The organism is Jeotgalibaca sp. A127 (genome assembly GCF_052266745.1).
In the GTDB taxonomy this organism is placed as follows: domain Bacteria; phylum Bacillota; class Bacilli; order Lactobacillales; family Aerococcaceae; genus Jeotgalibaca.
The window spans coordinates 288,357-345,234 of the sequence record NZ_JBQPRC010000002.1; the positions used below are offsets into that span (position 1 = coordinate 288,357).

The following is a 56,878-nucleotide window of genomic DNA, read 5'->3' on the forward strand; positions in this document are numbered from 1 at the left end:
TGTTCGCAACGAAAAATCCGGCATCAAAGTTCTTGCTAAAGGTGCGGTAGAGAAGAAATTGACTGTTAAAGCTCATAAATTCTCCGAAGCAGCGAAAGAAGCTATTGAAGCTGCAGGTGGAACTGTTGAGGTGATCTAATGTTTAAACTTCTGAAAGAAGCATTTCAGACAAAAGACATTAGAAGCCGAATTTTCTTCACTTTGGCAATGTTGATTGTATTCCGTATCGGAACACACATCACCGTTCCAGGTGTTGACGCGGCAGCCATTCAAAATCTAGCATCAACCGGATTGTTCAGCTTGCTGAACACATTCGGTGGTGGAGCGCTGAGTCAGTATTCGATTTTCGCTTTGGGTGTCTCGCCATATATTACTGCTTCTATCGTAGTTCAACTATTGCAAATGGACATTATTCCGAAATTCACGGAATGGTCCAAGCAAGGGGAAGTCGGTAGAAGAAAGTTGAATCAAGTAACTAAATACTTGGCTGTATTTCTTGCATTCGTGCAATCAATTGGTATTTCGATCGGTTTCAATCAATTGTCCAATTTGGGCTTGATCAGAGACCCGGGAATCACAACTTATCTCATTATCGCTTTGATAATGACTGCTGGTTCAATGTTTGTCATCTTCATTGGTGACTCCATTACGCAGCACGGGATTGGAAATGGGACTTCTCTTATTATCTTTTCCGGTATTGTTGCTCGTATTCCTGCTGATTTGGTGACATTCTACCAAGATCGATTTGCTGATGCAGGAGATAAGCTAACCTCAAACATTATCTTCGCAGTAGCGTTGCTAATCGCAATGGTATTGCTGGTAATTTTTGTTGTGTTTATTCAACAAGCGGAACGCAGAATTCCGATCCAATATTCAAAAAGAGCTACTGGTTCCAATCAAGCGGCGCATTTACCATTAAAGATTAACTCTGCTGGAGTTATTCCGGTAATATTCGCCAGCTCCTTCATGATGACGCCGCAGACAATCCTTGGATTTTTTGCAGCGAACCATAGTGAAGCGACTTGGTATAACGTGTTAAATACATTATTTAACTTCCGTGAGCCAATCGGTGCTGTAATCTATACAATCTTGATTGTAACCTTTACGTATTTCTATGCTTTGATTCAGATTAATCCTGAAAAAATGGCAGAAAATTTACAAAAATCTGGAGCTTACATCCCAAGTGTAAGACCCGGAAAAGGTACAGAAGATTACATTACGGGTATGCTGATGCGTTTAAGTACAGTTGGTGCTTTGTTCCTCGGCTTGATTGCCCTGTTGCCTATCATTGCTTCGGCATTATGGAATCTCCCAGACTCACTAGCTCTAGGGGGAACAAGCCTTCTCATCGTTGTTGGTACCGCATTGGATACTGCTAAACAAGTTGAAGGTCGAATGGTGAAACGCAATTATCAAGGATTTATTCAAAAGTAAGCTGTATGTGGGGTTTTTCCCCACAAGCATCTTGCGCTTGCATAAGGAGACGAGGACATGAAGAAGAACCTAATTATTACTGGACTTCCCGGTGCTGGGAAAGGAACACAAGCAGAGCGTATTATTGAGAAATATGGGGTTCCCCACATTTCGACTGGTGATATGTTCCGTTCAGCAATCAAAAATGAAACGCAATTAGGACTTGAAGCTAAATCCTTTATGGATAAAGGCGAGTTAGTTCCTGATGAAGTGACAAACGGGATTGTTAAAGAACGTTTGCAAGAAGAAGATACAAAAAATGGCTTTTTACTTGATGGATTTCCAAGAACAATGGACCAAGCTGATGCTTTGGATCAAATTATGACTGACTTAGGTCGTGAGATCGACGCGGTCATTAACATTGATGTGAATCCCGAAGTACTAATGTCTCGTTTGACAGGTCGTATTATTTGCCGTAATTGTGGCGCTACTTATCACAAAGTAAATCATCCACCAAAAGTGGAAGGTGTTTGCGATAAATGCGGCAGTACAGATTTGTACCAAAGAGAAGATGACAAACCTGAAACAGTGGAAAATCGTATTCGCATCAACCAAGAACAATCTGCACCAATATTAGCGTATTACTCTAATAAAGGATTGCTTCACACTGTAGATGGTGAAATTGGAATTGAGAACGTGTTTTCTGAAGTCCAAAACATCATCGATTGATCTGAAAAAAGTACTTGTTTTATATAAGTATTTTCTTTGCAAAAGCTTGTCGTTATGGTATAATGTAGCAGTTAGTGTAAAATAAATGCAAAGACAAGTCATACTCAATCAGGTCAGCAGAATGTGAGGAGGTATATAGATGGCGAAAGATGATGTCATTGAAATTGAAGGAATAGTCGCTGAAACTTTGCCAAACGCAATGTTTAAGGTAGAACTTGAAAACGGCCATATTGTGCTCGCGCATGTATCAGGCAAAATCCGGATGAACTACATCCGCATTCTACCAGGTGATAAAGTAACGGTTGAATTATCACCGTACGATTTAACACGCGGCCGTATCACATATCGTTTCAAATAATGCCACTCCATCATTTAAAAGGAGGAATTTTAGAATGAAAGTTAGAGCATCAGTAAAGCCTATTTGCGAGAAATGTAAAGTCATTCGCAGAAACGGCCGTGTTATGGTGATTTGCGAAAATCCTAAACACAAACAACGCCAAGGATAATAACAAGGAGGTGCCAATTTATGGCTCGTATCGCTGGGGTAGATATTCCGCGTGATAAACGCATCGTTATCTCATTAACTTATATTTTCGGAATCGGTAGTACAACTGCTAAGCAAGTACTTGCATCTGCAGAAGTTTCTGAAGAAACACGTGTACGCGATTTAACAAACGATGAATTAGATCGTATCCGTGCAGAAGTTGACAAATTAAAAATCGAAGGTGACCTACGTCGTGAAGTGAATTTGAACATCAAACGTTTGATGGAAATCGGTTCATACAGAGGAATTCGTCACCGTCGTGGATTGCCTGTTCGTGGTCAAAATACTAAGAACAACGCTCGCACTCGTAAGGGACGCGCAAAAGCAATCGCTGGTAAGAAAAAATAATAATTAAGTGAAGGAGGTTAAAACTTCATGGCTAAAAAAGTATCACGTAAACGTCGTGTGAAAAAGAATATTGAATCCGGAGTAGCACATATCCGTTCTACATTTAATAATACAATTGTTATGATTACTGATGTTCATGGAAATGCTATCTCATGGTCTTCTGCTGGTGCATTAGGTTTTAGAGGTTCTCGTAAATCAACACCTTTTGCTGCTCAAATGGCTGCAGAAGCTGCTGCTAAAGTTTCTATGGAACACGGAATGAAATCTGTTGAAGTTTCAGTTAAAGGTCCTGGTTCAGGACGTGAAGCTGCAATCCGTTCTCTACAAGCAGCTGGTTTGGAAGTTAGCGCAATTCGTGACGTTACTCCTATTCCTCACAATGGATGCCGTCCACCAAAACGTCGTCGGGTATAATTTTTATATCTTGATGTTGTTGTAACGCAATGGCCTCACTAGGATGAACGAACCGTTTTGAAAGGGGTAAATTGACATATGATCGAAATTGAAAAACCAAGAATTGAAACGATTGAGATCAGCGAGGATGCTACATTCGGCAAATTCGTTGTGGAACCACTTGAACGGGGATATGGGACAACGCTTGGTAACTCATTACGTCGTATTCTATTGTCTTCACTTCCAGGTACAGCTGTAACTACACTTCAAATCGATGGTGTACTACACGAATTTTCAGCAATTGAAGGTGTTTTAGAAGACGTTACTCAAATCGTCCTAAACATTAAACAATTGGCTTTGAAATTCTTCTCCGAAGAAGATAAAACAATCGAAATCGATGTGAAAGGTCCTGCAGTCGTAACTGCTGCAGACATCAATCATGATAGTGATGTAGAAGTTTTAAACCCTGATTTATATATTTGTACAGTAGCTGAAGGTGCACATTTCCACGTGCGCATGGACGCAAAGAACGGCCGCGGTTACGTTCGCTCTGAACACAACAAAACGGAAAATATGCCAATTGGTGTTATTCCAGTCGATTCGATTTTCACTCCTGTTAACAAAGTTAACTACCAAGTTGAAAATACACGTATCGGTCAAAAAAATATATATGACAAATTAACATTGGATGTTTGGACAGATGGTTCTGTCAGTCCGGAAGAAGCAGTCAGCTTGGCAGCTAAAATCCTTACTGAACATTTGAACATTTTCGTTAACCTGACTGACGAAGCTCGCAAGGCTGAAGTTATGGTTGAAAAAGAGGAAACTCAAAAAGAGAAAATGCTTGAAATGACAATCGAAGAACTTGATCTTTCTGTTCGTTCATACAACTGTTTGAAACGCGCAGGAATCAACACAATCCAAGAACTGACTGAAAAGTCAGAAGCAGAAATGATAAAAGTACGTAATCTGGGACGTAAATCTCTAGAGGAAGTTAAAAACAAACTTTCTGACCTAGAGCTATCCTTACGTCAAGATGACTAGTACTGCAACAAAGGAGGATTACCAGAAATGGCTTATCGTAAATTAGGACGTTCAAGTTCACAAAGAAAAGCTATGCTCCGCGATTTGACTACTGACCTAATCATTAACGAACGTATCGTGACAACTGAAGCTCGCGCTAAAGAAATCCGTAAAACGACTGAGAAAATGATTACACTAGGAAAACGTGGCGACTTAGCAGCACGCCGTTTGGCAGCAGAATATGTTCGTAACGAAGTAGCAGATGTACGTGAAGATGGCGAAGCAATCGTTGTTGAAACTGCATTGCAAAAACTTTTCAGTGGCTTGGCTGAGCGTTATGCTGAACGTCAAGGTGGATACACTCGTATTCTTAAAACAGAACCACGCCGCGGTGACGCAGCTCCAATGGTTATCATTGAATTAGTTTAATTAACAACCATTTTCAGATGAAAAGAGCGCTATGATGGTTGTTTCTCCCGCAAGGTAGAGAAACTAGTCTAGCTCGTGGACCCTTACGGAAATTTCCGATTTCCGTAAGCGGCTCACCATTTGTTTATGCGAAGAGATGAACACTGAAGTTCAGCTCTATTTTTTTTTCTAAGCACCAAATACCGTTCAAATAGGTTTCATTTAAGAGGCGTAGGCCTCTTTTTTTTGTGTTTAATTAGGGTTCTTGGTTATCTGGTGTTGGTGAAGGAAATGCCTTTCGGCTAGCGTGTTTGCTTGTGTACTGCCGTGGGACCGCCCTGAGCCTGTAGTCTCCGGGCTTGCATCCTTGACCCGGCCACAAGAACCCCACCGTCCTGCGGGATTTCCGAGAAGAATACCTACCAATACCATAAATAATAGAACCTTAATGAGAGACAGGGTGATTACTCAGACGCATTTTCCGGTCTGAGTAATCACTTTTTCCATCAAAGTGATTACTCAGCGAATAATATCGACTTGAGTAATCGTTTTTCAACCTAATGTGATTACTCAAGAAGGAAATTCAATCTGAGTAATCACTTGCGTAATATTTTTCTACAATGAGAAGGCGAAATTGTCCCATCGCACCACTTCGAAAGAGTGAAACCTGATAATACCTGATCGGGAAACAACAGTTTAAACTCATCGATTGCCGACTTAATTGCTGTGCGGTTCCTCCCCTTATAATTGCATGATTGACAATGATAGATGCGTTGCGAAAATCGAACCGCTAGTTCCCCACACTGCTCACACCGCAAACCCTTCCTCAGCGCTTCGAAACTATACTCTGGAATCATTTTTGTAAACGGTGGGGGATCCATCGTCCTTTTAGGTAATACTTGTGCCAAATTAGCTAACTGCTCTGAAATGGGATATTGATAGCTATTCAACTTCGCCAAATGATCAGCGATCTGGGTAGGTAACACCACATTCCGATTATCTGGTGCTTGCAATAACGTAAAATTCTTTCCGATGTGAAGGACGACTGCTTCAACCGTTATATGGGAATAGCCCATTTCACGCAACAAAATTTTGAAGTTGTTTTTTGTCCGTGCTGATTGGATCAACGGATTGGACCTTTCCATATTGCCTTGTCGATAAACTTCTTCACCATAAGTCCACACACCCGAATAATTCTTAACTTCATAAACGATAATCGAATTTCCAATTAACAGCAAAAAGTCAATCTGTATCGCGCCTGAGAATTTTGGTTCAAAATACAAATCATGTAATAGTAAATGTGGAGACTTCAATGACTCCATCAATACCCCAAACTCACATTCACCTTCGTAACCATTCCGCATATTCTGCAAATATATAACACATTCTTTATCAAGCACCATCCGATCAGCCAAAGCTTCCATCATTCTCAACGTTATAGGTTTCATTTGGAAACCTCCTCTCACATATATATACGCAAAAAATCCTTAAAAGCTTTAAATATGTTAAAATTATTTTTAAGGAGTGATTGTATGACACAAATCTTGGGACATCATCACATTTCGATGCGAACCAAATCAGGAGACGATAATACGCGTTTTTACCGGGATATCCTTGGTTTAAAACGCGTCAAAGTCAGCGTAAACCAAAACGATCCCTATCAATACCACCTGTTTTACGGTGATAATACCGGAAGTCCAGGTTTCGACCTGACCTTTTTTGAAAACCAGCGTCTAGGGAATACCAAACGAGGAACGAATGCCATTACGACTGTGGGTCTATTACTTGAAAATGAAGACAGCTTCCCATATTGGCAAAAACGACTAACCGATTACAAAATTAAATACGAGGTTGGTATGTACGCTAATTATTCTGCTATCCTTTTTCAGGACAACGACACGGTCCAATTGGCACTTATTGCCAGCAACGGGACACATGCACCATTTTTCGAACCATGGCCAGATTCACCGATTCCATTGGATCAACAAATCAAAGGGATGGGGCCTGTTGAATTTGTCGTCCGTGATTTAGCTGAATCCAAAAAAACACTCGTAGACCTTTTCAACTATCATGAAGTTTACAACAACGGCAAAGAAGCCCTCTACCAAGCCGTAGAAGGCGACCAAACGGGTGAAATTCTCGTTACGGAAAAAGAAGGGCCAAAAGAACGTCCCGGGCGTGGCAGCACCCACCACCTTGCCATTCGCGTAGCGGACCATGAAGCTTTAAATGAGTGGCATGAAAAAATAACCCAACACGGCTACGAAGTCGTCGCACGACACGATCGCTATTACTTCGAAAGTTTATATTTCCGGGACCATAACGACATCATGTTCGAATTGGCAACTGATGGTCCGGGCTTTACCGTCGACCAAAAACCGGAGGAATTAGGTACAATCCTCGATTTACCGCCGTTTCTTGAACCACAACGCGATGAAATAATGGGGAAATTAAACCCACTTAAAGGCATAAAAGAAGACTAGGATTAATCTCCTAGTCTTTTTGTCATCACGAAATCGGTTTGTTCGTCATCACCCATGAAAAATGAATGCGCACCGGTCTGTTCGAATCCCAATGATTTATAAAAAGCCAATGCCTTATCATTATGTTCCCAAACACCTAACCAAATTGCTTGTTTATTCAACTCACGTGCTGTTTCAATAGCGAAATCAATCAACTGTTTTCCTAAACCACGGCGCTTGAATGCTGTCCGCACATAAATGCGTTCAACTTCAAGAGACTCAGCTCCCATTTCCTCAGTCTGGGCTAAACCTGTATTCAACTTCAAGTATCCAGCCAGATTTCCATCCATATAAATAAAATAGAAAAAAGAGTTTGGATTTTTTAATTCCGTCAACAACTGTTCCTTGTTGTACGCGCGATCTAAATAGGTTTTTAAATCTTCTGGGGTATTGTCCGCCGCAAACGTATCAGAAAACGTCTCGATGCTAATTTCTCGGAGTGCTTCTAAATCCTTTAATTCACATTTATGCATTATCATTTTTTATCCCATCCATCCATTTAAATAATTCCACCAATTCACCGTCCCAAAAATCCCAATTGTGAGTGCCGGGTCGTTCCTTGTATACTAAATCAAAAGGCTCCAGCAACTTTTTAAACAATCGGTTATTTTCTATCAAAAAATCTTCGGTCCCACATGATTGGTAAAAAGACGGCAAAACGTCCTCAGGTGAGAGCTTCTCAATTAAAGCAACTAAGTCATCATCGGAGCCCCGTAAAGCCTCCAAGGACCCAAAAGAGAGCGTGAAGGTTTGATTGCGGTTGGTGTCGGCTTCCCATAGTGAAACAATATCCACTGCACCTGAAAAAGAGGCCGCACCGCGGAAACGTTCCGGATGACGTAGACCTAATTTAAACGCCCCATAGCCACCCATCGACAAGCCCGCCACAAAATTTTCTTCCCGTTTATCTGACAAACGAAACATGTGATGTAACTTCTGGGGAAATTCCTCACTGATAAATGTCCAGTAATTTCCGCCAGACACCATATCAGTATAAAAACTCAAATGTACTTGTGGCATGAATACCGCCAGATTACGCTCCCCTAAATATCGTGTCAATCCTGTGTTATAAAGCCAAGCATGTTGATCATCAGAATGACCATGTAACAGATAAAGAACCTCATAAGGTCCCTTGATTCCTTCCGGTAAAACGGCTGTGTATCCAACCTTCATCCCCAGAGCATCCGACCACATCGTTCCATTCACGACGCCCATTCTCATTCCTCCATTTCCTAAAAAAGTGTCAAGACACCTAATGCAATTTCACTCTATTTCAAGTATACTAGATAAGTGACAAAATCATTGTCAACCATGCACTTTTATATATTAAAATATTTGATTATCATATAATAAGCTTAAGTGAAGTTCGAAGGAAGTAGGGTTATTTATGGAAGAAATGGTTCAATTAAAAAACATCTCATTTACATATTCTGAAGATGACATCCGCCCAGCCCTTAATGACGTTTCGCTTTCAATCAACAAAGGAGAATGGATTGCCGTTATTGGCCCAAATGGTTCAGGGAAATCCACACTTGCTAAAACCATCAATGGTTTGATTGAAGCAGATGCAGGGGAAGTTATCATCGGTGGCACAAAATTAACTGAAGAAACAGTATGGGATGTCCGTCGCAAAGTCGGTATGGTTTTCCAAAATCCGGACAACCAGTTTGTTGGTTCAACCGTTCAGGACGACGTGGCATTTGGTTTGGAAAACATTGGTGTTCCGCGTGAGGAAATGCATGAACGTGTGGCTAGTGCCGTCAAAGCCGTTAACATGCACGATTTCATGGATAAGGAACCCGCACGTCTATCGGGTGGTCAAAAACAACGGGTTGCGATTGCCGGGATCATTGCCTTGGCTCCAGGTATCATTATTTTGGATGAAGCGACAACGATGCTGGATCCGAAAGGCCGGAAAGAAGTAATCGAAACAATCCGCCAATTGAAAAAAGAACGCGATTTAACTGTTATTTCCATCACGCATGACATTGACGAGGCGGCACAAGCAAACCGCATTTTCGTAATGCAGGCCGGGGAACTGAAACGCATCGGAACACCCGAAGAAATTTTCTCCGTCGGTGCAGAAATCATCGATATGGGCTTGGATATCCCGTTCCCTGAAAAATTGAAGTTCCAGTTATCTCGTCAAGGACTGGAAGTTCCAGCCGAATACTTAACCGAAGAAAGGATGGTGGAATGGCTATGGACATTATTCTCAAAGATGTAGGGTATTCATACGGAGCCGGCACACCATTCGAAAGCCGGGCCCTCTATGATGTCAACCTGGCTATTCCGGAAGGCAGCTACACGGCTCTAATCGGCCATACCGGCAGCGGTAAATCAACCGTTACCCAACACTTGAATGCCTTGTTGAAACCGACCACGGGGACCGTAACCATCGGCGACCGTGTCATTGACAACAAAACCAACAATAAAAATCTTAAATTCATCCGTAAAAAAGTGGGGATTGTTTTCCAATTTCCGGAATCACAGTTGTTTGAAGAAACAATTGCTAAAGACATCGCTTTTGGACCGATGAACTTCGGTGTTTCAGAAGAAGAAGCGCTCGCTTTGGCCAAAGAAACATTACCGCTAGTCGGCCTGGATGAAACATTCATGGACCGCTCACCGTTCGATTTATCCGGAGGGCAGATGCGCCGGGTTGCGATTGCGGGTGTATTGGCAATGAAACCCGAAGTCTTGATTCTAGATGAACCGACAGCCGGACTTGATCCAGCAGGACGTCGCGAAATCATGACCATGTTTAATAACTTACACGAACAACAGGGGATTTCCATCGTTTTGGTTACGCACCAAATGGATGATGTGGCAACTTATGCAGACCACGTCATCATTATGGAAAAAGGAACGGTTGTGAAAATGGGATCACCGGCAGAAATTTTCCTTGATGCAGAATGGCTACAAGAAAAACAACTGGGTCTACCAGCATCTCTGCAATTTCTACAGGAATTTTCACAAAAAACAGGCATCGACTTTGGTGACGAGCGTCCGCTTGGAACCTCACGTTTAGCTGCTGCAATCATTCAAAAGCTGAAAGAAGGTGGCTTGGATGCTTGAGAAATTACTGTTCGGTCGTTACATTCAAGGTGATTCCTTCATCCATAAAATGGATCCGCGTGCTAAATTGATTGGTGCCTTTTACTTTATCGTCATTATCTTTTTGGCAAATAACTGGTGGACCTATTTGGCAATGACACTCTTTACCATCTTGTGTGTTTACTTGTCCGATATTCCATTGAAAGTATTTATTAACGGGGTTAAACCACTGATTTGGTTGATTTCATTCACTGTGATTTTACAAATTTTATTTACAACAGGTGGGGAAACCTACTTCAGTTTTGGGATCATTCGTGTGACCTCATTTGGATTAATCAATGGGGCCTTTATCTTCATGCGTTTTGTCTTGATCATTTTTATGTCGACGTTATTGACGTTGACGACGATGCCTTTATCTTTGACGGATGCCATTGAGTCCTTGTTGGGACCTTTGAAACGCTTCAAAGTACCCGTCCATGAATTGGCTTTGATGCTATCCATTGCTTTACGTTTTGTACCAACGTTGATGGATGAAGCTTCCAAAATCATGAATGCACAACGTGCGCGTGGGGTCGACTTTGGTGAGGGAAATATCGTTCAGCAAATGAAGGCTGTCACACCGATTCTGGTCCCGTTGTTTGTAAGTTCCTTTAACCGTGCCGATGAACTGGCAAATGCCATGGAAGCACGTGGGTATCAAGGGGGCGAGGGGCGGACGAAGTATCGGGAATTGAACTGGCAAGCACGCGATACCATCGCGATGGTTACATTTCTGGCTTTAACGCTGCTTTTGATTTTCCTAAGAAATTAATAATTTGAAAGGTAGGTGGATAATGCTTACACAACGCTATAAATGCATTGTCCAGTATGACGGGACGAATTACGTCGGCTACCAAGTGCAAACAAACGGCAACAGCATTCAAACGGAACTTGAAAAAGCCTTGAAAAAGATGATGAAAGGCCAGACCATCAAAATCGATGCGTCTGGCCGAACTGATTCCGGCGTCCATGCTTTGGGCCAGGTGATTCACTTCAACTTGCCGATTCAGATTAAGCCCGAATCATTGCGATTGGCCCTGAACAGTATGTTACCGGCTGATATTTCCATCAAACAGGTAGAGAAAGTTTCTGATGATTTCCACGCCCGCTATTCGGCGGTGGGGAAGAAATATGTGTACCGGGTGGATTTGAACCGCTTTGCGGATCCCTTTAAACGGTTCTACACGTTGCATCATCCTTACCGAATGAACTTGGTTGCTCTGAAAGAGTCCTTAGATAAGTTAATCGGGGAACACGATTTTACCAGTTTTTGTTCCACCAAAACGGATAAAGAAAACTTAGTGCGGACCGTGTATGTCGCGAAATATGAGATAGACGAAGCAGCGAATGAGCTCGTGTTTACCTTTATCGGAAACGGTTTTTTATACAACCAGATTCGTATTTTCGTCGGGACCTGTTTACAGATTGCGGATGGTTTGAAAAAGCCGGAAGAAATCGATCGCCTGCTTGAAGTAAAGGATCGTAACGAAGCTGGTCCGACCGCATCAGGTAAAGGTTTGTACTTAGTAGATGTCTATTACGACAACACATTCAAAGAAAAATTTGACCGCTTATAAAAAGCGGTTATTTTTTTCAAAAAAATTTGACAAACGCTCGGGGGTGTTGTATTATATAAGACGGTATTGTTTGCCCCACAAGAGCCCCGGAAACTCAGATGGATCAAACATTCAGATAAGAATATGGAGGAAAAGAACGTGCGTACAACATACATGGCTAAAACCAACGAAATCGAACGCAAATGGTACGTTATCGATGCAACAGATGTTCCTATGGGACGTATTTCATCAATCGCTGCATCAATCTTGCGTGGAAAAAACAAACCAACTTACACACCACATGTGGATACTGGTGACTTCGTTATTATTATTAATGCAGACAAAGTTAAATTGACAGGTAAAAAAGCATCAGACAAAATCTATTCTCGCCACTCAGGCTATATCGGTGGTCTAAAACAGGTTACTGCTGGAGAATTGCGTGCTAAGAACTCTCGTCGTCTAATGGAATACTCAATCAAAGGTATGCTTCCAAAAGGTGCACTAGGTTCTGACCAATTCAGAAAACTACATGTTTACGGTGAAGCAACTCACCCACATGCAGCTCAAAAACCAGAAGTTTTAGATATCACTAACCTAATTTAAGGAGGGAATAACATTGGCACAAGCACAATATATCGGCACTGGTCGCCGTAAAAACTCAACTGCTCGCGTACGTTTAGTACCCGGAACAGGTAAAATTGTCTTCAACAAGAAAGACATGGAAGATTACATTCCATTCCCTTACTTGTACGAAGTAATCAAACAACCATTGAACATTACAGACACTCTAGGAAGCTATGACATCTACGTTAACGTTAACGGCGGTGGCTTCACTGGACAAGCTGGAGCAGCTCGTCACGGAATTTCTCGCGCTCTACTTTCAGTAGACCCAGATTTCCGCGCACCTCTAAAAGCTGCTGGACTTCTTACTCGTGACCCTCGTATGGTTGAACGTAAGAAACCAGGTTTGAAGAAAGCGCGTAAAGCAGCTCAATTCTCAAAACGTTAATATATTACATATCAATGTTTCAGGACACTTCTCACTTATATGGGAAGTGTCTTTTTTTGAAAGAAGAAAGAAGGTAAGAAGATGAATGCAAAAGAAAAAATGATGGAAATCATCAAAAACAAACAATCAGGCGGAAAATCCGACCAAAAAACAGTCGCAAAAAACGACGGTAAGTTTATGCGTCCAAGACCGGTATTGCATAAGTAGCAGATAGTAAAGACATTTTCCGAGTTGGAGATGTCTTTTTTTATTTGCGGAGGTGGTATACTAAAAGCGATAAAACCGTTACTTCCCTTATGAGAGGAGTCCTGGTGATGGAAAATAAAACTCATGGAAGAGTTGACACTGTCTCAAAAGTTATCGCTGCCGCACCGCATATTCTCTATGAAGCCTACATGAATCCAAATGCACTGGTACAGTGGTTACCACCTGAAGGGATGACGGGCGAAATATGCCGTTTTGAGCCACATGTCGGGGGGAGGTATGAACTTACCCTCACTTACAACGAAAAAGACACCAACGCTGGAAAAACGACCGCTGACACTGATACAATTTGTGGGACATTCTTGGAGTTGATTCCAAATCAGAAAATCGCAGAGGCGGGCATTTTTGATTCCGAGGATGCTTCTTTTGCCGGAGAAATGATCATGATTTGGTATTTCGAAGAAGTATTGGAAGGAACAAAAGTGTCGATTATTGCGGAAAACGTACCCGAAGGAATCCGTAAGAGCGATCATATTGATGGATTAAGCTCCACCTTAGAAAATCTTGCGAGTTTTGTAGAGACGAGATAGGGAAATGAAAAAAGAGACGAAATCCACCTACTTTAGGTGTTTATCGTCTCTTTATTTAGGTCAATTTTAGTTATAAAGCTTAAATTGGTGCAATGAAGAATCGGACTTTGCGTTTTTGAAAATATCCTTAATGACTAAAAATCCAAGTGCAGCTCCGAGTGTATTCACCACTATATCGGCTACATCCGCGCCTCGCCAACCACCCAAGAAGTAGTTTGTCAGAAACTGTAGAAATTCAATCGCAAAACTGAGAATAAAACCTAATCTAACGGTTTTTAGTAGTGATGCGTTCTCGTTCATCAAGTAATAGTAAACTGCCAGAGGTGCGAGCATCAGCAAATTAGGTAGGGCGGATAAATCAAGAACAGGATCAAAATTAATTCGACTTTGCCAAGATGTTTGGTTCGCATATATCCCAGTTTGAATCTGGAAAGGGAAGAATGTTAGGTATATGACTGCAAAACCATAAAAAATACAAGAAACAACTGTTATTTTCTGTAAGGCAGAAAGGTTGTCACTCGCTTTATATTTCATGACATAAAATACTGTCAGTAAAAAAAGAGGAATCAAAATAAGTCCGGATAGGGTAGTTTGCATGTAATAGACCTTCTTTCGTATAATGTATCGAAATTTTACCGTTGTTGGTCAAAATTTGAATCGGCCCTGGGATGTATTTGCACCGAAGCTAACGAAATCTATAATGTTACTCAATTTTATCTATTCAGCAAATTAATCAACGAAAAAACGTTTACAGTCAAAAAGTATGCAAACAACACACGGGTAGTCATGGTTATGGAAGCGGTTAAAATATATAATTGAGATAGTATGGTGAGATTCACGCAGCAACTGGAAAGAGGACATAAATTTAAACGGTTTTTTTTTCGATATCATGTATAGAGGTGGATACAGTGAATAAAAAAAATAATAGTAAAAAACACTGGCTCGTGGTGGCGATATTGTGTGGTTTAATCGCCAGTTTTAGTATTCCCATAAACTTGGGTGGGGTATTTTTATCCCCCGTGGCAATCGATCTTGGGTTTCAACGCGGTGATTTCTCGCTGCATACAACGCTCACGTTATTTATTTCCGCTATTGTCGCTTTATATGTTCCGAGGTTAATGGAAAAGTATCATTTTAAGTATCTCTTGTTAGCTGCAGCGCTTTTGACCAGTGTTCCGAATATCATGATGGGGTTTTCCCATCACTTATGGCAGTTTAATTTATGGGGCAGTATCAGAGGCGTTGGGGCCGGGCTTATTTCGATGGTTCCCATTGCCATTGTCATCAATCATTGGTTTCACAAGCATCATGGGTTGGTGACGAGTATCATAGTAAGTTTTACTGGCTTATCAGGCGCCTTGCTCACGCCTATTTTTGCTGGTTTGATTGGACAAGTGGGTTGGCGATATAGTTATTTTATATCTGGTGCTTTAATTATTTTACTATTACTTCCTGGAATCATTATACCGTTTGCTGTAGAGCCACAGTCTGAAGGGTTATTGCCGTTCGGTGCCGGAGAAGTGATCCAAACGAACAAGTTTAAGGAAAAAGTTCAGGTATCGGAAAAAAACTTTAATAAGCACCTGCTCTTGTCGATTATGGTAGTAGCAGTCGCCCATACTTCGGTTGGCGGGATTGTCCAGCATTTCCCGAGCTTCTCGGAAGCAAATGGGTATAGTGCCGGGATAGGGGCAATGATGTTGTCGGGGACGATGATAGGCAGCATCCTTTTCAAAATGATGATTGGGGCCATAAGTGACCGGTTAAACGCAACAGTGGCTAATCTCGTCATGCTTGTAATCAATTCCTTTGCGGTGGGGATCGTATTGACCACCCCAAGTCCTTCGTTTTTGATACTGGGCGCATTTTTATATGGTTCTGCTTTTGCGATTCCTGCTGTAGGGATAACACTTTTGGCAAAGGAGCAGTTGGGAAATCATTATTTTAATAAATTCTTCCCGTTAATTTCTTTTGGCGTTTCGACCAGTGGCGCAGCATCGATATCTTTAATAGGATATTTATTTGATTTTGCGGGGTCCTATTCACCTGCGTTACTATTGACCCTGGTGGTAAACGTATTTAATATCTCTTTATTAACCCTGATGACCCGAAAAGCTAAAAAAGAAATATCGGAAGCTATCTAAAATATTTTCTTCAGTTCCCCTCCGTGCAACACCAAGCTGAAAATAACGGATTATTATGGTATCGTTTTCATTAAGGGGAGAGGTGTAGGGATGTTACAGAATAATATGATTTCCAAGCTTGAAAATGATGAAAAATTACTTGGTACTTTTGTGGAAACGAATGACACCTTGATTATTGAGGCACTGAGCGTGGCGGGTTTTGATTATTTTATTGTCGATTTGGAGCATAGTACGACTCCCATAAGTTCGTTGAAAGAACTGGTTCAAACGGCCGATTATCGTAATATCACACCGCTTTTAAGGATATCGGATATCTCACGGGAAAATATCTTGCGTGCCCTTGATATCGGAATTCAGGGTTTGGTGATTCCGAATGTGCGGTCAGTGGAAGAAGTGAGGCGGATTGTAAATTGGGGCAAGTATCCGCCGCTGGGACAGCGGGGGTTTTTCACATCACGCTTGACGGATTTTGGGTTTGATGAAAGAGTGAAAGACATTGAGACCTTATTTGCGGACATGAACGAAAATACGTTGATTATCCCGCAGTGTGAAACGGTGGAGTCGCTTGAAAACATCGAGGAAATTGTGGCAATGGAGGGCGTAGCCGGCATATTCCTGGGGCCTTATGATCTATCGATTGCAATGGGAATTCCGACCCAATTTAATCATCCGAAATTTGTGGAGGCGGTCGAACGCATCCGAAAAGCGGTAAACGACAATGGTAAGTTTATCATCACCTTCAGTATGGATGTGGAAGATACGAAGCAGTACTATCAAAAAGGCTTCCATGCGGTTACTTTTGGCATGGACACGAACCTGATGATAAATGCAGGCAGAAAGCTGATTGAAGAAGTTAAATAAGACGATGCGGGCAATCCGCATCGTCTTTATTTTTGCCCATAAAGGGTAAAGTAGATTTCTGAAAAACAAATTTTACTTGAGACTTATCGGGAAAACAATCAAGTAGAACAGCCAAATCATCATTTTACTTGAGACTTATCGTTTTTTTGCATGCAATTTTCGGTGCATTTCCTTAATCTTTTCTACCAACTCCGGAACGGGGCCATCCACTACTGCATCGCGGATAATTTCCTGAACGGATAGGTTGTAGACAGGTGAGGGTGGCAGGCCCAGCTCCTTATGCCATTGTACGAGTTGTTGGGATGAACTTGCATAAACAATCCGGCCTAAACCGACCCACCCGTGAGCTGCCGCACACATGGGACAATGTTCTCCGGATGTATAGACTGTAGCTTTTTGACGTTCTTCGGAAGAAAGATTTTGGGCTGCCCAACGTGCAATTGCAAATTCTGGGTGTTGGGTATGGTCACCACCTGCGACATGATTGTGATCTTCAAACAAAATTTCTCCATTCTCACTAACCAATACTGAGCCAAAAGGTTCGTCCCCTTTATCCAAAGCTTCTTGCGCTAATTCCAAACAGCGTGTTAAATACTTTAAATCATTATTACTAATCATTTGGTATCCACCACCTTTTAAAGCTATTGTAGCAAATAGAAAATAAATAATAAAATTAAGTGTTGCAATATTTGATGTGTTAAGTATAATAAAAACATGGAACTTGACATGTTAACATATCAAGTCTAAAAAGGTATTAAAGAACCCACAAAGGTTTCCAAACAATTGAAACAACCATTCATTTTTCATTCTAAATGTAAGGGCTTTTCTGGAGACGTTGTAGAAAGGAAGTAAAATGAAGACTTTTGAGATTAAAGAAGAATTTATCTTGAACGGTAAACCAATTAAATTAATAAGTGGAGCCATTCATTATTTCCGGATGATGCCAAGCCAATGGGAAGACAGTTTATACAACCTGAAGGCCTTGGGAGCAAACACGGTAGAAACCTACATCCCTTGGAATATCCACGAACCAGTGGAAGGACGATTTGATTTTAAAAGTGAAAAAAATATTTTTAAGTTTATCGAAAAAGCAGAAGAGTTAGGACTTCTGGTTATCTTACGTCCATCCGCATATATTTGTGCGGAATGGGAATTCGGCGGTATGCCGGCTTGGCTACTAAATATTCCAAATATCCGTCTACGTTCAACAGACAGTCGTTTCATTGAAAAAGTGGAAAACTACTTTAGTCATTTATTACCAAAATTAGCGCCATATCAAGTGACAGCGGGTGGCCCGGTCATCATGATGCAAATCGAAAATGAATACGGTTCATATGGGATGGAGAAAGAGTATTTACGCCAGACAAAAATGATTATGCAAAACTGCGGGGTTAGTGTTCCACTGTTTACAGCAGATGGCACTTGGAATGAAGTCTTGGATTCAGGCAGCATGATTGAAGATGACGTGTTCGTTACGGGTAACTTTGGGAGCAAATCAAAAAAAAATACAGCTGTTCTAAAAGCTTTCATGGAGCGCCACAACAAAAAATGGCCACTGATGTGTATGGAATTCTGGGACGGTTGGTTCAACCGTTGGGGCGAGGAAATTATTCGTCGGGATGCGGAAGACTTGGCACATGATGTGAAAGAAATGCTGGAACTGGGCTCATTGAACTTATATATGTTTCATGGCGGCACGAACTTCGGTTTCAATAATGGTTGCTCAGCACGTGGAGTGACTGATTTACCGCAAGTTACCAGCTATGATTATGACGCCCTTTTAACTGAAGATGGACAACCAACTGAAAAGTACTTTGCCGTTCAACGTGTGATTAAAGAAGTTTGTCCGGATGTTTGGCAAGCAGAACCGCGACGTAAAACGCTGAAAGCTTTGGGGGAATTCCCAGTAGCTAATGCAGTTGGTTTGTTTAACACCTTAGATACGATTGCGAAACCAATTAAGTCCACATACCCTTTGCGCATGGAAGAAGCGGGCAGTGGCTATGGGTATATGTTATACAAAATGACACTTAAGAATTATCACCGTGAAAATCGCTTGCGTGTGGTTGAGGCGAGTGACCGGATTCATGTTTACTTGAATGAAGAAAAGATCAAAATACAAAAACAACATGAAATCGGGGAAGATATTATTCTCGAAGAAATGGCGGGCGACAACGACTTAGAGGTTACGATTCTTTTGGAAAACCAAGGAAGAGTGAACTATGGTCATAAGTTAAATGCACCGACACAGTCAAAAGGAATTCGTGGCGGTGTGATGTACGACATTCATTTCCACCAAGTCTATGAGCAATTCACCTTGGAATTAGATGCTGACCAACTGGCGCTAATTGATTATACGCAAGAAAGTAACCACTCTGCTCCTTCGTTCTATAAGTTTACACCGGAAATCACCGAAGTAGCCGATACGTTTATTGACTGTTCAAAATACGGAAAAGGTGTGATTTTTGTAAATGGTTTTAATCTGGGGAGATATTGGGAAAGGGGACCACATTTATCCTTGTATTGTCCGAAAGATTTACTAAAACCGGGCAAGAACGAAATTGTGGTATTTGAAACAGAAGGTGTATTAATCGAAAGCCTTCAGTTTGTTGAAAAACCTGTTTATAAATAAAAAAGCTCGATAGAAGCTTTCGCGGCTATCGAGTTAAATTAAAGCTTCTACTTCAATTTTCGTTTTGAAATATTTCCAATGTTTATAACTGACAACGTACTCAGCTACCGTACCATCACTGAGGTATGAATGTTTCTTTTGTACCACAACCGGTTCACGGAAACTTAAGGTAAGGCTGTTCAAAATTTCTGGATTTTCAGGGAAAATAATTTCATTCGTTTCAGTTGAAGCGAGTGCGTACATGTCAATGTCAAAGTCTTTTCTTACTTTTTCGTAAATACTGGCGTAATGTGCTTTATTCTTAACTGGCATCTTAACCAGGTTAAGCGGCAAATGAGTAAAGTGGATGAGGAAGGGCTGGTTCAATGTTTTCCTTACCCGTACAATCTGTATATAAGATTGATCAACAGATAGGCCGAGTTCTTTCAAAATATCCGCGTCATTCTTTTCTTCAATAGATAAGACGGTCACGGATTCTGTATCCAACGGGTGGTTTTCAATATCTGAAAATTTAACAGTAGCACCGATTTTTGCTTTTGAAACAAAAGTACCTTTCCCTTGGACACGATACAAGTAACCAGCCGCAGCAAGTTCATTTAACGCTTTGACAACTGTAATAGAGCTGACGTTATAACGTGCTTTCAACTCGGATTCAGAATAGAATTTATCCCCGGGAGAGAATTTATGTTCTTGAATTTCTTTCAATAAGTCTTGTTTAATGAGTTCGTATTTCGGTAATGTCATAGAAACGTTCCCTTCTTTTATCATTGGGGCTGATGATTTTATCCAAGGATACCATGTTAACTTACGTTAATCAATATTATAAGAAGCTCGAAAAATGCAGTTTAGTAAGATAATTAACGAATTTCTTGATAACTTAACCGACTAAGTTATCAAAATAAATTAAATAATTATGGAGGAACACATGAAAAATATCGTTTTAGTAAGCCATGGATTATTGGCAGAGGGTGTGAAATCTTCATTAGAAATGATTGCGGGTAAACAACCCAATCTCCACACCATTTCCCTAGCTCCGGATGGCGATAACCTACAATTTGGCGAAGAATTAGAACACAAAATGAAAACCTTTACAGGTGAAACAATCATTATTGCGGATCTATTGGGCGGTACTCCTGCGAACGTTTCGTTACAAATTTACAGAGATAATCCGGACGTTGAAATTATTAGTGGTTTGTCTTTACCAGTGGCATTGGAATGTGTATTGGGAAGCAATCGTTCGCCAGATGCGATTTTAGCATCGGCAAAAGAAACAATGGTGGATTTAAAAGCATCTTCAAAAGAAGTTGTGCATACACCCAAGTCTAACGATGATGCACTTGAAAAATATCAAGCTTTTGCCGGACAAGCAAATATTGTCAATGCCCGTATTGACGAGCGTTTGATTCACGGACAGGTTGCCGGAATTTGGTCCAGTACTCTGAAAACGCAACGCTTACTAGTGATTAATGACGCAGCTGCAGAAAATGTATTGCAAAAATCATCCTTACGTATGGCTGCACCGAAATCAATGCGCTTATCGGTATTGACTGTTCAAGATGCAGTTAAGAATATTAATGGCGGTAAATATGGGAAACAAAGACTATTCTTAATTTTCAAAAATCCGACTGATGTTCTAAAGTTTATTGATTTAGGTGGTAGCTTAGAGTATTTAACAGTAGGAAATATGAGTTTCGAAACAGGAAACCGTGAAATTACGAAAAATATTTACATTACAAAAGAAGAAGAACAAGTATTTACAGCTATTTCAAACAGTGGTGTTTCAATAACAGCGCAATTGGTTCCAAATGAACCAGCAACAGATTTCATGAAAAAACTAACGAATAAGGAGAAATAAGCTTATGCAACTCGAATTCTTTCAAATACTATTACTTACTATATTTTCATTCTGGGCAATTAACGATTCATTAATATCCAACACTTTGACGCAACCTGTCATTGCAGGTTTTGTTACCGGACTTATTATGGGAGATACAACAGTTGGTTTGATGGTCGGAGGAACTTTGCAATTGATGCAACTGGGAATCGCTGCTTTCGGTGGAGCGAGTATTCCGGACTACTTTACAGGTGCTGTTATCGGTACGGTTTTTGCAATTATCTCAGGAGAAGGGGCAGAGTTCGGAATTGGACTTGCTGTTCCTGTTTCACTCTTAATGCTGCAATTGGATGTTGTAGCACGTCTCGGTAACGTATTCCTATTACACCGTGTGGATGCTGCTATTGAAAAGATGCAAGATAAGAAGATTCCTGGCCTAGTTTTAGCGGGCTCAATCTTCTGGGGATTGAGCCGTGCTTTACCCATTTTCTTAATGCTAGTTGTTGGCGATTCCGTGGTTATTACCATTACTGAAAACATTCCAATGTGGTTAATGAACGGCTTGAAGACAGCTGGTGGTGTGCTACCGGTAGTCGGGGTTGCGATTTTACTCCGCTACATGCCAACTAAAAGCTATATGCCATACCTACTGATTGGCTTCTTCTTGGCTGCATACTTAAACATCCCAATGTTGGGAATTTCAATGATTGGTTTAGTGGCGGCGCTGTTCGTTTATAACAGTGACAATAATCAAGTGGCGCACACACAAGGAAGTGTTCAAACAGCTACACAAGGTACTTTTGAAGGAGGATTCGATGGGGATGAATAATACAATGGATAACAAAATCACCAAAAAAGATCTAAATAAAATGAGCTGGAGATATATCTTAGGAAGTCAGTTGAATTGGAACTACGAACGAATGATGAGTTCAGGTTACCTCTATGCGATTCTACCGGCATTGAAGAAAATATATGGCGACAAACCGGAACAGTACCAGGATATGATGGAAACCCATAACCAATTCTTTAACACAAATGCAAACTTCGGTAACTTGATTTTGGGTATCGATATTGCGATTGAAGAACAAGACGGGTATGAATCAAAAGAAACTATTGTTGCATTGAAAACAGCCTTGATGGGTTCATTAGCTGGTGTTGGGGATTCACTTTTCCACGTTATCTGGGGCACGATATTCGGATCCATCGCAGCGAGTTTGGCACAACAAGGGAGTGCAGCCGGCGTTATCATGTGGATTGTTGCGAACATGATCTTGATGTATGGCCGTTCGTTGTTACTGCCACTTGGATATAAACAAGGTGTGAAATTGGTTACGACCTTAAAAGATAAACTCACTTCATTTACGAATGCTGCTACAGTCTTAGGTATTACAGTCATTGGTGCTTTAATTCCAACAGTTGTTCGAGCATCTGTCCCTTATGTTTATGAAAATCAAGGTGTCGAGCTTGTTTTACAAGACACAGTGGATGCAATCATGCCAGGCTTGGTACCTGCTTTATTGGTTGCTCTAACATATTGGATGTTAGGTAGAAAAGAATTGAACTCTACACGTGTTATTTGGATTATTCTAATTCTCTCAGTCGCAATGAGAAGTCTGAATATCCTCGCTTGAACTACCCCCACCTACGCTATCGCTTAGAGGTGGGGGATTCCTACGAACACCGGGGTATCCCCCGGTTATCTTAATAGGCTATCCCCGCAGCTTCCTGCGGTTAGAAGCCTCATGGCTTCGTTTTTGAGATTGATGCTTGCGTTCAGATCCCGGTCATGGTGGGCATTGCATTGCGGGCAATCCCACTCGCGCACCCGGAGATTCTTCACGTCTTTGTTTTGGTAGCCGCAGCACGAACAGAGTTGGCTGGAAGGGAAGTTCCGGGCGACGGCGACGACTTGCTTGCCGTACCATTTCGCTTTGTATTCCAGCATCGTCCGGAACTGCGCCCAGGATGCTTCTGCTATTCCTTTGGAAAGCCTTTTGTTCTTCAGCATGTCGGACACCTGCAGGTCTTCGATCCCGATGACGTCGTGGTTTTTGACGATTTCGGTCGAAATCTTTTGCAGGTAATCGGCTCTGGCATGACTGATTCGTTCATGGATCCGGGCGACCTTGACACGCTGCTTCTGATAGTTTTTCGATTCAAAAAGCTTGCGTCCGTCCTTTTTGGCCTGTCCCCTGCGCCGGGAAAGGATTTTCTGCCCTCTGGCCAGTTTCCGCTCCAGTTTGTGGGAAACCCTTGGGTTTCCGTAGACGGTCTCGTCGGAAATGACGGCAAAAGCCTTTAAGCCGACATCGACCCCGCAAACGGAACCCGTTTTCGGCAAGGGCTGAACCTCCGTCTCAACCAAAAGGGAAACATAGTAGTTGCCCGACGGGTTCCGCCGAACAGTGGCGCTCAAGATCCGGCCGGCGACTTCCTTGGACTTGGCGAACCGGACCAGCCCCAACTTGGGCAGCTTCAGCCTGTTCGCCAAAACGGCGATGTTCCCATTGGTCTGTCTGGTCGTGTAGGACTGGACCGGATTCCGCTTGCTCTTGAACCGCGGGACGGCGTTCTGTTTTTTGAAGAAGCGGTCGTAAGCATCACTCACGTTCCGCACGGCTGATTGCAGGGCGACGCTGTCCACCTCCTGCAACCAGGCGGTTGCCGGGTCTTTCTTCAACGCAGGCAGCCCGGCGGAACAGGTGCCGTAGCTCAGTCCCATTCCCGTGTCTTTGTAGACATTGTTCCATTCGGACAGGAAATGGTTGAACACAAAACGGGAACAGCCGATGGTCTTCGCGATCAATATTTGTTGCTCTTTGGTGGGTAGAGACGGAATTTGTAGGCTTTGTGGATGCGCATTTTTTTCACCTTCTTTATAGCCTACAATACGCGAACGTAAGTTCTTTATCAAGCGGGAAGGTGTGCAGCACGCAAAGAATAGCTTAGAAAAACGTAGGCTAACGCCTACCGCCATTCCTCTCCCGCCTACTCATTGGGCGATGCCCATTTCATTTCTTGAGGGGGAAGTCTTCTGGCGGAAAATGATAAATCTGAAATAACCAAAATAAATCCCAAAACTTCATTAAAATCTGGTAAGATGGATAAAAGTTTTCTTGAAGGAGGGTCTGAATTGAGTTTCAATGCATTAAGCAAACATATTAACATTGCGACAATTAAATCAATCACAAAATTATCAGAAGAAGCAGCCGCTCATAAAGTAGCACGCGACGCTGAATTAAAGGCAATTATAGAAGGTGAAGACAAACGTATTCTTTTGGTTATCGGACCTTGCTCAGCGGACAATGAAGAAGCCGTACTTGAATATGCGAGACGTCTGGCGAAATTACAAGAGGAAGTAAAAGATAAAATTTTCATGGTCCAACGTGTGTATACGAATAAACCACGGACTAACGGAGATGGTTACAAGGGTATGATGCATCAAGCGGATCCAAGTGGTGATGTTGATATTATCCGCGGCATGGTTGCCGTTCGTCGTATGCATAATCGTGTCATTACAGAAACCGGACTGACAACTGCGGATGAAATGCTTTACCCGGACAATCTATTATTTATCGATGATTTAGTCAGTTACCACGCAGTAGGGGCACGCTCTGTTGAAAACCAACAACACCGTTTTGTTGCAAGTGGTATTGATCATCCAACCGGCATGAAAAATCCAACCAGCGGCAATTTGAAAGTTATGTTCAATTCCGTTTACGCTGCCCAACAAAAACAAGAATTGATGTACAACGGTCTGGATGTGGAAACAAGTTCGAATCCCTTGGCTCACGTTATTTTACGTGGTGGTTCAATGGAGAGTGGGGAAATCGTGCCAAATTATCACTTCGAAGATTTGATGAAGACGATCAATCTCTACAAGAGTAGCGTTTTGCAAAATCCGTTTGTCATGGTTGATACAAATCATGACAACTCCGGCAAGCAATATTTGGAACAATTCCGTATTGTCCAGGAAGTATTGATGAACCGGAAGTGGAATGAAGATATCCACAATTATGTGCGTGGCTTCATGATTGAGAGCTATTTGAAAGACGGACGCCAGGAACCAGGCGGAACAGAATTCGGACAATCCATAACCGATCCATGTATTGGTTGGGACAAAACAGAAGAACTGGTTCGTTTCATCGCTAAAAACGCATAAACAAAGGCACTTTCCAAATGCGGAAAGTGCCTTTGTTCTTCCTATTCGATATAATTAAAAAAATGAAGAAGGTGCAGAAATGTCAAAAGCAGTATTTGGCTTGTTAGAGCAATTACATATTCACTATGAAACGATAAAACATCCACCCGTTTTCACAACCGAAGAAGCGAATCGCTATATTGAAGGCATCGAGGGCGTACGTACCAAATCATTGTTTCTGACGAACAAGAAAAAATCTGCCTTCTACCTCGTTATTATGGATGACTCCAAGAAACTTGATATGTCAAAGTTTCAAACAACCGTCCAAACTAATCGTGTGAAAATGGCCTCACCGGATAGACTCATGGAAAAAATGAAACTGGAACCAGGGTCAGTATCGATTTTTGGCTTGATAAACAATACTGAAAGAGATATTCAGGTCTATTTCGATCAAGCGATTCTCACTGAACAGCAAATGAGTTTTCATCCTAACATTAATACTCAAACGATATTCCTTGAAACCCAGGATGTTTTAAAATTCATTGCCTGGCTCGGGTATTCATGGAAGGCTATTGCACTTTAATTTTTTATCATATTTTCATGTGTCGAGATAGAAATACAACGAAACGTGTAATAACGTGATTTATTGTAAATTTATTATTATGATTAGATTAAAAGGTGTTATAAACTATAACGAATGTGATTATTGTCACATAATTGTTGTGACTAATCACAAGAAAGCGTTTTCTCGTCGTGCTATAGTGAGGTTAAGAAAAAACAAGGAGGAAACAACAGATGACAACAAGTACAAATAAAGCCGTAAATATCTTTTCCGAAATCGGAAGATTGAAACAAGTTATTTTGCATCGTCCAGGACGTGAACTGGAAAACCTTGTTCCCGACTATTTAGATCGTTTGCTTTTTGATGATATTCCTTTTCTTGAAGCAGCGCAAAAAGAGCACGATGAATTCGCAAAAATATTAACTGATCATGGCGTAGAGGTCCTTTATTTGGAAAAACTCGTCGCAGAGGCCATTGATGATGCAGGGGTAAAAGAACAGTTTGTGGATGAGTGGTTATCCGAATCCGGATTATCAGAAGGTCCAAGTTATGAAGCGATTCGTCAGGATTTATTGAATTATGATGATACTTTTGAAATGGTATTAAAGACAATGGAAGGTTATACCAAACAGGAACTAAGCATTCCAGAAACAACAACCTTGTCTAACTCAGTCAACGAGACTTATCCTTTCTTGGTAGACCCAATGCCGAATCTCTATTTTACCCGTGACCCATTTGCGACGATAGGTCATGGCGTTTCCATTAACCGTATGTATGCAGAAACCAGGAACCGGGAAACGCTATATGGGAAATACATATTTGACTACCATCCGCATTTAAAAGCGACTGAAACCTATTATAACCGGGAATCAGAAACGCGGATTGAAGGTGGGGACATTCTCATCCTGTCCGAGAAGACTTTGGCGGTCGGAATTTCTCAACGTACGGATGCCCGTTCCATTGAAAAGCTTGCCAAAAATATATTCAAGGATACCGATTTCGATGAAGTGCTCGCATTCCTGATTGCGGAAAATCGTAAATTCATGCATCTGGATACCGTGTTTACAATGGTTGATTACGACAAATTCACCATCCATCCAGAGATTGAAGGAGACCTACAAGTATTTTCAGTCACAAAAGATGGCGATGAAGTTAAGATTGAGGAAAAAGTTGATACGATTGATCATATTTTGGCCGAAGCCCTAGGCGTTGAAGCTGTCACCCTCATTCGTTGTGGCGGGGGAGACCCGGTTGTAGCAGCCCGGGAACAATGGAATGATGGTTCCAATACTTTGGCAATTGCACCGGGTGAAGTGATTGTCTATAACCGTAATACGGTCACGAATCAACTGTTACGTGAAGCAGGGGTTAAAGTCTATGAATTTGATGGCAGTGAACTTGTACGGGGTCGTGGGGGTCCGCGCTGCATGAGTATGCCGGTTTACAGAGAAAATATTTAAATAAAATATAAAAGGGGAAATTCACATGTTCCAAGGAAGAAACTTTTTGAAAGAAATCGACTTTTCGAAAGATGAACTAAACTATTTGATTGATTTCTCTATTCATTTGAAAGACCTGAAAAAAAGAGGAATTCCACACCAATACCTGAAAGGGCAAAACATCGCCTTACTGTTCGAAAAGACATCAACCCGGACGCGTGCTGCCTTTACTGTGGCAACGAATGATTTAGGAGCATCTCCAGAATTCCTGGGTGCAAATGATATTCAACTGGGTAAAAAAGAATCGGTTGAAGACACTGCTAAAGTACTGGGAAGTATGTTCGATGGGATTGAATTCCGGGGCTTCAGCCAAGAAATGGTAGAGGATTTGGGTAAATATGCGGGTGTTCCAGTTTGGAACGGCCTGACGGATGCGTGGCACCCAACGCAAATGATTGCTGACTTTATGACATTAAAAGAAGAATTCGGTGAAATCAAAGGCAAAAAGTTAGTTTATTTGGGCGATGGACGTAACAACGTTGCAAACAGTTTACTGATCACCGGCGCCATCCTGGGTGTCAATATTACAATTTCAACGCCTGAATCATTGTTCCCTGATGAAAAATTGGTGGAAATGGCCAAAAAATATGCTGAAGAATCAGGAGCGGTCATTGAAATCACCAGTGAGACACATGCTGCCGTCAAAGATGCCGATGCACTATACACCGACGTATGGGTTTCGATGGGAGAAGAAGCGAAATTCGAAGAACGGGTTAAACTTCTTACTCCGTATCAAATCAATAAAGAATTGACAGATCATATCGAAGGCGACTGGATTTTGTTGCACTGTTTACCAGCATTCCATGATACCGAAACGGTCTACGGCAAGGACGTTGCGGCAAAATATGGTGTTAGTGAAATGGAAGTAACCGACGAAGTATTCCGGGGACCACAAGCACGTCAATTCCAGCAAGCGGAAAACCGGATGCATTCCATCAAGGCAATTATGGCAGTCACAAACGGCAACCTCTTCATTCCACGGGTTTAGGACAAATAAAAACCAGGATTGAGCGTTAGCCTTCTCAATCCTGGATTTATGGGGATGTGAAAAAAATGGCCGAAACGAATAAGAAAAAGTTTAAGATGCCAACTTCCTATACAATATTGTTTATTATCATCATACTTACTGCTATTTTGACGTGGATTATCCCTGCAGGCCAATACGATTTAAATGCTGACGGTGAGGTATTAAGTGGTACCTACCATGCGGTTGAGGCAACACCACAAGGAATCTGGGATATCCTCTCAGCACCATTCAAAGGAATGGTCGGGACGGATGCAACGCAGGGTGCAATTGAAATTTCCCTCTTTATTTTAGTGATTGGTGGATTCCTGGCGATCGTTACGGAGACGGGTGCCATTGACGCCGGTATTTCCGCTGTTATCAAAAAGAACGAAAAAAACATGTCACGGCTCATTTGGATCTTGATGTTTATTTTTGCCCTGGGTGGATCAACCTATGGGATGGCGGAGGAAACGATGGCTTTCTATGCACTGTTGATTCCGTTGATGGTAACGGTAGGGTTTGACTCACTGTCGGCGGTTGCGGTTATTCTGGTGGGCTCCGGTCTGGGCGTTTTGTCTTCAACAGTTAACCCATTTGCGACCGGTATTGCTTCAGCGATGGCTGGTATTAACTTGGCGGACGGTATTGTTCCCCGGGTAATCTTTTTCATCGTCATGTATGTGATTGGGGCAGTGTATGTCTCCCGTTATGCCAAGCGCGTACAAGAAGACAAAAAAAATTCCTATATTTCCGACATTATGGATGAGCAGAAAAAAACATTCGCCGTAAAAGAAAATATCGGTGAAATGACAAGCAAACAAAGAACAGTCTTGATTTTATTCGCTTTGTCATTTGTAATCATGATTATTGGCTTGATTCCATGGAGCGATTTGTTCCCAGGCTTTACCTTCTTTGAAGACATCTATACGACTATCAGTGAAACACCAATACTTGGTCCACTAGTTGGGCAAAGCTTCCTTCCGTTTGGCTGGTGGTATTTAAACGAGATCACGGTGCTATTCTTTATCATGTCTATTATTATCGCGATGGTCTATGGTATCTCAGAACCACGTTATATCCATGTTTTCCTTGAAGGAACAAAAGATCTTTTAAGTGTTGCTTTGGTTGTTGCGATTGCGCGTGGTATTCAGGTTGTTATGAATGATGGTCAAATTACGGCAACGGTTCTTTATTGGGGTGAACAAGCGTTGAGTGGTTTATCTGAAAGTATCTTTATCGCCATGACCTACATTTTCTATATCCCGCTATCCATCCTGATCCCATCTACTTCCGGACTTGCAGCAGCGACGATGGGCATCATGGCACCGTTAGGAAACTTTGCCGGTGTTTCTGAGAGTTTAGTAATCACCGCTTATCAATCCGCTTCCGGTATTGTCAACTTGATTACACCAACTTCTGGGGTTGTAATGGGGGCAATGGCGATTGCAGGATTGGAAATTACGACTTGGTGGAAGTTCATGGCCAAGTTACTCGGTATTGTTTTCGTGGTCACCATCTTACTATTGGTAATCTTTGCCATGTTAGGTTGGTAAATATTCATTTACTAAGCTCTCAATTTTGTTATAATATTCAGAAATGCTGATGCCAGAATTTCTTTGGAATCAAAAAGGAGAAAACATATGGGACGTAAAATTGTAGTAGCACTTGGGGGAAATGCCATTCTGGTGGACAACCCATCTGCAGAAGCACAAAAAAAAGCGGTTTGGGAAACTGCCGAGCATCTGGTCAAATTTATCGAAAATGGTGATGAGTTAATCATTACACATGGTAACGGCCCACAAGTAGGAAACCTCTTATTACAAAACTTGGAAGCTGATTCCGCTAAAAATCCGGCTTTCCCGCTTGATAGCTTAGTCGCCATGACTGAAGGGAGTATTGGTTACTGGTTACAAAATGCGCTACAAAACGCATTGACTGATAGAAAAATAAATAAAAATGTCGCGACCATCGTGACACAAGTGATTGTTGATGAAGCCGATCCTGCCTTTCAAAATCCCACTAAACCAATTGGACCGTTTTACAGTGAAGAAGAAGCCAAAAATGAAATGGCCAAAGGTAAAGGAACTTTCAAGGAAGATGCGAACCGCGGTTGGCGTAAAGTCGTACCATCGCCAAAACCGGTTGCTATCAAAGAAATCGACACCATTTCCAGCTTGGTGGAAACAGGCCAAATCGTGATTGCCGGTGGGGGTGGTGGTATTCCTGTCATTGAAAAAGCGAACGGGCACCTAGAAGGTGTGGAGGCTGTCATTGACAAGGACTTTGCTTCCCAACAGTTAGCCAGCCAGCTAAAAGCTGATTTATTTGTAGTTTTAACCGGTGTGGATTATGTGTTCGTCAACTTTAATAAACCAGATCAAAAGAAACTAGAGCATGTGACGGTTTCCGAACTAAAAGCCTACATCGAAGAAAAACAATTTGCTCCTGGTAGTATGTTGCCGAAAGTGGAAGCGGCTATCGATTTTGCCACAAGTGGTGAAACAAATACCGCAATCATTACGTCGTTGGAGAATATTGGCCGTTTGATTGATTCAAATGCCGGAACTATTATTACAAAATAGCAAATATCAATCAAACCCCTAGAACCCTCCCAGAAATAAATGGAAGTTTCTAGGGGTTATTGGTATTATGAGTAGAGAGAGGGTTCTTTTCATGGATTTTAAGGAAAATATTTTGAAAGCGCTATTTCCTTTGGTAGGGGACCACTTGTCAGAAGAGGAAATAACCGATTTGATTGAGGTTCCGAGTAACCCGGAATTTGGTGATTTAGCATTTCCTGTTTTTGCATTGGCAAAAATATACCACCAAGCACCCAACCAAATCGCCAAAGAACTGGTTGAGAAAATGAATACCGACTTCTTTGAGTCGGTTCAGACGATTGGTCCTTATATCAATTTCAAGTTCAATCGAAAAACATTCAGTAACATCGTTTTAAATAACGTACTGACACAGCGTGAACACTATGGTTATCAGGATTTAGGTAAAGGCGGGAACGTACCGGTTGATATGTCATCCCCGAATATTGCCAAACCCATGTCGATGGGGCACTTGCGCTCGACTGTTATCGGCAATGCCGTAGGGAATATTATGGAGAAATTGAATTATAATGTTATCCGGATTAACCACTTAGGAGACTGGGGAACACAATTTGGAAAGTTAATCGTAGCCTACAAAAAATGGGGCGATGAAGAAGTCATCAAACGTGATCCAGTTAATGAATTGGTTAAATTATATGTTGATTTCCACGACAAAGCTGATTTGGATCCCACCTTGGAAGAAGACGCTCGTGCAGCTTTCAAGAAGCTCGAAGAGGGCGACGAAGAAATGTACAAGCTGTGGAACTGGTTTAAGGAAGAGTCGCTACAGGAATTTAATAAAATCTATGCAATCTTGGGGATAGCGTTTGACTCTTACAACGGAGAGTCATTTTACAACGATAAGATGCAGGAAATACTTGACGACTTGGAAAAAGGAAATATCTCGACTGTTGAAAATGGTGCGACCATTGTGCGTTTGGATGAGGAGGGTTTACCTCCAGCCTTGATAAAAAAATCGGATGGGGCAACGTTGTACTTAACACGTGACTTGGCGACTGCTTACTATCGGAAACGTACCTACGATTTTGTGGAAAGTGTCTATGTCGTTGGAAATGAACAAGCCAATCACTTTAAGCAACTTAAAGCTGTTTTGAAACGCCTTGGTCATGAATGGGCAGATAACATGCATCATGTACCTTTTGGATTGATTACGCTAGGTGGCAAGAAATTATCAACACGTAAAGGTAAAATTATCCTGCTCGAAGATGTTTTAAATGAAGCGATGAAATTGGCAAAGGAACAAATATTACAGAAAAACCCTGAGTTGGAAAATCAGGATGAAGTTGCACGTCAAGTAGGGGTGGGTGCCGTTATTTTCCATGATTTGAAAAAAGACCGTCTGAATAGTTTCGATTTCAAGATTGAAGAAATTGTTCAATTTGAAGGTGAAACCGGGCCATATGTACAATATTCCTATGTGCGGGCGCGCAGTCTTTTGGAAAAATATGCCAAGAAAATAAATCCTGAAAAAACTTTTGGTTTGGAAGATGACTATAGCTGGGAAATCATCAAAAAAATAGAAGATTATGGCAAAATAATCAAGCAAGCAGCAGCCGGATATGAGCCATCCGTTTTGACGAAATACTTAATCCAAGTGGCTCAAGTATTTAATAAATACTATGGTAATACGCGTATTTTAGAACAGAATGAGCAATTGGAATCGCGGATGGCATTAGTGGAAGCAACGTCAATCGTCTTGAAAGATGGTTTGCATTTACTGGGTATCGAGGTTCCTGAAAAAATGTAAGAGCACTCGCTTCATACAGTAAGGAGGCACCTAGTGGTTAACCGTGACTTAGAATTATACCTTTCAAATATCCAGGAGGAGGAATTTTTCCGGCGTTTTTCGAACGAGGAAATCCTGACTATTGCATCGACCTCTATTTTTCACCAGTACCAGAAAGGCCAAATAATTTTTTTCCAGGAAGATCCGAATCAGTACGCGTATTATCTGTTTAAAGGATTGATCAAGCTGGAAAAGATGGATGATTCGGGAGAATATGCCTACGTGGATTATGTTTCCGATCATACATTTTTTCCTTACGGTGGGGTATTACGGGGGAAATACTATAATTATACGGGCTATGCACAGACAGATGTTGATTTGATGTTGATACCGCAAGCTGTTATCAATGACCTTGTAAAACAAAATGCCGAACAATTGATATTTATGTACCAGCAAGCCACGAAAATAATCCGTTTTCTGGAGAAACGGATTCAGATGACGACTATACCAAACGCAACTCAAAAAGTTATTCATACATTGGCTATCTGGATGGAAGATTTAAGCTTGGAGAGAGGGAACAAGCGCATTATTAATTACCCCATGACTATCAGTGATTTAGGCATCGTCGCAGGCACGACCCGGGAAACAGCCAGCCGGGTCGTGAAGATGCTGACAGAAGAAAAGAAAATTTCGATGACGCGCAAATCGGTCGAATATTTAGATGTGCCATTTTTCCAGAAAATTATTGAAAGTTGATATTATTATATTAATAAGGGTTCTTGGTTATCTGGTGTTGGTGAAGGAAATGCCCTTCGGCCTGCGTGTTTGCTTGTGTACTGCCGTGGGACCGCCCTGAGCCTGTAGTCTCCGGGCTTGCAAGCCTCAAAGGGACCGTAGACGCTGAAGCGCCAACGGTCCCTACTTTCGCATTGCATCCTTGACACGGCCACAAGCAACCCCACCGTCCTTCGGGATTTCCGAGAAGAATACCTACCAACACCATTTATTATAGAGCCTTAATAAGACCCTTTTCATCCGAAAAGGGTCTTATTTTTTTGCCGTTTTATGGTAGTTTACTGTTAATTTTATTAACTTATTGCCGATATTATAAGATGTCATAGCTTTGGACAAAAAAATAATTCATAATGAAAACAGATTGAACAGTAACCCTTATTATAAGGTGGAAAGAAAGGGAATCTCCTATTTTGACTTCAATTGCTATCAAAGAAAAAGTAGCTGGTTTATATTTTGTATTCCAACCCATCATCCGAACGATGTGTGCTAAATCGCAACATATCTGTTCGTATGAAGTGCTCTTGCGCTCAAAAGATGATGCAAGGTTTCCTTTTGATTTATTTATGGATCTCATCAGCAATGAAACAAGCAACGAAATTTTACTGGACGAATATAAGGAAATGGTCTATGATTTTATGAAATGTCGAACGGATGTCGATTTATCTATTAATTTGCACCATCAACAATTATCATATGGCTCCACCTGGGAATTTTTAAAGGCGATTCAAACTCATAGTGATCGTATCACGATAGAATTTACGGAAATGCCACCGGATAATTATGTTCTTAATACTTATTCAACGAGGCAGTGGATGCAGGATATAAATGCACTAGGTTTTAAAATCGCTTTGGATGACATCGACAGCGGGTTGAACAGTTTACAATTTGTCATGGAACACATCGATTTAGTAACCATCATTAAGTTTTCTTTATTACCTTTTCGGATGATGGAACGTCCACTCATTTTACATTTTGTTGAAAGATGGATAAAGATTTCCAATTGCTATGATGTGTCTTTAGTAATTGAAGCGGTTGAAGACGCGCAATTAGCACATGAACTTCATGAAATGGGAGCAGTTTATCAGCAAGGATATTACTGGGGACGAGGAATCGTTTTATAGAATCAGTTCCTAAAATAGGAGAATAGTATGTTTAGTACAATAATTGCTAATATGGCAGTCATCTTCATGCCCATTTATTTTTATTTCCGCAGTAATTATGCGATTTCTGATAAAAAGAACTTCACATTTCAAGAATTATCTACTTTTGTGGTAGCGGAGACACTAGTCGGGGTCGCACTCATACATTTATCTGTTTTCTTCATGGGCGTGCCGATAGACGGCCGAGCTTTATTTTTCAGTATTTCGATGACTTATTTTGGTTGGAAGATTACTTTACCTAGTATGTTACTTGTCGAGGCGTACCATTTGTATGTGACCGGACATGCTCCTTTATTAATGGGGCTTGTTTCTACATTTGTCTTTGCGTCGTCTATGTATGTAGTAAAAATAGTGGCAGCAAAGCGTTTGGAAGCATATGGACAGTTAATCGTTTTAATTTTATATAATGTGGTCCTCAAATCGTTAACGGTATTTTTTGTTTTACGTGATTTGCCAAGAACCATTCTATTCTTTTGTATACTGGGCTCTGTTTCTTATGTCATTATGAGTGGATTATACCTGCAGATGAATGATTTGCGGATTTTGAGGGAAAGATCAGATTACGATTATCTTACGCGTTTGCTGAATGTACGAAAATTTAAAGAGCGTTTAGAAATCCTTGAAAAAAATAGACAGATAGCTATCAGCATTGCTTTAATTGATTTAGATCTATTCAAAACCTTTAATGACACGTATGGTCATGCAGCTGGAGATAAAATACTGTGGGGAGTTGCGCAAGTTCTTTCTGCTTACTCCGCTCCAAATGCATTAACTTACCGCGTAGGTGGGGAAGAGTTCGCTATTGTGATGGTAGGCATGACCCGTAAAGAGGCGGAACTCTTGATTGTTGACGTTATGGATAATGTCGTGAATCGCCCCATTCCTTTAAACCGGGAGCAGCTGACTTCAGTTACATTATCCGTGGGTCTGGCATTTTCCGAAGAAGGAGAGTCCTTGAATAGACTTTGGAAAAGAGCTGATCGCGCAATGTACCAATCGAAAGAAAATGGAAGAAATCAGTTAACGGTTAGTTCAGGGTCAGAAGGAAAAGTACAAAAGAAAGAAATAAATCAATTTTAAACACCTTTTCAGGAGGTGTTTTTTATTTGCGAATTAAACAGTTGTTTTACTATTTTATGAAATATGGTCATAATATGAGTTAGAAAATGTCTATATGCATGGAAACACAAACAAATGTCGTTGACACTTATGTCAGGAAAGAATATACTTTGATTAAATAAGTAGCATATAAAAACTAATAGCGAGTTCGAAAAGGGCCCAACAATGGTAAATAAAATAAAAACAATAAGAAATGAAATCGTCAAACAAGATAGCGGTGTGACATTGATAGAGCTGCTAGCTTCTATTTTTTTGCTCTCAATTATCATTACCGGGTTTCTGTCCTTCTTCTTACAGGCAGCTAAAACCAATAACCGCATCGATGAAGTGAATGAGGCAACATTTATAGCGCAGGAACATTTAGAAATAATGAATGCTTTAGCGGAGGAAAATAGTTTTTCTCAGACTCGAAGGAAATATTCTGAAGAGGATATGAGCTTGAATAATTCTGATTTTGACATCGCGTATATTTTTGAAGGGGCTGAGAACCCATACACTGTCGTTGTGACTGTATCAAAAAGGGGGGAAGAGCTTGCAAAAATGGAATCACGGATTTCTTTCTCGGAAGCTGGAGAAAATGAGTGATGAGAGAGCTTTTACCTTGGTAGAACTACTGGCTGCACTTGCACTTCTTTCGATTGTTATCTCACTTGTGGGCTCAGTATTGCTGTATGGAATGAAACAATACGACAGGCAGACTGATTCAGCTGGCCAATCAAATGATTATACATATAGCATGGCACTGCTATCAAAAGAAATTCGTAAAGCTGGGAAAGTAACTACGACTGGCGACAGTATTACAATTGATGAAACATTGGTCTTTAGCCATGCTGGCACGCAGCTGATTGAGAACGATAATCGCGTTATCGCTGAAGATGTCAAAAAAGCAAGTTTTGAACTGATTGATAACAAGAATGTCAAAATCAAGTTGATTAGTAATGCCGGTAAAGAATACCAGACAACCATTCATATGAGAAGGTGAAACACATGCTCAAACCTGGATTGAAAAAAATGCTCAATAATGAACAAGGTGGTGCATTGGTTTATACCCTGCTTGTTTTGATGGTCCTATCTATACTGGGGATATCCGTAGGTATGGTAACAGTCGGCAGCTACCGCCTTGCCCATGAAAATCAGGACAGTACCTCTGCTTATTATATTGCCGAGGCCGGGGCGAGAACTGTTGTGGAAGAGGTCGAAAAAGACATCAATAAAATATATGCCTCTAGTCAGACAAAAGCTATTTTCTTTTCAAATATAAATACATATATGTCAAATCAAGACGGGAAAACAGTGTCCAATTTTTCAACTCAAAGTGAGAAAAATGCCCGAGCAAAAATTAAAATTGTATTTCATTCAGATAATGAATCCAGATTTACAATATACTCGACGGGTATCGTTGGAAAGAGAGAGAAAACTGTAGAACAGTTGGTTGACATAAATTGGATAGAAAAAAATAATGGGAAAACGTTGCCTTCTTTACAGGAATCGGCTGCTCTCGTAACAGATGGTGGAATAGAAATAGGCAATGGAACATTACAAGGCGACATTTATACGAATTCTAATCTAGCTAAAGGCTTTCTAGTGAGTGGCTGGCCAATTTTTAACAATTCAATTCTTTACCATCAAAATATAATACCTGCGAATCAATTGCTGGATTATCCTAAACAATTTGGTATTGAGAATAGAATGCCTAAACTTAAAATAGCTTCAGCAAAGTTTGATATGAGTCCATATAAATCTATCATTCAAAAAATTGATGATGATTGGAAAAATAAAACGGTTGGTACTAGTCAAAATTTAACACATGAAAAATGGAATGAAGTTTTTGAGTATACAACAAACAGTGATGTATCTTTTAACAAAATTTATGTGAGGCTCAACAATGGTAACAATTTTAAAATAAATACGAATGGAAAGAATATTACAATTTTTGTGAATGAACTGGATTTACAAGCTCCTGAAATAAAGGTAGTAGGGGACGGGACGATAACCATTGTAGTAAAAAATACCTTAAATATTATTGGAACAGTGAGAATAAATTCTAATGGGTCCAGAAACCAATTTAACCTAATATATTTAGGAACAAACTCGGCAACCCTAAGTAGCTGGGGTACCTCGGAAATTAATGGTAATTTAGTTTTTACTCGCTCAGATCTAAAAGCAAACAGTACGCTAGTCAACGGAATTGTCCTTGTAGGGGGTAACTTGGTGGAACTTTCCGGAGGTCGAAATGGTGAGTCATCAAAAATGTTGCTTATTGCCCCGAATGGAAAAGTAACGTTGTCGGGTTCATATTCAATCTCCGGAAATGTCGTTTCTGAATCTTTTATGATGAGCGGAGGAACGAGCTTATTTTATCAAAGGATCGATACTGCTGGTTTTCCTTTTGGAACAAATAATTCCAATACGGGAGCAGACACTTTAGATTTATTTTCAACAGGTCCATTAGTCGAACCAAACTAGAAAGGAAGTGAGCACTTGCCAGACTTTAGGAAGAAAAAATTAGGTGATTTACTTAAAGAAGAAGGAATTATTTCGGAATTACAAATTATTGAAGCGCTGGAACGAAAAAAAGATGATCAAAAGCTCGGGAATGCATTGGTTGAGCAGGGCTATATAACAGAGAAGCAATTACTGGATGTTTTGGAAATTCAACTTAAATTAGATAGTGTCTCGCTTTATCAATATCCCATTGATATGTCCCTAGCGGAACTGACTTCAAAAGAATTTGCACAGTCAAAATTATTGCTTCCAATAAAAAAAGATGGTCCCAAACTAATTGTAGCCATGAATGATCCGCTGGATTTCTATGCCATCGAAGAGCTGGAATTCGCGACCGGTTATATCGTTCAACCGGTGATTGCCACGAGAGATGATTTGTTGCAAACGATAAGCCGTGTCTATGACTCGAAAGAAGTGAATATAGAGCATATTGAAGGGGAAGACGCGCCAGCGGTCCGTATCTTAAATCAAGTACTGGAGACGGGGTTGACCTTGCGGGCTTCAGATATTCATTTGGACCAAACCGAGCATCAAGTGCTGGTGCGTTATCGGATTGATGGGGTCTTGCGAACGGATAGACCCTTGCCAAAATCATTGATGAACGCATTAGTTGCACGTATCAAAATAATGGCAGGATTGAATGTGACGGAAACGCGCCTTCCTCAAGATGGGCGCATAAGCACGGAAATTCTGGATAAAAAAACAAATTTACGGGTTTCGACCTTGCCGACAGTCTTCGGTGAAAAAGTGGTTCTTCGAATCTTGGATATGTCGAATTTATTTAAAAAAGTGACCGATTTGGGTTTTGAACCTGATGTCCTGGAAGCCTATCAAAAATTGCTCCAACAACCTTCCGGCCTTGTTCTTTTGACTGGCCCAACAGGTTCAGGGAAAACGTCCACGCTGTATGGTTCCTTAAATGAACTGAATCGTCCTGATCTGAATATCATAACAATTGAAGATCCTGTAGAGTATCAACTTGAAGGCATCAATCAAGTGCAAGTCAATGCGCAAATCGGGCTCACTTTTGCGGCCGGTCTGCGTTCCGTATTACGCCAAGACCCCAATGTTATCATGGTCGGAGAAATCCGTGACGGGGAAACGGCTGAAAATAGTATCCGAGCTGCGTTAACGGGTCATTTGGTTTTCAGTACGCTTCATACCAATAGTGCAATTGAGGCCATCCCAAGATTAATGGATATGGGGATTGAGCCGTATCTGATTACCTCTGCTTTAAGCGGGGTCGTTGCGCAGCGTTTGGTTAAGCGTATCTGCAAGGATTGTGCGTATACACGCGCAGCAACCCCGTTAGAAAAAGATGTTTTTCAAAGACGGGGACAAACGATTGACACGCTCACGTTCGGAAAGGGATGTGACGCCTGCCGCCATACGGGCTACCGGGGGCGTTTGGCCATTCATGAATTAGTCGTTATGGATGAGGAAATGAAACGATTACTGATGAACAAAACTTCTTTCCAGAAAATGAAAGCTTATATTCGCCAAAAAGATAGTCATTTCCTCATAGATGATGGGCTGATGAAAGTTAAAACCGGAAAAACAACGTTAGATGAAGTCTTGCGTGTCGCTTCAATAGAAGACTAAAGGATGAAATAATGGAAAAGCTAAATAAATTACTGACAGAAGCTTTTTATGCGAATGCATCAGATGTTCACTTGGTAGCAGGGAGTGTGCCAATTTTTCGGATTGATGGTAAACTCCTGCCGCAACCTGGATCGGTATTAACCTATCAAGATACAAAGATGTTTACAGAAACTTTGTTGGCGGAAGAAATGCTTTTAAAATTAGAAACAAAACGTGATATTGATTTTTCTTATGGAATTAATGGTGTGGCCCGATTTCGTGTGAATGTTTTTTACCAACGTAACTCACTCTCGCTAGCCTTTCGGGTTATATCAACCGAAATACCAGGGGTAGAAACACTGGGAATCCCGTCCATAACAAAAAAATTGATGGAACAATCACAAGGGCTCTTTTTGGTGACCGGTCCCACTGGAAGTGGAAAAACGACGTCATTGGCTGCTTTGATTAACTACATGAATCAAACGCAAAATCGTCATATCATTACATTGGAAGACCCAATCGAATATTTGCATGCCCATAACAAATCGCTAATCGTTCAAAGAGAGATCGGGTTTGATGCAACTTCTTTTCAACAGGGGTTACGGGCGAGCTTGCGTCAGAATCCAGATGTCATCCTGGTGGGTGAGTTGCGGGATTTGGAAACAATAGCTACCGCAATAACCGCGGCAGAAACGGGTCATTTAGTTTTAGGGACGTTGCATACCGCGGATACTACAAACAGTATCGAACGCATGATTGATGTATTCCCAGGAAATCAACGTAATCAGGTCAGGTTGATGCTGGCGAATGTTTTGATTGCGATTATGTCGCAACATTTGTTGCCGACGAAAGAAGGACGAGGGCGTGTTGTTGCGACGGAGTTGTTGATCAATAATCCGGCAATCAAAAATTTAATCCGCAATGAAAAAATGCATCAAATACCAAATGTCTTACAAACCTCAAGCGACCAAGGCATGCACACGATGGCGATGAGTATGAACCAATTGCTTAAAGAAGGAAAAATTTCACGCAATCAGATGTAATGATAAGGAGGTGAACAAGTGGCAGTTTTTGCTTACAGGGCCAAAACCAGTGATGGCAAGTTGATGAAAGGAAAAATCGAAAGTACCAATAAAAAAGAAGCACTTCAAGAATTACAGCAAATGAGTTTGGTGGTTTATCGAGTCGAGCCGCTAAATGTGGCATTGAATAAAGATATCAATTTGAGAAAGACACTTAAACAAAAGGATTTTATTATTTTCTTACGGCAATTTGCAACGTTGTTGAATGCAGGTATTTTGTTGGTCGATGCCGTTGAACTACTTGCAGAGCAAACAAGCGACACCCTTCTTAAGGAAGCTTTAGAAAATTTGGCAGCGGAGATAAGAGAGGGTGAAGCACTGTCTTCTGCGATGGCAAACCAGTCCCCAATTTTTCCGGAATTATTAGTCCACATGATTCATTCAGCAGAAGCCAGTGGGCGCCTAGAAGAAGTGCTGGACCAAATGGCAACCTATTATGAGAAGCAATACCGTATCAAGAAGAAAGTTGAAACAGCAATGACATATCCACTGGTAGTTGGTGTTTTGGCCTTGGTTATCACTATTTTTCTATTGGTCTTTATCGTACCTGTCTTTAGCGATATGTTTGCTTCGATGGGCGAAGAATTGCCGGCAATCACAAAGGGAGTTTTGAGTCTCAGCAATTTTTTCAAGGATTATTGGTGGTTTATTTTAATAATGATGGGGATAGCTGGTGTTGTACTTAAACAGCTGGCTCAAAATGAAAAATATACCTACCTGTGGGATACATTTATCTTGAAAATGCCGGTCGTTGGAATGTTTATGCAAAAAACTTTGTTGGCCCGTATGACCCAAACATTGAGCTCCTTGTTAAATAGTTCGGTTCCGATTTTGGACGCCATCAAGATTACGAGTCAAGTAGTGGGGAATCGCGTAGTCGGCGATGTATTGATGGAAGCGAGAAGAGATGTTGAACAAGGGGAATCTCTGGCGAAAGCCATGGTGGGACACTGGTTTTTTCCAGCATTGATTGTTCAAATGATTCAGGTCGGTGAATCGAGTGGCGAATTGGATACCATGCTCAAGAAGGTTTCCGATATTTATGATCAAGAATTACAAGAAGCCTCCGATAAATTACAATCATTGATTGAGCCAATCATGATTATCGTTTTATCGGTTATTGTCGGCTTCATCGTGATGGCCATTGTGGTACCGATGTTCAGTATGTTCCAGACATTCTAAATGAGATGATAATTTTTTAATATATATATTGCAGAAGTGATTATAAAAATATATAATTGAAAAGGTAAACATTTGTGTTTATAAATTGTTTGCTTATTAAAGATTAGTTATTGATATTTAAGTAAAAATAGGTGGAGGGAAAGAAAATGAGAAATAAAATCAAACAATTGTTAAACAAAGAAGACGGATTTACATTAGTAGAATTGCTAGCGGTATTGGCTATTTTAGCGGTAATAGTTGGTATTTCGATTCCTTTGATTGGGAATGTAATTGGGAACTCTAAGGCAGACGCAAGTGCTGTCCAAACAGAATTAGTTATGGATGCAGCACAACTATATTTTATTGAAAATGATACAGCTACTAGTGTGTCTATCCAAACTTTAAAAGATAAAAATTATATTGAAGAAGATGTCACTTATGGGGGCACAGATCCTATAAGTAAAGAAATTGCTTTGGGTGATAGAAATAAAGATACCAAATAGAATAAATATAGAAAGACTCCCCCGCGGAGTCTTTCTTACTTTAGAGGAGCAAAACCATGCAGATTCTAATAGCCATATTATTTTTCATTTACGGCCTCATATTCGGTTCCTTCTTCAACGTAGTAGGCCTACGTGTGCCTAATGGGACCTTATTCACCCAACAGCGCTCCTATTGTGACACTTGCCAGCGTACATTATCATGGAAAGAGTTAATCCCTGTTTGGTCGTTTGCTATCCAAAAAGGAAAATGCCGGACCTGCAGTGAAACGATCTCTCCGTTGTATCCCATCATGGAATTTACGACCGGTTTATTATTTGCTTTTACGTATTTGCAGTTCGGTTGGAACCCGAAAACTATTTTAGGGCTTCTATTAATTAGTTTAGTGATTCCCGTTACTGTAGCGGATATAGCCTATCGTCGCATTCCCAATAAAATTCTGATCTTTTTCGTGCCATTATTTGTTGTATACCAACTTATATTTTCACCCATAACTATCCAGAGTGCACTATTAGGTGCGGGAACAGCATTCTTTCTATTATTATTCATCCTGATTCTGTCTAAAGGGGGAATGGGTGCTGGAGACTTGAAGTACTTGACTTTGTTGGGGTTTGTTTTTGGATTAAAAGGGTTTCTGCTTCTGTTCTTCCTTTCAACCGTTTATGGAACCATTGGTGGTCTCGTAACAATGAAAGTAAAAAAGGGTAATAAGAAATTGATGATTCCCTTTGGTCCGTATATTGGGCTGGCAACTCTAACGGCACTCTATTACGGAAAAACCATGATAACCTGGTACCTGGCGTTAATCGGATTTTGATAGAAATGAAGAGGTGGAAGATGTTATTTCAAAAAAAAGTTTTCTTGTATTTTGAATTTCTTGAATCGCGTATTCGCTATCTTGCGTTGGACGCACAATCAAAAAAAATTATCGAAAAAAATGAATTACAGTTCGAGACAGAAATCATACATGAAGGAAGAATTATTAATCCTTCACTCATCCAGAACCGTCTCCAAGCATTGATAACGGAGAAAAAATGGAAAAATGCCAAGACCTCTATTTTATTGCCGGATGCGTTGATTACGATTCGTGAAGAAGTCATCCCTGGTCAACTAACTGGGTCCGAGGTGAAGGAATATCTTACTTTACACATCGGTCAGTCGATTCGCTCACCTTTTAAGAATACGAGCTTTCATCATGAGGTGACTTCGCAAATTGAAAATGAACAAACGGTTTTATTATTGCTGTACCCAACCGATACGATAAAAGACTTTGAGAATATATTAACCGAAGCATCCTTAAAACCCGACGTTGCGGATATTTCTTCATTATGCCTTTATCGCATGATGCAACAGAACGGTGTCATCCAGTTGGGAGAAGAGGAACACACATTAGTATTGCAATGGAGTCCCACCCATACTTCCATGATGGTATTCAACAAACATTTACCACAGTTTGCAAGGCATTCACGAAATCCAGCAGTGTCTGAGTTATGGAGTCTTTCACCTGAAGGAAAATGGGCCTGGAAAGGGGACCAGGACACGTTGCAAATGAGTATCAAAGAAAATCTGGATACGATTGAGCGATTTTTGGAGTTTTATCGCTATTCCGTCTTAGATGGAACAACAGGCATTACCCAAATCGTTCTTGCAGGGAATTTTCCTCATTTCGAAGAACTGAAAAAAAACATGGAGAATCGCTTCTTCTTGCCGATTCTCACCATCAGCCGACCTGAGGAAATTGCGTCCAAGTACTTACCGCTTTACGGCTTGTCATTAAAAAATAAACCAGGCAAAAAAATGAAGAGGGGAGATGTAACCAGTGTTTGAAGTCAATTTTTTTGAAAAAAAACAAAAAAACTACCTTCCTCATTTACTCACACTACTCTCCTTCTTGCTGCTTTTAGGCATTGGTATTTACTTATTTATGACGCGTGCTTTTCTGCTGAATACCGATGACAGAAATAGTAATTGGCTAGCGGATGAAGCGAATCGGATAACCATTTCAAGGCAAATGAAGCACTATCAGCAAACGGCAGCGCAACTTAATGAAGATAAAGTACTATTCGAAGAAAGACAATATCCGATGGCGACTGCTGCAGAGGCAATCATTTCTATTATTCCAGGCGGTTCGGCAACTATCATAACCTTCAGTTTGGATGAAACCAACCAAGTGACGCTGGTTTTGAACGATTTATCTGTGAAGGAAATAGATGAAACGATTTTGAAATATCGTCAACAAGCTTACGTTACGAATGTTCAATTAATACGTGTGGAAAACCAAGCCGAGGAAGCTGGTTCTTTGGCTGAAATATGGCTAACGCTTGATGAAGATGCTTTGCGAGGGGAGGTCCAGCCATGAAATTAGAATGGAACCGAACCGCTTTTTCGATTTTGTTTATCATGGTCGCGATGGTATTGGGTGGCCTCGTTTATGGCACAGTTTACCTTATCGATCCTGTCAAGGAACGAACCGCTATCACGGCAAATCTGGTCGAAGAACAAAAAACGTTGCTGGAATCCTATCCGCCTGATGAAACTTTTTTGGAAGAAATCGAAACGGAATATGAAGCCACACAAGCTTTCTTGCCAGAAGGTGAGAAAGTCAATAAAGACGTGGTTGATTTGGAAAAGGCAGCTGCTCAAAATTCCGTGACCATCAATAGTTTCTCTCGTAGTTTGGAACCACAAGCCATTGAAGGCATGGATGAAGCTTACCGTGAAAGTGTTTATCAAGTAACCATGACAAGCGATACACCAGATAATATGGTGGCATTATTGGAAACTTTGTCAGGAATGGAACGCGTATGGAACATTCAGACATTTAGCTTTGAAAAAAATAGTGAAGGTCGCTACACAGGCTCGTTTAACGTAATTTTTTATAGTCATGGAAAAACAGAATAGCGGAAAAAGAGATCGGAGTAATCCGGTCTCTTTTTGCTGACTATTGAGACTTATCTGATGTATAATAGATTTATATACATTAGAATAATTACAAAATAAGAACTGTTATTTGTAAGGAGATTCAGGACTATGAAGAAAATTGCCATCGTTGGTGTAGGAGTTACCGGCATCAGTGTATTAAAAGCAATGGCGGAGTATGATGATTACCAATATTTTGAAATTGTATTATTTAATGAGTCGAAAACATTCGGGACCGGTATTCCTTATCAAGATGATTCGGAATTATTATTGATCAACCAAACTGCGGATACTATGAGTCTGGAAGAAGATGACAAGTATGATTTCGTGAGTTGGGTCAGAGCGCATAAAGATGCATCTGCCGGGAATAAAGATTTTATTCCGCGGAAATGGTACGGAGAATACTTGCAGACAAAATTGGACCAAGCCGTGCAGATATTGAAACCAAAAGTAGTTAAAAAAAATGTAACAGCAATTCGTGTTTTAGCGGATAGGACGTACCAGGTAGAGACGGCAACAACCAAAACCGTTTTTGATAAAGTACATCTCTGTATGGGACAATTGCCTTATCAAGACCCATACCAATTAAAAAATCATCCGCATTTCATTCTTCATCCCTATCCGGTTGAAGAGAAACTGGCTGGTTTTCCCGAAGGCAGTCGCATCGGAATCATTGGAACAGGTTTAACTTCCATAGACTTAATGCGTTTTTTAAGGAATCAGGGCAAAAATTATAAACTTGGTTTTTTTGCGCGGAACGCGCATTTTTCCCTGTATCGTGGTTTGGAACTGGATGCGGATTTGAAATATTTGACGCTCGAAAATTTGGAGCGCGAAAAGAAATTACATGGTGGCTTTGTTCCTTTTAAAAAAATGGTGGAATGGTTTTATTTGGAATGTGAAGACAAGGAAATCAACTTCAACGATTTGAATTATCGCTTTGGCAAAGGCAGTAAGGAACAGTTGAACGAACAGTTGCGGGAAGAGACGGATTTGGGCATCTTGCAAGGGATTATACACAAAATGGATTTCTATTTGGCTGATTTTATGGCTGCATTAACCGAAGCGGATCGGGATTTGTTTTATTCGCACTATGAGCCTTTGTTCCGTCATTTTCGGACCCCGATGCCAAAAGAATCACTGGAAAAATTGATGAGAGCCTGGAATGCCGGCGAAATCAAGGTCTGGGATAAGATGAAGGCAGTAGATGCTTTGGAAAATGGGTTTGTAGTCCAACTGCAGAGTGAGAACGTTGCGGTCGATTACTTGGTAAATGCGACCGGTCAAAATCAAAACTTAAAGATTAGTCAGATGAATTCCGATTTATTGGGACAATTAATGAATGAACGCATCCTTCAGCCGGAAGCATTCGGTGGGGTACAAGTGTTGTGGCCAAGTGCTGAAGCTGTGAGTCAACGTTATGGTGTGCTGGAAGATTTTTATGTTCACGGTCAACTGGTAATTGGATTACAGTATGGAAACAACGCACATCTTCTGATGAAACAGGCACATAAGGTCGTTAAATTCGATTTGTCTAAGTAAGAAAAATGCACGTCCCGCTTTATTCCGGGAGGTGCATTTTTAAGTTTATTTCGAAAGGTTCGCCATATGGCTTGAATGTAGCTTGCTCTCCTTCGGGATGGCCGGCACTATAAAGCTGTAAGGTTATTTTTTCAGCCTCATATAGTTCTTGTGCACTTAATTCGGAATCGGATTCCAGGAATTGGTGTGTAAGGAACCATCCCTCTGGTGAGTGCGTCGTGTCATAGGGTTGGAATAGTACATGACGCCCATTCTCATCAGTTCCCTTAATTTCAATCAGTTGAAATGTATCATCGGGATTGTCGTAACTAAATTCCAATAATGTAATAATGGGATGGGTGATAAGCCGTTCGATTGTGATTGTACCTTCTTTATATTCAATTGGAATGTTAATCGGGTATTCTTTCACGTACTGAATCAATTGCGTTACTGATGTTTGAATCGTGAAGAAGGCTGTTTCTTTGATCGGGCTTTCTTTGCTATTCTCAGAGTAGTCGTTATACAAGATGTCCTGTGCTTCTATACCGATTGTTAGCTCCTGCTCTGGGTTCAGAGGTTTACTCAAATTTATATCTATAATGGAACTATAAATATTATTTTCTTTATCAAAAATGCTGCCTTTTCCGATGCTGTGAGTTGAAATTTGCTCGCCATCAAGTGTCACAACAACATTACCGAATCCCAAAAAGGCCAGTTCATCAGCGGTGCCTTCCATATTTACTAGCAAATTGATTATCAGTCTGTCCTCTAAATAAATTAAATCCTCGACTTTGACATCGGTATTTCCGATTTTATCTATTTGTTGAACGGATACGACTGCATCATTAGTTGCATCATTACCACCAAGTGCTTCGGAGAGGGAATAGCGAATTTCTCCTAAAAAGGTTTGGATGGCAGCTTGTACCGGAGGAAAGGCTGCTAGAGCGAAAAAAAACATGATCATTACCAGTACAAGGTGCAGTGGTTGTTTACGCTTGTTTGGTTTGATTCGGGATGTAACGTTTCTAAAGTATTTTTCTTTTTCAAAAAAAGAGACCTCAAAATCTTCGTATTCGCTGGCATCGACTCTGATTTCGTTGAGGAGATAATAGATTTCTTTTTCATTTTTCATTCTGTTTCGCTCCTTCCTTTTGAAAGAAATGGCGTAATTTGTTTTTTGCACGGGAAACGCGATTATAAAGGGCGCCTCGTGATAATCCATGTTTTGCTGCAATTTCCTCGCTGGGTGTATTAGACTCGGCGAGTTCTTGGAAAATTGCACGATCTTTTGCCGAGAGGGGTGCCAGTAATTCATCTAATTGAATTTCCCATAGTTCTTTTTCGAAAGGTTTATCCGTTGTGGATACTGGTGATTGGTTTTCTATCGGCATTGTGGTTAATTCATGTTGGTACTTTTTTAAACAATTAATCGCGCGGTAACGTGCAATAGCGCAAATCCAATTTTTAAAACTCGCTTTATTTTTATCATACTGGTCAATGTTTTCCCAGATGGCAAACAAGACATCGTTTAAACAGTCTTCTTGATAGTGGGGTAATGCGTAAAGATGTCTGATAATCACGCTTTTTAATAGACCGGCGTACTGATCAATAAGCTCAGTAAGACCCTCTTCATCTTTTATGTATAATTTGAATATCAAGTCATCATCTGTCATGTAAACTCCCTCCTCGCTCTTCACTATTATATACAATTAAAAATAGAGAAATCTGTCAAAATAAAAAATTAATCTGTAAATGTATAATCTAGTCAACTAAAAAAACGGAGATGAAAGCATGACTAATAAAAAAACTGTTTTCTCATGGTTCTCATCAGAGCTTAAAAATCCCGAATCAGTATTTATACTGATGGAGCGATACAAAGTGAATGCAGTATTTCAACACATAACACCAACAGATACACCGTTGGCTATTGAAAAATTTTAAAGAGGGCCTCCCACTCTAAGAAAGAGGTTTATTTATTGGCAGGGGAGCCTGAATGGGCGTTAGATCCGACCGTACTTGTATCCATTGTCCATAAAGCTGGACAGTTTGATGGGATTGTTGTTGATGTGGAACCGTATCTATTGGAAGAATTTAAAATGAATCCCAAAAAGGTGATGTCGATATTTGTGGCATCCATGCGTAAGGTTTATCAAGTTGCGAAAACAAAACGGTTGGCATTCATTTTATGCGTGCCGTATTTCTATGACACACTGGGATTTGAGCAAGAACTTGAAGAATTAATAAAGGATTGCTGCGATGGTCTTATGGTAATGAACTATTATCGTGGCAAAGAACTTGAACATATTCAAACAGAGGCCCATTTATGCCGAAAATATGGAAAGACCTTGTCTACAGTTTATGAATTACAACCACCCGGAAGGTATGATTTGAAGGATGAAAATACGTATTATAATGTGGGAATAGAAGCTGCATATGATAACTTTAAAAAATTAAAACAAGTTATCCCGCAAATAGGAGTATCCTTCCATGAATTTCGCTATTTTAAAGAATTAAGTCAAAAAACGACTCACCTTGATTAAAAAGGGGAGTCGTTTTCGATTCATTACGCAAATGTATTAAAAATAGAGTCAACTTTTGCGTACTAAAGTGCATCAGGACGCAAAGGTTGGTTAAATTTTCCAGACTTTTGCTTCATAAATAAGATAGCAACGCAAAGGTTTAAAGAATCTGGTCGACCTTTGCGTTTATTTGAAAACAACTTGGTTACGTCCGGCATTCTTTGCTTGATAAAGGCGATTATCCGCTAGCTCGAAGACACCGGTGAAGTCGTCTGCTTCAAAACGGGACGCAATACCGATACTGAGTGTTGGCTTTGAAGGAAGGTCGAATGTTAGGTCGTCTATTTCATCTTGAAGTCGCAAACTAACTGCGTGAGCCTGCTCTTTAGTTGTCTGGGGAAAGGCGATGATAAATTCATCTCCACCGAAACGGCCCGAGATGTCTGTTTCTCGTGCGCAACTTTTGATAATACCTCCGATTTGTTTCAGTACACTGTCTCCTGCTAAGTGTCCATATGAATCATTAATATTTTTGAAATAATCAATATCTATAACCATCAGGCTATAGTTTTCACCGTTTTTCTCCATAATGTGTAACTGACGTTCGAGCTCTTTACGAGAATAGAGGTTGGTTAGGCGATCATACTGGGCTTGTTGTTTCCAATAGCGCGTTTTTTGAATGCTCTCTTGCCGGTCAAACGCGTCAACCGTGACATCGAAAACATTACCGGATAAAAACAGCGGATGGCCTTCAGCATCGCGCTTCGTTACCAGACCTCTATCGTAAAAAACTTTCCAGGAACCGTCTTTAGCTTTAATCCGATACTTCACTTCCCAAACGGGCGCTTCACCTTTTAAATGAGCAGTCATCAAATCCATCACATGGTCATAATCTTCGGGATGAAGCTTTTCCGTGAAAAATTCAAAACCAATCTCATCAGGTAATTCATCACGGCTATAACCAATCGCTTCGCTTTTGAGTGGGTTAAAAGTTACCACGTTTTCTGATACATCCCAAAACCAACGACCTAGATTACCCAGCCAAGGAAACTGAGTAAAGTCATCATGAAAAATTTGTTCAAGCAACTCCTTGTTCAATCTTTTTAAATAGGCATTTTCTTTTAATATGTCTTTATGCTGGTTATTCATAGGGTCCTCCAAATGACTGTTTTTAAACCAATTATAGCGTATTCAACAAGAATTTCCGATATATTCAAGGTAAAGCATGTAATATAAATGCTATACAATTTACGTGAACGTGATAAACTAGGGGGTACAAAGAGGAGTTTGGGGGAGTCACAATTGAATATAGAAGAAAAACCAGAATTTACCGTATTTTCACTTAATTCAAATCGACCTTTAGCAGAAAAGGTTGCGAAAAGTCTCAATATTGAATTGGGTAAAGCGTCAATCGTTGAGCATAGCGATGGAGAAACAAAGATTACGATTCAAGAGAGTGTTCGTGGGAAACACGTCTTTTTGATTCAATCAACCACTGGTAGAGTGAATGAGAATATTATGGAAACACTCATCATGATGGATGCTTTGAAGCGTGCAAGTGCTCTGACGATTAATATTGTTTTGCCGTACTATGCATACGCCCGACAAGACCGCAAAGCCCAACCCCGTGAACCCATTACCGCAAAATTGGTAGCTGATTTATTGCAGACGGCTGGTGCGGACCGAGTAATTGCCTTGGATTTACATGCACCACAGATACAGGGATTCTTCGACATTCCTGTTGATCACTTATCAGCGACGTCATTGTTAGCTGAGGGATTTTTGGAACGTGGAATTGGTGGAGAAGGGACCGTTGTGGTTGCACCAAATCACAGTGGCGTGAGCCGGGGCCGTAAACTGGCAGAAGTTTTGAAAGTTCCCCTTGCAATTGTGGACAAGCGAACGAAAGCGACAAAAATACCTGAGAGACTTAATGTTATTGGGGACGTTGCAGGAAAAACATGTATTTTATTCGATGATTTAGTGGATACCGGAACGACGGTGGCAATTGCAGCCTTGGCCTTAAAGGAAAAAGGTGCTAAAGAAATCTATGTTGCCGCAACGCATGCTGTATTTTCTAAGGGAGCGACTGAACTTTTAGAGAGTTCGGTGATTGAAAAAATAATTGTGACTGATTCCATTTACCTGCCTGAAGAAAAGCAAATCGATAAAGTGATACAGGTAAGTGTGGCTGATTTGTTGGCGTATGCCATCAATTGCGTATACGAAGAAAAATCACTTCACCAAGATTCTGAATGATTAAAAAAAAAGCGCAAACTTTGAGTTTGCGCTTTTTCTTTAGATAAAAAGATTCATATTTGCATTTTCAGTGTCGCCCAGATAAGTAGCTACACCACCATATTCGACAAAATCGAATAATTCTTCTTTTTCAATTCCCATGATATCCATACTCATGGTACAAGCGATAAATTTAACGCCTAATTCATTTGCCTTTTCGATCATGTCCGGTAAAGCATCCACATTCTTTTGCTTCATGACCGTTTTAATCATTTTTGAGCCCATTCCGCCCATATTCATTGCTGAAATTGGCAGACTGTTAGCGTTGTTTGGCAACATGATATCGAACAGTTTCGCCAAGCCTGTTTTTTGGATTTTTTGTTTTTTCAAAATACTCAATCCCCAGAAGGTGAAGAAGATTGTCACTTTTTTGCCCATTGCTGCGGCGCCAGATGCAATGATCATGGAAGCGACAGCCTTGTCCAAATCCCCGCTGAATACAACCATCGTTGCCCCGTCTTTAGTCTCGGTTAAAATACCTTCTTGTGGCAAGACTGAACCCTCTTGACCTTTAGTCAAAGTCGCTACGACCTTATTTCCTTGGATTTCATTGGTTACCAGGGTATTACCGGTATTTTTTGTCCACGCTTCGATATCAGCGCTGAAGCCGAAGTCGCTTGCTTGAACAACCATTGTTTGACCGGGTTCCATTTTATCCATTTGTTCTTTAACTTTTAATATCGGACCTGGACACTGTAAGCCACATGCATCCACTTCAATCATTTGTAATTTCTTGGTATCCAATGTTTGCACAACCTCTTTTTTAGGTGCTTTATTGACTGTACGTTCCTTGACTGCGTATTTAGCGAATTTATAAGTCTTGTAGCCACCGTCGATATTTTTAACAGTAAAGCCATGGTGCATAAGCACGCGGGCTGCATTGTAACCACGCAATCCAACTTGGCAATAGATATAGATCGTTTGATCTTTTGGTAATTCTTCCAAACGGTTTCGCAACTGGTTTAATGGAATTTGAACGCCTTTAGGTAATGATCCGGTAGCAAGTTCAAAATCTTCACGGACATCGAGGAAAAAGGCGTCTTTATCCAACAAAGCATCGACTTCATGCCATTGTATGGTCTCGATTTTGTGGTTTTGCATATTATCAGCTGTATAACCAAGCATATTAACGGGATCTTTTGCACTTGAATAAGGGGGTGCATAAGCAAGTTCCAAACCAGCCAATTGCTCGGCTGTTGCACCTAGTTTCATCGCCGTCGCAATAACATCTATGCGTTTCTCGACACCTTCTGAACCAACGCCTTGCGCTCCCAGGATTTTGCCGTCTTTTCCAAATAGCAATTTCAAATGGATCGGACTTGCACCCGGGTAATAGCCAGCATGTGAATTAGGGTGGATATGAATGACATCAAAAGGAATACCTTTTGACTTCAAAAGACGTTCGCTGTTACCGGTTGAAGCAGCTGTTAATTCAAAAACTTTGGCAACGGACGTTCCTTGTGTGCCGGGATATTCTGCGGGAATCCCATTGATGATATCCGCAACCAAGCGACCTTGACGGTTTGCTGGCCAAGCTAAGGGAATATTGGTCGGACTTTGATCCACAAAGTCTTTGACCTCGATGACATCGCCAATAGCATAAATATCAGGGAAGTTGGTTTCAAGTTGTTCGTTTACTTTGATGGCACCTTTAAAACCAAGTTCAATACCAGATGCCTTGGCTAAACTATTTTCTGGGGTAACCCCAATGGATAGAACCGTCATGTCAGTCGTCAATTCTTTGCCACTTGTTAAAATCAATTTTGTCCCATTATCCTGGATTTCTTTTAATCCATCATTCAAGATGAGGTTAACCCCATGCATGTCAATTTGCGTGTGCAATTGTTGTGCCATTTCAAAATCGATATTCGGCATCACTTGTGGTGCCATTTCTACCAATTGAACTTGAATTCCCAATTCGCTCAAGTTCTCCATAACTTCCAAGCCAATGAATCCACCACCGATGATGGTCGCTGTTTGAATGTCATTCTTTTCCAAATAAAGCTTGATTTGATCCATATCTGGAATGTTACGTAAAGAGAAGACATTCTTGGCTTTTTCAAGACCTGGAATGGCAGGGGTGATCGGTTTAGCACCTGTTGAAATAATCAGCTTATCAAAAGATTCTGTGTATGTTTCAGTAGTTTGGTGATTATATACAGTCACCATTTTTTGGTTAGGATCAATAGCAGTGATTTCAGAAAAATTCCGGATATCAAGTGCATATTGTTGTTCCATTCCTTCAACGGTCTGAAGCAATAGGCTCTCTCTTTCCTTGATGGTACCACCGATATGGTACGGCAGACCGCAGTTGGCAAAAGAAATGTATTCGCCTTTCTCGAACAAAATGATTTCATCTTCCTCGTTGAGACGGCGTAATCTGGTAGCTGCTGTGGCCCCGCCTGCTACACCACCAATAATCAGTATTTTCTTGGACATATATAGTTATTCTCCTTTTCGCTGTTTAAAAACTCACAAATGGCTTTGCCAAATGGACTGTAAGGAGAGTATATAATATTTTTGTATACCCCGCAAGGTATTTCGATGGTTTTTACAACAGTTGAGCCGATTTCAGGATGCTTATTGTGAAAAAAAGTTTTATAAAAACTTATATTAAAGGTATCTCATTGTGAAAAATAAAATAAATACCCATAAAAGTATTTTTGGAGTTGAAAAAGTGCAGATGCTGCACTGTTGGCAGTATAATGGGGGAGAGAACAGAAACAGGTGCGAAGGTATTTATCATGGAAGGGGACATAGAAAATGCATTATTTTCGGGATGGTATGGGAATGACGTGGTTGTGGATCATTGGTTTTTTTCTGTTAGTACTTATTGGCTTACTGATTTATGCTTTGGTGCGGCAAATCCAAACCTCTAACCGGCCAGACCATTCTGACCGGGGGACACAAGAAGCGCTTGAAATACTGAGGAAGCGCTATGCACAAGGTGAAATATCAGAAGAAGAGTATCTCCGTCGCAAGAAGATTCTGGAGGATGATCACGGGAATATCTGAGGATTTTCGGGCTAAATGAGATAAGGATGATTTTCATGAGTAAAAAACGATTAATCACTATTCTCCTCCTTTCCGGTGCGTTGCTGCTTTCACTGGGATTACTCGTTGCCGTCATCTTCAAAATTGCCTTTCCTGGAGACAGCAACATATCGGAAGATAGGATGGGAAATATCGGGCAGAATAAAAGCTCTGAAGAGTTGATGGCTAATGGAGGCAATCGTTCACGATTGCGCCTCCCACCATTACTGGAGAGCGATTATGAAACAGCCGACACGATTTCCTACACGGTCACTGCCCAGGAAGGAGAAACGCCCTTCAGGGAGGGACCGCTCACACGGACATACGGCTACAACGGTTTCTATTTGGGCCCTGTCCTGCGCATACGCGAAGGGCAGAAGGTCCATATCAACTTAAACAACGAGTTGCGCGAGGAAACGACTTTCCATTGGCATGGCTTGAAGATTCCGTCCAATGTGGATGGAGGACCCCATAATCCGATCGAACCGGGTGGGAGTGCGGAAATAGATTTTACCGTGACGCAAGAAGCGGCCACACTCTGGTTTCATTCCCACGCCCATGAGAAATCCGCGGAACAGGTCTACAATGGATTGGCCGGTCTGCTGTTCATAGATGATGACCATGCCGCGGGGCTGAAGCTCCCCGCAGAATACGGAGTGAACGACTTCCCATTAATCATCCAGGACCGCTTCCTGGATAAAGAAAATCAATTCAATTACCAAGAAATTTTCAACATTAATGGCACGACGGGGGATACCGTGATGGTGAACGGTACGATTCAGCCCTATGTCGAGGTGGAAAATGAATGGATTCGTCTCCGTTTGGTCAATGGGTCTAATGCCCGGAACTATAACTTCCATCTCTCTGAAAATGCTTCTTTCTTCCAAATTGCCAGTGATGGCGGTTTTTTGAATGAAGCAGTGAAACTGGAGTCACTGTTTCTCTCGCCCGGGGAACGTGCCGAGATTCTTTTGGATATGCAGGTTTATCAAGAAGGAGAAAATCTTTTGTTGATGGACGGGAATGTTGAAATCCTTTCGCTGCGGATAAGAAGGGAACAAGAGGGACAAGTAACGACCTTGCCAAATGCGCTGAATGATTTGCCGGAGTTGGCAGATACTGGCCAGACTGATCAGTATGTAGAAATGTCCGGTATCGGACCCATGGTAACCTTAAACGGTCGGCAGTTTGACATGGAACGGATTGATTTTACTGTGCAACAGGGGCAGACCGAAATCTGGGAAGTAACGAACGTACCGATGATGATGGGCGGCATGCTTCACCCATTCCATATCCATGGCGTTCAGTTCCGCGTCCTGTCCCGTGATGGCAATCCTCCGCCTTTGAATGAGAGAGGCTGGAAAGATACCATCGCTGTCAGTCCTGGGGAAGTGGTCCGTATCGCGGTCACGTTCGAACAAACCGGTATCTTCATGATGCATTGTCACATCCTGGAACATGAAGACAACGGGATGATGGGACAAATCCTGGTCGAATAAAGCAAGCCAATTTGTGGAGAAAGAAACGACGTGTACCAAGCGCGTTTCTTTCTTTTTCCCGTTCTATTGATAAAATGATAAGATTGGGATAGTACACTCACAATTATTGGAAATGAGGGATGATGATGGTAAAAAGGTTGATTAGTGCGAACACATCGGAAATCATGGCGATGTCGACGGAAGAATTGAAACAAAGCATCTGGGCGAGTGATGGTCGGGTCATCGTGTCGGAAAATATTGTCACGCGTGAGACCTTCATCGGCGATGTCACCAATGCGGAAATCGCCAAAGCGTTCGGAGCTGACATGATATTATTGAACGGGCTGG

Annotated in this window: 63 protein-coding genes (2 of these 63 only partly in view); 52 read left to right on the plus strand and 11 right to left on the minus strand. The window is 41.0% G+C overall.

What is annotated here, in order from left to right:
* The 9 genes from rplO to rplQ form a co-directional block, all read left to right on the plus strand.
* Positions 1-139 carry the end of a 50S ribosomal protein L15 gene (gene rplO, locus ACTVAI_RS03620; RefSeq protein WP_443472386.1) on the plus strand. Its footprint begins 302 nt before the window's first position, so only the last 139 of its 441 coding nucleotides appear in the window; the start codon falls outside the window, past its left edge; the stop codon is at positions 137-139.
* Positions 139-1,434 carry a preprotein translocase subunit SecY gene (gene secY, locus ACTVAI_RS03625; protein WP_443472385.1) on the plus strand — a complete coding sequence of 432 codons (1,296 nt, stop codon included), beginning with the start codon at positions 139-141 and terminating at the stop codon, positions 1,432-1,434. Before rplO ends, secY begins: the two co-directional genes overlap by 1 nt.
* Before the next feature lie 57 nt (positions 1,435-1,491).
* Positions 1,492-2,142, plus strand: a complete 651-nt coding sequence (locus ACTVAI_RS03630) for an adenylate kinase (RefSeq protein ID WP_443472384.1) — start codon at positions 1,492-1,494, stop codon at positions 2,140-2,142.
* Positions 2,143-2,281: 139 nt separating this feature from the next.
* Entirely contained in the window at positions 2,282-2,500 is a 219-nt protein-coding gene (infA, locus tag ACTVAI_RS03635) for a translation initiation factor IF-1 (protein ID WP_062470719.1), read from the plus strand.
* A gap of 34 nt (positions 2,501-2,534) precedes the next feature.
* On the plus strand, positions 2,535-2,648 hold the full coding sequence (gene rpmJ / locus ACTVAI_RS03640) for a 50S ribosomal protein L36 (RefSeq protein ID WP_062470716.1): 114 nt from the start codon (positions 2,535-2,537) through the stop codon (positions 2,646-2,648).
* A 20-nt stretch (positions 2,649-2,668) separates the two neighbouring features.
* A complete protein-coding gene (rpsM, locus tag ACTVAI_RS03645) occupies positions 2,669-3,034 on the plus strand; it encodes a 30S ribosomal protein S13 (RefSeq protein ID WP_443472383.1) in 366 nt (121 codons plus the stop codon).
* A gap of 27 nt (positions 3,035-3,061) precedes the next feature.
* Positions 3,062-3,448: a 30S ribosomal protein S11 gene (gene rpsK, locus ACTVAI_RS03650; RefSeq protein ID WP_443472382.1), complete on the plus strand. Its 387-nt coding sequence runs from the start codon at positions 3,062-3,064 to the stop codon at positions 3,446-3,448.
* A gap of 78 nt (positions 3,449-3,526) precedes the next feature.
* On the plus strand, positions 3,527-4,471 hold the full coding sequence (locus ACTVAI_RS03655; protein WP_443472381.1) for a DNA-directed RNA polymerase subunit alpha: 945 nt from the start codon (positions 3,527-3,529) through the stop codon (positions 4,469-4,471).
* Positions 4,472-4,498: 27 nt separating this feature from the next.
* On the plus strand, positions 4,499-4,879 hold the full coding sequence (gene rplQ, locus ACTVAI_RS03660; protein WP_443472380.1) for a 50S ribosomal protein L17: 381 nt from the start codon (positions 4,499-4,501) through the stop codon (positions 4,877-4,879).
* A 575-nt stretch (positions 4,880-5,454) separates the two neighbouring features.
* Here the strand turns inward: rplQ and ACTVAI_RS03665 are convergent.
* Positions 5,455-6,306, minus strand: coding sequence for a nuclease-related domain-containing protein (locus ACTVAI_RS03665; protein ID WP_443485894.1), 852 nt, complete (start codon positions 6,304-6,306; stop codon positions 5,455-5,457).
* Positions 6,307-6,390: 84 nt separating this feature from the next.
* Here ACTVAI_RS03665 and ACTVAI_RS03670 point away from each other — a divergent pair, with 84 nt between their 5' ends.
* On the plus strand, positions 6,391-7,341 hold the full coding sequence (locus tag ACTVAI_RS03670; protein ID WP_443485895.1) for a ring-cleaving dioxygenase: 951 nt from the start codon (positions 6,391-6,393) through the stop codon (positions 7,339-7,341).
* A 2-nt stretch (positions 7,342-7,343) separates the two neighbouring features.
* Here ACTVAI_RS03670 and ACTVAI_RS03675 read toward each other — a convergent pair whose 3' ends face one another.
* Together ACTVAI_RS03675 and ACTVAI_RS03680 are read right to left on the minus strand one after the other, a co-directional pair.
* On the minus strand, positions 7,344-7,859 hold the full coding sequence (locus ACTVAI_RS03675) for a GNAT family N-acetyltransferase (RefSeq protein WP_443485896.1): 516 nt from the start codon (positions 7,857-7,859) through the stop codon (positions 7,344-7,346).
* Positions 7,846-8,595 (minus strand): alpha/beta hydrolase, encoded by a 750-nt coding sequence (locus tag ACTVAI_RS03680; RefSeq protein WP_443485897.1) that lies wholly within the window; start codon positions 8,593-8,595, stop codon positions 7,846-7,848. The genes ACTVAI_RS03675 and ACTVAI_RS03680 overlap by 14 nt, the downstream gene beginning before the upstream one ends.
* Before the next feature lie 172 nt (positions 8,596-8,767).
* Between ACTVAI_RS03680 and ACTVAI_RS03685 the strand changes: the two genes are divergently transcribed.
* The 8 genes from ACTVAI_RS03685 (at position 8,768) to ACTVAI_RS03720 (ending at position 13,835) form a co-directional block, all read left to right on the plus strand.
* A complete protein-coding gene (locus ACTVAI_RS03685; RefSeq protein WP_443472375.1) occupies positions 8,768-9,607 on the plus strand; it encodes an energy-coupling factor ABC transporter ATP-binding protein in 840 nt (279 codons plus the stop codon).
* Positions 9,583-10,458 carry an energy-coupling factor ABC transporter ATP-binding protein gene (locus tag ACTVAI_RS03690; RefSeq protein ID WP_443472374.1) on the plus strand — a complete coding sequence of 292 codons (876 nt, stop codon included), beginning with the start codon at positions 9,583-9,585 and terminating at the stop codon, positions 10,456-10,458. The genes ACTVAI_RS03685 and ACTVAI_RS03690 overlap by 25 nt, the downstream gene beginning before the upstream one ends.
* On the plus strand, positions 10,451-11,248 hold the full coding sequence (locus ACTVAI_RS03695) for an energy-coupling factor transporter transmembrane component T family protein (RefSeq protein WP_443485898.1): 798 nt from the start codon (positions 10,451-10,453) through the stop codon (positions 11,246-11,248). Before ACTVAI_RS03690 ends, ACTVAI_RS03695 begins: the two co-directional genes overlap by 8 nt.
* A 22-nt stretch (positions 11,249-11,270) precedes the next feature.
* Positions 11,271-12,053, plus strand: a complete 783-nt coding sequence (gene truA / locus ACTVAI_RS03700; protein ID WP_443485899.1) for a tRNA pseudouridine(38-40) synthase TruA — start codon at positions 11,271-11,273, stop codon at positions 12,051-12,053.
* A gap of 138 nt (positions 12,054-12,191) precedes the next feature.
* A complete protein-coding gene (gene rplM, locus ACTVAI_RS03705; protein ID WP_443472371.1) occupies positions 12,192-12,635 on the plus strand; it encodes a 50S ribosomal protein L13 in 444 nt (147 codons plus the stop codon).
* A gap of 13 nt (positions 12,636-12,648) precedes the next feature.
* Positions 12,649-13,041, plus strand: coding sequence for a 30S ribosomal protein S9 (gene rpsI, locus ACTVAI_RS03710; RefSeq protein ID WP_443472370.1), 393 nt, complete (start codon positions 12,649-12,651; stop codon positions 13,039-13,041).
* 81 nt (positions 13,042-13,122) lie between these two features.
* Positions 13,123-13,248, plus strand: a complete 126-nt coding sequence (locus tag ACTVAI_RS03715; RefSeq protein WP_443472369.1) for a hypothetical protein — start codon at positions 13,123-13,125, stop codon at positions 13,246-13,248.
* A 107-nt stretch (positions 13,249-13,355) separates the two neighbouring features.
* The gene (locus ACTVAI_RS03720) at positions 13,356-13,835 is read left to right on the plus strand and encodes an SRPBCC domain-containing protein (RefSeq protein ID WP_443485900.1); all 480 of its coding nucleotides are present in this window, start codon (positions 13,356-13,358) and stop codon (positions 13,833-13,835) included.
* A gap of 66 nt (positions 13,836-13,901) precedes the next feature.
* Here the strand turns inward: ACTVAI_RS03720 and ACTVAI_RS03725 are convergent, their stop codons facing one another.
* Positions 13,902-14,432, minus strand: a complete 531-nt coding sequence (locus ACTVAI_RS03725; RefSeq protein WP_443485901.1) for a VanZ family protein — start codon at positions 14,430-14,432, stop codon at positions 13,902-13,904.
* Positions 14,433-14,743: 311 nt separating this feature from the next.
* Here ACTVAI_RS03725 and ACTVAI_RS03730 point away from each other — a divergent pair, with 311 nt between their 5' ends.
* A complete protein-coding gene (locus ACTVAI_RS03730; RefSeq protein WP_443485902.1) occupies positions 14,744-15,979 on the plus strand; it encodes an MFS transporter in 1,236 nt (411 codons plus the stop codon).
* Between the two features lie 90 nt (positions 15,980-16,069).
* Positions 16,070-16,840, plus strand: coding sequence for an HpcH/HpaI aldolase family protein (locus tag ACTVAI_RS03735; RefSeq protein ID WP_443485903.1), 771 nt, complete (start codon positions 16,070-16,072; stop codon positions 16,838-16,840).
* 135 nt (positions 16,841-16,975) lie between these two features.
* On the opposite strand, the gene ACTVAI_RS03740 is transcribed toward ACTVAI_RS03735, so the two are convergent.
* Positions 16,976-17,458 (minus strand): nucleoside deaminase, encoded by a 483-nt coding sequence (locus tag ACTVAI_RS03740; RefSeq protein WP_443485904.1) that lies wholly within the window; start codon positions 17,456-17,458, stop codon positions 16,976-16,978.
* A gap of 235 nt (positions 17,459-17,693) precedes the next feature.
* On the opposite strand from ACTVAI_RS03740, the gene ACTVAI_RS03745 reads away from it, so the two are divergent.
* Complete coding sequence (locus ACTVAI_RS03745; protein ID WP_443485905.1) at positions 17,694-19,472, plus strand: glycoside hydrolase family 35 protein; 1,779 nt, start codon at positions 17,694-17,696, stop codon at positions 19,470-19,472.
* A gap of 33 nt (positions 19,473-19,505) precedes the next feature.
* Here the strand turns inward: ACTVAI_RS03745 and ACTVAI_RS03750 are convergent, their stop codons facing one another.
* A complete protein-coding gene (locus ACTVAI_RS03750) occupies positions 19,506-20,216 on the minus strand; it encodes a GntR family transcriptional regulator (protein WP_443485906.1) in 711 nt (236 codons plus the stop codon).
* A 181-nt stretch (positions 20,217-20,397) separates the two neighbouring features.
* On the opposite strand from ACTVAI_RS03750, the gene ACTVAI_RS03755 reads away from it, so the two are divergent.
* Genes ACTVAI_RS03755 through ACTVAI_RS03765 form a run of 3 tightly spaced genes read left to right on the plus strand, consistent with a single transcriptional unit; the run spans position 20,398 to position 22,937 of the window.
* A complete protein-coding gene (locus ACTVAI_RS03755) occupies positions 20,398-21,327 on the plus strand; it encodes a PTS mannose/fructose/sorbose transporter subunit IIAB (RefSeq protein WP_443485907.1) in 930 nt (309 codons plus the stop codon).
* A gap of 4 nt (positions 21,328-21,331) precedes the next feature.
* A complete protein-coding gene (locus ACTVAI_RS03760) occupies positions 21,332-22,135 on the plus strand; it encodes a PTS mannose/fructose/sorbose/N-acetylgalactosamine transporter subunit IIC (RefSeq protein ID WP_443472361.1) in 804 nt (267 codons plus the stop codon).
* On the plus strand, positions 22,122-22,937 hold the full coding sequence (locus ACTVAI_RS03765; protein ID WP_443472360.1) for a PTS system mannose/fructose/sorbose family transporter subunit IID: 816 nt from the start codon (positions 22,122-22,124) through the stop codon (positions 22,935-22,937). The genes ACTVAI_RS03760 and ACTVAI_RS03765 overlap by 14 nt, the downstream gene beginning before the upstream one ends.
* 65 nt (positions 22,938-23,002) lie before the next feature.
* Here the strand turns inward: ACTVAI_RS03765 and tnpB are convergent, their stop codons facing one another.
* A complete protein-coding gene (gene tnpB, locus ACTVAI_RS03770) occupies positions 23,003-24,283 on the minus strand; it encodes an IS200/IS605 family element RNA-guided endonuclease TnpB (RefSeq protein WP_443485908.1) in 1,281 nt (426 codons plus the stop codon).
* Positions 24,284-24,439: 156 nt separating this feature from the next.
* On the opposite strand from tnpB, the gene ACTVAI_RS03775 reads away from it, so the two are divergent.
* The 22 genes from ACTVAI_RS03775 (at position 24,440) to ACTVAI_RS03880 (ending at position 47,223) form a co-directional block, all read left to right on the plus strand.
* Positions 24,440-25,468 (plus strand): 3-deoxy-7-phosphoheptulonate synthase, encoded by a 1,029-nt coding sequence (locus ACTVAI_RS03775; protein WP_443472358.1) that lies wholly within the window; start codon positions 24,440-24,442, stop codon positions 25,466-25,468.
* Between the two features lie 79 nt (positions 25,469-25,547).
* Positions 25,548-26,030: a prolyl-tRNA synthetase associated domain-containing protein gene (locus ACTVAI_RS03780; RefSeq protein WP_443485909.1), complete on the plus strand. Its 483-nt coding sequence runs from the start codon at positions 25,548-25,550 to the stop codon at positions 26,028-26,030.
* A gap of 212 nt (positions 26,031-26,242) precedes the next feature.
* Positions 26,243-27,469, plus strand: coding sequence for an arginine deiminase (gene arcA, locus ACTVAI_RS03785; RefSeq protein WP_443472356.1), 1,227 nt, complete (start codon positions 26,243-26,245; stop codon positions 27,467-27,469).
* A 25-nt stretch (positions 27,470-27,494) separates the two neighbouring features.
* Positions 27,495-28,496: an ornithine carbamoyltransferase gene (gene argF / locus ACTVAI_RS03790; protein WP_443485910.1), complete on the plus strand. Its 1,002-nt coding sequence runs from the start codon at positions 27,495-27,497 to the stop codon at positions 28,494-28,496.
* Between the two features lie 65 nt (positions 28,497-28,561).
* On the plus strand, positions 28,562-30,067 hold the full coding sequence (locus ACTVAI_RS03795) for a YfcC family protein (protein ID WP_443472354.1): 1,506 nt from the start codon (positions 28,562-28,564) through the stop codon (positions 30,065-30,067).
* An 87-nt stretch (positions 30,068-30,154) separates the two neighbouring features.
* On the plus strand, positions 30,155-31,096 hold the full coding sequence (gene arcC / locus ACTVAI_RS03800; RefSeq protein ID WP_443485911.1) for a carbamate kinase: 942 nt from the start codon (positions 30,155-30,157) through the stop codon (positions 31,094-31,096).
* A 91-nt stretch (positions 31,097-31,187) separates the two neighbouring features.
* Positions 31,188-32,879 (plus strand): arginine--tRNA ligase, encoded by a 1,692-nt coding sequence (gene argS, locus ACTVAI_RS03805; RefSeq protein ID WP_443485912.1) that lies wholly within the window; start codon positions 31,188-31,190, stop codon positions 32,877-32,879.
* A 33-nt stretch (positions 32,880-32,912) separates the two neighbouring features.
* Positions 32,913-33,614 carry a Crp/Fnr family transcriptional regulator gene (locus tag ACTVAI_RS03810; protein ID WP_443472351.1) on the plus strand — a complete coding sequence of 234 codons (702 nt, stop codon included), beginning with the start codon at positions 32,913-32,915 and terminating at the stop codon, positions 33,612-33,614.
* 449 nt (positions 33,615-34,063) lie between these two features.
* On the plus strand, positions 34,064-34,774 hold the full coding sequence (locus ACTVAI_RS03815; RefSeq protein ID WP_443485913.1) for an EAL domain-containing protein: 711 nt from the start codon (positions 34,064-34,066) through the stop codon (positions 34,772-34,774).
* A 27-nt stretch (positions 34,775-34,801) separates the two neighbouring features.
* Complete coding sequence (locus tag ACTVAI_RS03820; RefSeq protein ID WP_443485914.1) at positions 34,802-35,893, plus strand: GGDEF domain-containing protein; 1,092 nt, start codon at positions 34,802-34,804, stop codon at positions 35,891-35,893.
* Between the two features lie 204 nt (positions 35,894-36,097).
* Entirely contained in the window at positions 36,098-36,517 is a 420-nt protein-coding gene (locus tag ACTVAI_RS03825) for a type IV pilus modification PilV family protein (protein WP_443485915.1), read from the plus strand.
* Positions 36,510-36,914 carry a prepilin-type N-terminal cleavage/methylation domain-containing protein gene (locus ACTVAI_RS03830; protein ID WP_443485916.1) on the plus strand — a complete coding sequence of 135 codons (405 nt, stop codon included), beginning with the start codon at positions 36,510-36,512 and terminating at the stop codon, positions 36,912-36,914. Before ACTVAI_RS03825 ends, ACTVAI_RS03830 begins: the two co-directional genes overlap by 8 nt.
* A gap of 5 nt (positions 36,915-36,919) precedes the next feature.
* Positions 36,920-38,398 (plus strand): pilus assembly PilX N-terminal domain-containing protein, encoded by a 1,479-nt coding sequence (locus ACTVAI_RS03835; RefSeq protein WP_443485917.1) that lies wholly within the window; start codon positions 36,920-36,922, stop codon positions 38,396-38,398.
* Positions 38,399-38,413: 15 nt separating this feature from the next.
* On the plus strand, positions 38,414-40,039 hold the full coding sequence (locus ACTVAI_RS03840) for a GspE/PulE family protein (RefSeq protein WP_443485918.1): 1,626 nt from the start codon (positions 38,414-38,416) through the stop codon (positions 40,037-40,039).
* Positions 40,040-40,050: 11 nt separating this feature from the next.
* Positions 40,051-41,061, plus strand: a complete 1,011-nt coding sequence (locus ACTVAI_RS03845; protein ID WP_443485919.1) for a type IV pilus twitching motility protein PilT — start codon at positions 40,051-40,053, stop codon at positions 41,059-41,061.
* An 18-nt stretch (positions 41,062-41,079) separates the two neighbouring features.
* Positions 41,080-42,282: a type II secretion system F family protein gene (locus tag ACTVAI_RS03850; protein WP_443485920.1), complete on the plus strand. Its 1,203-nt coding sequence runs from the start codon at positions 41,080-41,082 to the stop codon at positions 42,280-42,282.
* A gap of 146 nt (positions 42,283-42,428) precedes the next feature.
* Positions 42,429-42,764, plus strand: a complete 336-nt coding sequence (locus ACTVAI_RS03855; protein ID WP_443485921.1) for a competence type IV pilus major pilin ComGC — start codon at positions 42,429-42,431, stop codon at positions 42,762-42,764.
* A gap of 56 nt (positions 42,765-42,820) precedes the next feature.
* Positions 42,821-43,579, plus strand: a complete 759-nt coding sequence (locus ACTVAI_RS03860; protein ID WP_443485922.1) for a prepilin peptidase — start codon at positions 42,821-42,823, stop codon at positions 43,577-43,579.
* Between the two features lie 20 nt (positions 43,580-43,599).
* Positions 43,600-44,589: a type IV pilus biogenesis protein PilM gene (pilM, locus tag ACTVAI_RS03865; protein WP_443485923.1), complete on the plus strand. Its 990-nt coding sequence runs from the start codon at positions 43,600-43,602 to the stop codon at positions 44,587-44,589.
* Positions 44,582-45,121: a hypothetical protein gene (locus ACTVAI_RS03870; protein ID WP_443485924.1), complete on the plus strand. Its 540-nt coding sequence runs from the start codon at positions 44,582-44,584 to the stop codon at positions 45,119-45,121. The genes pilM and ACTVAI_RS03870 overlap by 8 nt, the downstream gene beginning before the upstream one ends.
* Positions 45,118-45,663 carry a hypothetical protein gene (locus tag ACTVAI_RS03875; RefSeq protein WP_443485925.1) on the plus strand — a complete coding sequence of 182 codons (546 nt, stop codon included), beginning with the start codon at positions 45,118-45,120 and terminating at the stop codon, positions 45,661-45,663. The genes ACTVAI_RS03870 and ACTVAI_RS03875 overlap by 4 nt, the downstream gene beginning before the upstream one ends.
* Positions 45,664-45,792: 129 nt before the next feature.
* Complete coding sequence (locus tag ACTVAI_RS03880) at positions 45,793-47,223, plus strand: FAD/NAD(P)-binding protein (protein WP_443485926.1); 1,431 nt, start codon at positions 45,793-45,795, stop codon at positions 47,221-47,223.
* 19 nt (positions 47,224-47,242) lie between these two features.
* On the opposite strand, the gene ACTVAI_RS03885 is transcribed toward ACTVAI_RS03880, so the two are convergent.
* Both ACTVAI_RS03885 and ACTVAI_RS03890 read right to left on the minus strand, forming a co-directional pair.
* Complete coding sequence (locus ACTVAI_RS03885) at positions 47,243-48,334, minus strand: hypothetical protein (RefSeq protein WP_443485927.1); 1,092 nt, start codon at positions 48,332-48,334, stop codon at positions 47,243-47,245.
* Positions 48,324-48,875: a sigma-70 family RNA polymerase sigma factor gene (locus ACTVAI_RS03890; protein ID WP_443485928.1), complete on the minus strand. Its 552-nt coding sequence runs from the start codon at positions 48,873-48,875 to the stop codon at positions 48,324-48,326. Before ACTVAI_RS03890 ends, ACTVAI_RS03885 begins: the two co-directional genes overlap by 11 nt.
* Positions 48,876-48,993: 118 nt before the next feature.
* On the opposite strand from ACTVAI_RS03890, the gene ACTVAI_RS03895 reads away from it, so the two are divergent.
* Together ACTVAI_RS03895 and ACTVAI_RS03900 are read left to right on the plus strand one after the other, a co-directional pair.
* Complete coding sequence (locus ACTVAI_RS03895) at positions 48,994-49,143, plus strand: hypothetical protein (protein ID WP_443485929.1); 150 nt, start codon at positions 48,994-48,996, stop codon at positions 49,141-49,143.
* A gap of 35 nt (positions 49,144-49,178) precedes the next feature.
* A complete protein-coding gene (locus ACTVAI_RS03900) occupies positions 49,179-49,742 on the plus strand; it encodes a hypothetical protein (RefSeq protein WP_443485930.1) in 564 nt (187 codons plus the stop codon).
* Positions 49,743-49,907: 165 nt separating this feature from the next.
* Here ACTVAI_RS03900 and ACTVAI_RS03905 read toward each other — a convergent pair whose 3' ends face one another.
* On the minus strand, positions 49,908-50,870 hold the full coding sequence (locus tag ACTVAI_RS03905; protein ID WP_443485931.1) for a sensor domain-containing diguanylate cyclase: 963 nt from the start codon (positions 50,868-50,870) through the stop codon (positions 49,908-49,910).
* Positions 50,871-51,023: 153 nt separating this feature from the next.
* On the opposite strand from ACTVAI_RS03905, the gene ACTVAI_RS03910 reads away from it, so the two are divergent.
* Entirely contained in the window at positions 51,024-51,980 is a 957-nt protein-coding gene (locus ACTVAI_RS03910; protein ID WP_443485932.1) for a ribose-phosphate diphosphokinase, read from the plus strand.
* Between the two features lie 39 nt (positions 51,981-52,019).
* On the opposite strand, the gene ACTVAI_RS03915 is transcribed toward ACTVAI_RS03910, so the two are convergent.
* Complete coding sequence (locus tag ACTVAI_RS03915; RefSeq protein ID WP_443472345.1) at positions 52,020-54,458, minus strand: FAD-dependent oxidoreductase; 2,439 nt, start codon at positions 54,456-54,458, stop codon at positions 52,020-52,022.
* A gap of 324 nt (positions 54,459-54,782) precedes the next feature.
* Here ACTVAI_RS03915 and ACTVAI_RS03920 point away from each other — a divergent pair, with 324 nt between their 5' ends.
* The 3 genes from ACTVAI_RS03920 to ACTVAI_RS03930 form a co-directional block, all read left to right on the plus strand.
* Positions 54,783-55,034 carry an SHOCT domain-containing protein gene (locus tag ACTVAI_RS03920; protein WP_443472344.1) on the plus strand — a complete coding sequence of 84 codons (252 nt, stop codon included), beginning with the start codon at positions 54,783-54,785 and terminating at the stop codon, positions 55,032-55,034.
* Positions 55,035-55,069: 35 nt separating this feature from the next.
* Positions 55,070-56,551: a multicopper oxidase family protein gene (locus ACTVAI_RS03925; protein WP_443472343.1), complete on the plus strand. Its 1,482-nt coding sequence runs from the start codon at positions 55,070-55,072 to the stop codon at positions 56,549-56,551.
* Positions 56,552-56,676: 125 nt separating this feature from the next.
* Positions 56,677-56,878: the start of a DUF7916 family protein gene (locus tag ACTVAI_RS03930; protein ID WP_443472342.1), read on the plus strand. 698 nt of this gene lie beyond the right edge of the window; only the first 202 of its 900 coding nucleotides appear in the window; it begins with the start codon at positions 56,677-56,679; its stop codon lies beyond the right edge, outside the window.

Excerpts from the sequence above, each read along its gene's own strand:
- ACTVAI_RS03890 (WP_443485928.1), bottom strand. The coding sequence starts at position 48,875 with ATGACAGATGATGACTTGATATTCAAATTATACATAAAAGATGAAGAG.
- rpsK (WP_443472382.1), top strand. The coding sequence starts at position 3,062 with ATGGCTAAAAAAGTATCACGTAAACGTCGTGTGAAAAAGAATATTGAA.
- ACTVAI_RS03665 (WP_443485894.1), bottom strand. The coding sequence starts at position 6,306 with ATGAAACCTATAACGTTGAGAATGATGGAAGCTTTGGCTGATCGGATG.
- ACTVAI_RS03675 (WP_443485896.1), bottom strand. The coding sequence starts at position 7,859 with ATGATAATGCATAAATGTGAATTAAAGGATTTAGAAGCACTCCGAGAA.
- rplQ (WP_443472380.1), top strand. The coding sequence starts at position 4,499 with ATGGCTTATCGTAAATTAGGACGTTCAAGTTCACAAAGAAAAGCTATG.
- ACTVAI_RS03670 (WP_443485895.1), top strand. The coding sequence starts at position 6,391 with ATGACACAAATCTTGGGACATCATCACATTTCGATGCGAACCAAATCA.
- ACTVAI_RS03740 (WP_443485904.1), bottom strand. The coding sequence starts at position 17,458 with ATGATTAGTAATAATGATTTAAAGTATTTAACACGCTGTTTGGAATTA.
- ACTVAI_RS03755 (WP_443485907.1), top strand. The coding sequence starts at position 20,398 with ATGAAAAATATCGTTTTAGTAAGCCATGGATTATTGGCAGAGGGTGTG.
- ACTVAI_RS03825 (WP_443485915.1), top strand. The coding sequence starts at position 36,098 with ATGGTAAATAAAATAAAAACAATAAGAAATGAAATCGTCAAACAAGAT.
- ACTVAI_RS03735 (WP_443485903.1), top strand. The coding sequence starts at position 16,070 with ATGTTACAGAATAATATGATTTCCAAGCTTGAAAATGATGAAAAATTA.
- ACTVAI_RS03915 (WP_443472345.1), bottom strand. The coding sequence starts at position 54,458 with ATGTCCAAGAAAATACTGATTATTGGTGGTGTAGCAGGCGGGGCCACA.
- arcA (WP_443472356.1), top strand. The coding sequence starts at position 26,243 with ATGACAACAAGTACAAATAAAGCCGTAAATATCTTTTCCGAAATCGGA.
- ACTVAI_RS03880 (WP_443485926.1), top strand. The coding sequence starts at position 45,793 with ATGAAGAAAATTGCCATCGTTGGTGTAGGAGTTACCGGCATCAGTGTA.
- ACTVAI_RS03795 (WP_443472354.1), top strand. The coding sequence starts at position 28,562 with ATGGCCGAAACGAATAAGAAAAAGTTTAAGATGCCAACTTCCTATACA.
- pilM (WP_443485923.1), top strand. The coding sequence starts at position 43,600 with ATGTTATTTCAAAAAAAAGTTTTCTTGTATTTTGAATTTCTTGAATCG.
- infA (WP_062470719.1), top strand. The coding sequence starts at position 2,282 with ATGGCGAAAGATGATGTCATTGAAATTGAAGGAATAGTCGCTGAAACT.
- ACTVAI_RS03765 (WP_443472360.1), top strand. The coding sequence starts at position 22,122 with ATGGGGATGAATAATACAATGGATAACAAAATCACCAAAAAAGATCTA.
- rpsM (WP_443472383.1), top strand. The coding sequence starts at position 2,669 with ATGGCTCGTATCGCTGGGGTAGATATTCCGCGTGATAAACGCATCGTT.
- ACTVAI_RS03885 (WP_443485927.1), bottom strand. The coding sequence starts at position 48,334 with ATGAAAAATGAAAAAGAAATCTATTATCTCCTCAACGAAATCAGAGTC.
- ACTVAI_RS03845 (WP_443485919.1), top strand. The coding sequence starts at position 40,051 with ATGGAAAAGCTAAATAAATTACTGACAGAAGCTTTTTATGCGAATGCA.
- ACTVAI_RS03745 (WP_443485905.1), top strand. The coding sequence starts at position 17,694 with ATGAAGACTTTTGAGATTAAAGAAGAATTTATCTTGAACGGTAAACCA.
- ACTVAI_RS03690 (WP_443472374.1), top strand. The coding sequence starts at position 9,583 with ATGGACATTATTCTCAAAGATGTAGGGTATTCATACGGAGCCGGCACA.
- ACTVAI_RS03855 (WP_443485921.1), top strand. The coding sequence starts at position 42,429 with ATGAGAAATAAAATCAAACAATTGTTAAACAAAGAAGACGGATTTACA.
- ACTVAI_RS03655 (WP_443472381.1), top strand. The coding sequence starts at position 3,527 with ATGATCGAAATTGAAAAACCAAGAATTGAAACGATTGAGATCAGCGAG.
- ACTVAI_RS03820 (WP_443485914.1), top strand. The coding sequence starts at position 34,802 with ATGTTTAGTACAATAATTGCTAATATGGCAGTCATCTTCATGCCCATT.
- arcC (WP_443485911.1), top strand. The coding sequence starts at position 30,155 with ATGGGACGTAAAATTGTAGTAGCACTTGGGGGAAATGCCATTCTGGTG.
- ACTVAI_RS03835 (WP_443485917.1), top strand. The coding sequence starts at position 36,920 with ATGCTCAAACCTGGATTGAAAAAAATGCTCAATAATGAACAAGGTGGT.
- ACTVAI_RS03860 (WP_443485922.1), top strand. The coding sequence starts at position 42,821 with ATGCAGATTCTAATAGCCATATTATTTTTCATTTACGGCCTCATATTC.
- ACTVAI_RS03720 (WP_443485900.1), top strand. The coding sequence starts at position 13,356 with ATGGAAAATAAAACTCATGGAAGAGTTGACACTGTCTCAAAAGTTATC.
- ACTVAI_RS03725 (WP_443485901.1), bottom strand. The coding sequence starts at position 14,432 with ATGCAAACTACCCTATCCGGACTTATTTTGATTCCTCTTTTTTTACTG.
- ACTVAI_RS03685 (WP_443472375.1), top strand. The coding sequence starts at position 8,768 with ATGGAAGAAATGGTTCAATTAAAAAACATCTCATTTACATATTCTGAA.
- tnpB (WP_443485908.1), bottom strand. The coding sequence starts at position 24,283 with ATGGCGGTAGGCGTTAGCCTACGTTTTTCTAAGCTATTCTTTGCGTGC.
- ACTVAI_RS03925 (WP_443472343.1), top strand. The coding sequence starts at position 55,070 with ATGAGTAAAAAACGATTAATCACTATTCTCCTCCTTTCCGGTGCGTTG.
- ACTVAI_RS03715 (WP_443472369.1), top strand. The coding sequence starts at position 13,123 with ATGAATGCAAAAGAAAAAATGATGGAAATCATCAAAAACAAACAATCA.
- ACTVAI_RS03920 (WP_443472344.1), top strand. The coding sequence starts at position 54,783 with ATGCATTATTTTCGGGATGGTATGGGAATGACGTGGTTGTGGATCATT.
- rpmJ (WP_062470716.1), top strand. The coding sequence starts at position 2,535 with ATGAAAGTTAGAGCATCAGTAAAGCCTATTTGCGAGAAATGTAAAGTC.
- ACTVAI_RS03780 (WP_443485909.1), top strand. The coding sequence starts at position 25,548 with ATGTCAAAAGCAGTATTTGGCTTGTTAGAGCAATTACATATTCACTAT.
- argS (WP_443485912.1), top strand. The coding sequence starts at position 31,188 with ATGGATTTTAAGGAAAATATTTTGAAAGCGCTATTTCCTTTGGTAGGG.
- ACTVAI_RS03875 (WP_443485925.1), top strand. The coding sequence starts at position 45,118 with ATGAAATTAGAATGGAACCGAACCGCTTTTTCGATTTTGTTTATCATG.
- ACTVAI_RS03905 (WP_443485931.1), bottom strand. The coding sequence starts at position 50,870 with ATGAATAACCAGCATAAAGACATATTAAAAGAAAATGCCTATTTAAAA.
- ACTVAI_RS03895 (WP_443485929.1), top strand. The coding sequence starts at position 48,994 with ATGACTAATAAAAAAACTGTTTTCTCATGGTTCTCATCAGAGCTTAAA.
- ACTVAI_RS03830 (WP_443485916.1), top strand. The coding sequence starts at position 36,510 with ATGAGTGATGAGAGAGCTTTTACCTTGGTAGAACTACTGGCTGCACTT.
- secY (WP_443472385.1), top strand. The coding sequence starts at position 139 with ATGTTTAAACTTCTGAAAGAAGCATTTCAGACAAAAGACATTAGAAGC.
- truA (WP_443485899.1), top strand. The coding sequence starts at position 11,271 with ATGCTTACACAACGCTATAAATGCATTGTCCAGTATGACGGGACGAAT.
- ACTVAI_RS03630 (WP_443472384.1), top strand. The coding sequence starts at position 1,492 with ATGAAGAAGAACCTAATTATTACTGGACTTCCCGGTGCTGGGAAAGGA.
- ACTVAI_RS03680 (WP_443485897.1), bottom strand. The coding sequence starts at position 8,595 with ATGGGCGTCGTGAATGGAACGATGTGGTCGGATGCTCTGGGGATGAAG.
- ACTVAI_RS03695 (WP_443485898.1), top strand. The coding sequence starts at position 10,451 with ATGCTTGAGAAATTACTGTTCGGTCGTTACATTCAAGGTGATTCCTTC.
- ACTVAI_RS03760 (WP_443472361.1), top strand. The coding sequence starts at position 21,332 with ATGCAACTCGAATTCTTTCAAATACTATTACTTACTATATTTTCATTC.
- argF (WP_443485910.1), top strand. The coding sequence starts at position 27,495 with ATGTTCCAAGGAAGAAACTTTTTGAAAGAAATCGACTTTTCGAAAGAT.
- ACTVAI_RS03750 (WP_443485906.1), bottom strand. The coding sequence starts at position 20,216 with ATGACATTACCGAAATACGAACTCATTAAACAAGACTTATTGAAAGAA.